We start from the raw sequence: 55194 nt of genomic DNA on the forward strand, positions 1-55194 counted from the left end.
AGCTACCGACCCCGCAAGAGACCCGGGCGCGCCGTCCCCACGGCCTCCACGACCACCAGCTAGGCTGTCCACAACGGACCAGACCTGGGGAATTACCTGATCACAGCCCCTGGGGAATTACCTGATCGCCCACACCAGAGCAGCAGGTCAGTGCGTCGTCGCTCTGGCCTGCAACTCTTTTTCGGAGATCCACCGGCGGAGGTCTCCAGCAGAGCAGTGGGTCAGTCACCCCTACCGTGCGGCCCCCGGAACGACCCCGACGAAGATCGGCCTGCCCCACCACAGGATCAGTCGGCAACTCCGTGTATCACCGGGTTCGTCGGGGCGATCAGCGAAGGAGCGCGCGCAGCACGCGGGCGTTCTGCTGAGGATCGGGAGCACCACCGGTGATCGCCGGGGTGTGCACGAACGACTCGACGATGCGCACCGTCGCGTACGCGAGCTCTGCCGGTTCGAGCTCGATCGTGACCCGCCCGGCCGCGATGTCGTCGGCGAGGAGGCCGGCCACCTTCTCGATCATCCGGCGCTGGAACTCGCTGGCGTCCCGTGTCAACAGCCTGGCCAGGAGGTCGGCCTCGGACTCCTGCAGGTGCCGGATCCCCGGGTGCCGGACGACGTCGGCCGCCCAGCGGCTCAGGATCTCCGCCGTCCAGCTCGCGGGCGGGGAGTCCTGCCGTACGGCATCGGCCGTGCGGTCGATCGAGCGGTCGGCGTTGAGCCACAGGACTTCCACCAGGAGTTGCTCACGGGTGCCGACCCACCGATGCAGGGTCACCCGGCTCACGCCCAGTTCCGCGGCGATGGCCTGGATGTCGATCCGGCGTCCGGCCTGGAACCAGCGGTGGGCGACCTTCAGGGCGTCGAGTGCGGTCGCGCGCGAACCTGTCGTGCCGCCGCCGTCGAGCTGTTGCCGCAACGCGGTTCCGGCGGCCACTTGACCGTTGGTCGCTGCAGAACCACCGCTCATCGCGGCACCGTCACCTTCGTCGGCCGACTTCGTTTCGTTGTTACAGATGCAGTCGAATGATACATCGTGCATCGCAATGGAGCGAGTGTAACGGAGGATCTTCATGGCGCGCCTCAGTCGACGGACCGCGAGGATGACCCTGGCGAGCGCGGTCGTCCTGGCCTCGGTGATGCTGGCCGGCCAGGCGGTGGCGGCGCCGCCCTCGCCGCTCCCGCCGCTGACTCCGTCGCCGTTCCCGGTCGTCGCGCCTTCCGACCTCCCGCTCCCGCAGCCGACGCTTCCCGACGAGACCTTCGCACCTGTGGACCGCCCCGGGCCGGAGCTGAGCGTGCCGCAGGGTGAGCTCGACGCCGCGGTCACCTGCACCGCCGACGCCCGCGATGCCGACCGTGATGTCGCCCTGTTCGTGCCGGGCACGACGCTGACCCCCGAGGTGAACTTCGGCTTCAACTGGTTTTCCGCGCTCGACGACCTCGGGCGGCCCTACTGCTCGGTGACGCTGCCGAACAACGCGATGACCGACACGCAGATCGCCGCCGAGTACGTCGTGCACGCGATCCGGCATGTCCACGGGATCAGCGGCCACAAGGTCGACGTCCTCGGGCACAGCCAGGGCGGCACCGAACCGCGGTTCGCCATGCGCTTCTGGCCGGACCTGCGCGAGATGGTGGACGACTACGTCGCCTTCGGCGCCACCAACCACGGCAGCATCGCCATCAACGGGGCACTCTGCACACCGGCGACCGGATGCGCCGAGGCGCTGTGGCAGCAGACGCTGAACTCGCTCTACACGCAGGCCATCAACTCGTACCAGGAGACCTTCGCGGGCATCTCCTACACCCAGATCTACACCAGGACCGACGAGTTCGTGCAGCCCAACCTCGACGACAGCGGGACCACCTCGCTGCGCGGCGGCGACGGCGAGATCACCAACGTGGCCCTCCAGGACGTCTGCCTCACCGACGTGGCCTCCGAGCACCTCGCGATCGGCACCTACTCACCCGTGGCCTACGCACTGGCCATGGACGCGCTCGACCACGACGGCCCGGCCGACCCCGCCCGCGTCGACCGGGGCGTCTGCACGGAGCTGTTCATGCCCGGGGTCGATCCACTCACGTTCCCGATCGACTACGCGGCGCTGGCCGGAGTGGTCGCTAACCAGCTCGCGCTCGCTCCGAAGGTCGAGAGCGAGCCGGAACTGCGCCCGTACACCCTGGCCGACGACGAGCAAGGCTGACGGAACCGGCGGAGGCCCGGCGTTCCCGCGGAAGACCGCGGACCCGACCCGCCGGCCCCGCACCACCGATCCGGCGCTGCAACGTTCGAACCGTCGCCGACGACAGGGAGATGTCCGGTCCGTCGTCGGTGAGGTGCCCATGGGTGTAGGCAAGTTGGTGTGGGGCGGCGTCGCGGTCGTGCTGGTGATCGGCGCATGCAACAACCTCGGCGAGGACCAGGACGGACCGGTCGGTCCGGCCTCCCGTGAAGCAGCGGCGGCGGCCGCTTCCCTCGCCCCTACTCCGAGCGAGCCGTCGGCGTCCACGCCAGGGGCGGCGAGGTCCGGGGGCTCGACCGCCGCCGTCGTCTCGACGGCCGTGATCGCTTCCGTGTTCGACGGCGACACCTTCCGGATGACCGACGGGCAGGTCGTGCGCGTGCTGGGCATCAACTCGTGCGAGATGACCACCCACTCCGGACGGCAGGCACGCGCGGACGCCCTCCGCCTGCTGCCCGTGGGGAAACCGGTGGGCCTGCGGAACGAGCCCGGGGTCGACCGCGACAGCTACGGGCGTCACCTGCGTTACGTCACGACCACCAACGGCCTGGACTTCGGGACCTCGATGATCCGGTTCGACCACACCGAGGTCTACGAGGGTGGCGACGCGGCCGCCACGTACACCGCGCAGCTGCGTCGCCTCGATGAGGGCCCGAGAGTGTGCACGCGGCGCACCCCGGCCACGTCCACCAATCCGGCGCCGTCCACCACCGCGACCACGCCCGGCCCGAAGGCTGCCCCGGATCCGCCTGTGCGGCGGGCACCCGATCCCCCGCGGCGTCCGGCACCGGAACCGGCCCCCGTGGTCGAGCCGGAGCCGGTCGAGCAGAACTGCCATCCCAGCTACACGCCATGCGTGCCCGACGGTCCGGACCTCGACTGCGGGGACATCCGGAAGTTGGTGATCGTCAGCGGCCCGGACGAGTTCCGGCTCGACGGCGACGACAACGACGGCCGCGGCTGCGAGAGCTACGGCTAGCGCTTGAGCAGGGACCACAGCAACCACCTGATCGCGATGAAGAAGGGGACCGTCGTCGCCGAGGGCGCGCCGTCGGACATCGTCACCGCGGATCTGGTGCAGGAGGTCTTCGGGCTGCGCTGCCTCGTGGTGGCCGACCCGGTCTCCGGCACCCCCTCGGTCGTGCCCCTCGGCCGGGATCGATCCTGTGACTGATCCGTTGATTAGGTGAGGCTATCCTGCTTAAAATTCTCCTGTCCGTTGTCCGCCGTTGCCGCGTTCACACGTCATGGAGAAGCCGACGATGCCCAGTGACACCACCCTCGCTTCGTGCACCCCCTCCCGGAGCGGCGACATCGACGCCGACGCGACCCGGCGGCGGTTCCTCCAGCTGATCGCCACCGCCGGGTTGGTGGCGGGCTGCGCCGGGAACGGGCCACCGGCGCCGCCCACCCCGGCCGGGCCGGCGACGCGAACGGTGACGACACCGCGAGGACCGGTCGAGATCCCGACCGAGCCGGCCCGCGTGGTGGCGTTGTTCACCCACGACACGGCCAACGCGCTGGTGCTCGGCCTGCCGCTGATCGCGGGAGCGAGTGAGCGCGGCGTCGCGGCCGCGCCGTTCCCCGCCTACGTCGTCGACGCCTTCCCCCAGGTGAAGAGCGTGGCCCGGATCGAGAGCCAACCCGAGGTCAACATCGAGCAGCTGGCCGCCCTGCGCCCGGACGTCATCATCGCGGGGGTCTTCGGCTCCGACACCAGCGACGCCATCGCCCCCTACAGCGCCCTGGAGGAGGTCGCCCCGGTCGTCACCTACGAGTACTCGCGCGGCGCGGACTTCCGGAACGTGCCGTGGCGTGAGGTCCTGCGCGTCAACGGCGCCCAGTTCGACCGGTCCCGGGCCGCCGAGGAGTGGATCGCCCGGTTCGACACCGAGGCCGCGGCCCTGCGTGAGCGGCTGCGGGCCGACTGGGCGGGCCGGCGGTGGGCGTTCGTGGAGCCCTACGCCTCGGGTTTCCTGCTCTTCGGCCCGACCTCCGGTCACGCCCCGGTGACGCTGACCGACGAGCTGGGCCTGACGCCGGCACCGGCCGTCGACACCCTGCTCGGTGAGGCGGACGGGCTCGTACGCGGCCGTGCCGAGATCTCCTACGAGCGCCTGGGCGTGCTCGACGCCGACGTCGTCTTCGTCCTCCTCGGCGCCGGCGAGTCCGGCGACACCGATCGCAGCGGCGTACAGGTACTGGAGGCCCAGCCGCTGTGGCGGTCGCTCCCGGCGGTCGAGAACGGTCACGTCGTCGAGCTCACCAGCGACATCTTCGGGGAGTCGGCGCTGGGCGCCACGGCGTTCCTCGACGTCGTCGAACGCGCGCTCCTCGGGGACGGGTAGCCCGCCGCGGGATCAGCGCACGGCGTGCGGGATCTTGAACGGCGCGGTCATCCCGCCGTCGACGGGCAGGGCGACGCCGGTCACGTAGCGGGCCTCGTCGGAGACCAGCCACGCCACCGCGTTGCTGATATCGGCCGGGTCGACCCACGGGATGGGCAGCGCGTGCATGCTCTTCATCGCGGCGGCGGCCGTGGCCGGGTCGGCGTCGGGCACCCCGCTGAACAGGCTGTGGATGGCCGGGTTCTGGATCATGTCGGTGTCGACGTTGGTGGGGTGCACGGAGTTGACGCGGATCGAGTGCGGCGCGAGCTCGACGGCCAGCACCTTCATCAGCCCCACCAGCCCGTGCTTGGCCGCGCAGTAGTGGGCCAGGTTCGGGAAGCCCATGAGCCCGGCGACCGAGCTGGTGAGCACGATCGCCCCGCCCCGGCCGCCGTCGACCAGGGCCGGGGCGGCCGCCCCGACCAGGGCCGGGGCGGCCGCCCGGACCGTCTTCCACACCCCCGTCAGGTTGATGTCGATCATCTCCTGCCAGGTGGCCTCGTCCATCTCCAGCGCGGGGGCGTAGCCGGCGATCCCGGCGTTGGCGACGACGACGTCGAGCCGGCCGAACGTGGTGAGCGCGTCGGCGACCGCGGCCTGCAGGGCGGCCAGGTCGCGGACGTCGGCCCGGACGGCCAGCACCCGGCGGTCGAGGGCCTCGACGAGTGTCACCGTCCGGTCGAGGTCGGCGGCCTCGGCCATCGGGTACGGGGCCGAGTCGACCGGGGCGCACAGGTCCACGAGCACGACGTCGGCGCCCTCCTCGGCGAGGCGGACGGCGTGCGAGCGGCCCTGCCCGCGCGCCCCGCCGGTGATCAGCGCGACCTTGCCGGCCAGGCGCCCGCCGCTCACGGCAGCACCCGGTCGATCTCGGGGGCCAGCAGCTCGGCGGCGCGGGCGGCGGTGATGACGTCGGCGGGTCGGGCCGGGTGATCTCGCGGGACGCCCCGTCCTCGTAGACGTGCTCCCCGATCATCCGGCCCCGCTCGTCGTAGGGCCAGACGAACGCCAGGGTGCGCCGCAGCAGGTACATCTCCCCCGGGTCGTCGCCGGCGCGGATGTCGGAGAAGGCGCTGTCGCCGAGCATCGGGGCCGAGACGAACGCGTTGAACACGACCTCGCCGGAGAACCCGTGGTCGTTGACCGCGATGTCCTGCTCGGCCACCCACATGACGATCGCGTTCGCGGCCATCAGCGACTCGTAGAACCCGACGACCTGCTCCATCCCGTCGAGGACGATCGTCTGGCCACCCTCGTGCAGCCGGTAGTGCGGGTGCTCGACGGTCATGTCCGGGGCGAGCAGCTCCTTGTAGCGCCCGGCCACCTCCAGCAGACCGTGGCGGCGGTAGTTCTTCAAGATCGCGCGGTGGCGGGGGTTGTCGATGCCGTCGAGCTGGTTCTCCAACCCGGCGAACATGTTCACGAACTCGTGCTCGTAGCGGCTCATGCGGTCGAGGCTGGCGGGCGTGTCCCGTACCGGCGCGGACCTCAACCTGCATCTCGTGCGCTACCTCGTGACCGTCGTCGACGAGGGGCACTTCGGCCGGGCCGCGGCGCGGCTCTACGTCAGCGGGCCCGCGCTGAGCAAGCAGATCCGCACGCTGGAGCGCAAGGTCGGGGCCGAACTGCTCGACCGCGTCGCGCACCCGGTCGTGCCCACCGAGGCGGGCCACCGATTCCTCCCCGACGCGCGTACGGCGCTGGCCGCCGCCGACCGGGCCGTCGCCGCCGTCGAGGCACACCGCCGCGCCGCCGACGGGGTCCTGCGGCTGGGTTCATGACCGCTGCGACCGGCACCCACACCCGGCGCATCCTCGACCTCGTGCAGCGCGACGTCCCCGCGGTGTCGGTGCAGCTCGTGCAGCTGCCCTGGCCCGACCAGGCGGAGGCGGTCCGTGCCGGGACCGTCGGGCTCCGGCGAGGCCATCGCGATCACCGGCAGCTCCGTGATGGACAGCTACCGCCATCCGGAGGTGGTCTTCCTCCCCGTCACCGACGCCGAGCCCTGCCCCATCTCGCTGTGCACCCGGATCGACGACCCGTCGCCGATCGTCGCGACGCTCCGCCGGGCGGTGCGGGTGGTCCGGGAGTCGGGCGCCGGTGGTCACCGGTCCCGGGGGCCCACCTCCGACGGCTCCCGTTCCGTGCGGTCGAACAGGTAGCTCGCGAGGTCGAACCGGCGCAGCCGCCGCCGCAGCTCCGTGGTGGTCCCCGGCCAGTTCGTGGTGTTGCGGCCCCGCCGGTCGAGGTACCAGGCCCGGCAGCCGCTCGCCCACACCGTGTCGACGAGCCGCCGCCGCACCTCCTGCTCGCCGGCGCGGGCCACCTCGGGCCGCACCTCCACCCGGTCGGCGCCCACGTCGCGGGCGGCCGACAGGGCGGCTGCGACGTGGTCGACCTGCGCCTCCAGCACCGTCACCGACGAGGTCTGCACGGTGGAGTTGGGGCCGGCGAGCAGGAAGAGGTTGGGCGCGCCCGCCACGGTCGTGCCGAGGTGCGCCCGGGCACCGGTGGCCGCGAACCGCTCGGCCAGCGACGCGCCGTCGGCGCCGTGCAGCAGCCGGAAGACCGGCGGCTCCGCGGCGTGGAAGCCGGTGGCCAGGATCAGGGTGTCGACGGCGTGCTCGCGACCGTCGCCGTCGACGACCGACCCCGGCCGGACCTCGCGGACGTCACCGGCGACCGTGACATCGGGCCGGGTCAACGTCGGGTACCAGGTGTTGGACCGCAGCAGCCGCCGGCAGCCGATGTCCTCCGAGGGCAGCAGCCGCGCCCGCAGCGCCGGATCGGTGACGGTGCGCCGCAGGTTGCGGCGCGCGAGCCAGGTCAGCTGGGGGCGCAACCACCGGTGCCGCACCCCGAGCGCCACCGCCTCGGCGGCGAGGTAGACGCCCAGCCGCGCCACCCGCTGGGCGGCCGGGAACCGCCGGAACAGCCGGCGCTCCAGACCGGTGACCGACCGGTCGAACCGCGGCAGCACCCACTGCGGGCTGCGCTGAAACAGCACCAGGCGGCGGACCCGCGGGGCGATCCGCGGGACGAACTGCAGCGCCGACGCGCCGCTGCCGACGACGGCCACCCGGCGGCCGCGCAGATCGTGGTCGTGCCGCCAGCGCGAGCTGTGGAAGACCGTGCCGCGGAAGGTGTCGAGGCCGGGGAGGTCCGGCCAGGCCGGCTCGTGCAGCGTGCCGCCCGCGGCCACCAGCCAACGCGCGGAGATCGGGCCCGTCGAGGTCTCCAACCGCCACCGGCGCTCGTCCTCGTCCCAGTCACCACGCAGCAGCCGGGTGCCGAGACGGATGCTGCGGGTGGCGGAGAAGCGGTCCGCCGTGCGGCGCAGGTAGTCGAGGATCTCCGCCTGCCCGGCGTAGCGGGCGCTCCAGTCGGGGTTCGGCGCGAACGAGTAGGAGTAGAGCGACGACGGCACGTCGCAGCCCGCCCCGGGATAGGAGTTGTCCCGCCACGTCCCGCCGATCCGGTCGGCCTGCTCGACGGCCAGCACGTCATGGCCCTGCCCGCGCAGCCGGATCAGCGCGGCGAGGCCCCCGAACCCGGTACCGACGACGACGACCTCACGACGCTCGACGGGCGGACCGCAGCTACCGACCACGCCGCCGCTCGGTCGCCGTCGCGGTGCCCGCCCCCGATCCGTAGGTGGACCAGGCCACGAACACCGACGCGACCAGCAGCGCCGGGGCCAGGGTGAGCGAGGAGACGCTGCCCCCGACGAACCCTCCGCTGACCACCGCCCCGGCCATGACGAGCGCCAGCAGCACCGCGACCACCCGGACGCCCACGCCGACCACCAGCGCCAGCCCGCCGAGCACCTCGGCCAGCCCGGTGCCGTACACGAGCAGGCTCGACTCGGGCAGACCGTAGGAGCCGAAGCCGGCCACCCAGCCGGCGTGGTCGGTGAACTTCGGGATCCCGAACCAGACGAACAGGACGCCCGCGACCACCCGCACGACCGCCGCGATCCGTGGTGTCCGGTGGTGCAGCCCGGTGCGCAGCACGCTGTCGATCGGGCCGGTCATCGAACCTCCGCCGTCGGGTCCGCCGGAACTCGCGCCCGGCAGGTGCAGCACCGGTGGGTGCCCACCCGCCACCGTACGTGTCACGAGGACGCGGCTACCTGGGCCGTGCGGCACGCCGGCCGAGACGGCGTCCCCGGCTGGCTCGATCCGGGCCCGCCCGGCACGGCGACCCGCTTCGACCGTGTCGGCGGTGCGCACCGGTGGCGTGATCCTGATCGACTCGGCCGCGTGGCCGGCGACCGACCCGCTCCCGGTCGCCACCCCCACCTCACGGGGTCAGCCGAGCCGCTCGTACACCCGGTCCCACAGCCGCATGCACTCCATGACCGTGTAGAGGTGGCCGGAGCCGACGTTCTGCTCGGAGACGATCACCCGGTCCTCGGCGACGGCAGGGACCTCCGCCCAGAGCGGGTTCGAGGTCAGGGCGTCGCGCGACGGCTGGTCCGGCCCCCAGATCAGGGCGGCGTCCGCACCCTCGAGCTCACCGATCCGTTCCGGGGAGAGCGTGAGCCAGCCGTTGTCGACCGCACCGGCGTCGCGGAACGGCATCAGCGACCCGCCCAGCTCCTGCAGGGCCAGGCTCGCCGGGGTCCCGGAGTCGAGGTCGGCCAACCAGAGCGCCGGATCCTCGGCGGATCCCATCGCGACCTGCGCGGTGCCGAGCGTCCCGGCGTACCTGGACCTGATGGAGTCGCGCAGTTCGGCGAACTCGGCGAGCGTCCGGTCCAGCGCGTCGGTCCGCTGCATCCAGCCGGCGACCTGGCGCAGGTCCTCCCGCCAGTCCGTGTCGACGAGTCCCACGGGCACCACCGGCGCGACCCTGGACAGGGCGCCGTAGGACCAGTACGGCGGGTCGGACGCGTCGAGCCAGTTCGCTCCGCTGAGGATCAGATCGGGTCGCATCGCCAGCAGCGACTCGGTGTTGGTGGCGAAGGACTCGAAGGTCTGCTCGGCACCCGTCGGCTCGTACGGCACCCATGGCGCCACCCACGGTGCGGCGCCGCCCTCGAACTCGAAGAAGTAGCCCACCGCCGTCGGGGTCAGCCCGATCGCGGTGGCGATCTCCAGCTCCCGTCGGTTCTCCATGAGGACCAGCCGTTGCGGGTCGAGCGGGATCTCGTAGGTCCCGTACCTGTTCGTGATCGGCACGCGGCCCGCGGACCCTCCCTCGGCCGGGGCGGGGGAGCCGTCCCCGCCGGAACATCCGCCGAGCGCGACCGCACCCACCGTGCCGCCCAGCCCGATCAGTACTCGCCGACGGGTCAGCATCGCATGCACTCCCCTCTTATTAGGCCTGCCTAAGCTGAGCACGTAGTCTGGCAGGACGGTTGCGAGCGGTGCGGCCAGATGATGTGGCGATCCGGCCAGGAGGGAGGCCACCGATGACGGCGGCCGCCATCTCGATCCTGCGGTACCGGATCTCCCTCGGCGGGCGGACCGAGGCCCACACGCACGACGACCACCAGCTGGTGTGGGCGCCGGAGGACGTGCTGATGGTCGACATCGAGGACCGGAGCTGGATCCTGCCTCCCCCACAGGCGCTCTTCGTGCCCGCGGGCGTCGTGCACGCGACGAGCGCGCGGGAACACGGCCTGATGGCCGGGGTCCATCTCCCGCCGGAGCTGTGCCCACTGGCCTTCCCGGAACCGACGGTCGTGTCCATCACGCCGCTGCTGCGCCAGCTCCTGCTGTTCCTGGAGTCCGGACCGTCCGGAGGCCCGCTCGCGATCGACTCCCGCGCCCACGCCGAGGCCCTGGTCTACGACCTGCTGGAGCCGGTCTCAGGCACCACGGTGCACCTGCCGATGCCGGTCGACGTCCGGGCCCGCGAGGTGGCGGACACGATCGTCGCGGACCCCGGCGACACCCGGACCCTCGGCCAGTGGGCGTTCGCGGTCGGCTCCAGCGTCCGCTCGCTGTCCCGGGCGTTCACCGAGGAGACGGGGATGCCGTTCGCCAGGTGGCGGACCCAGGTCCGGTTGCGGGCCGCGCTGCTGCTGCTCGCCGAGCGGGTCCCGGTCAAGACCGTCGCCCGTGCGGTGGGCTACGAGACGACCAGCTCGTTCGTGGCCGTCTTCCGTCGCCACACCGGCCGGTCCCCGGCGTCGTTCCGCCGGCCGATGTCGTCCGGGTGCGGGTCCCGGGGCCTGCGCTGACCGGGCGGCGCGCGTCGGCGGCGCAGACGCGCGCCGACCCGTGGGCGGTTCCCCGCGCGAGGGAGGTGGGCCGCCCGCCCGGTGGCCGGCCGCCGGCTCGGGTCGCGGACGTCGTCAGGGCAGCAGCGCCCGGACCTGCTCCGGGGACGGCCCGTCCGGCTCGATCACCACGACGGCGTCGTCGAACCCGGCGTCGGCGTAGCGCCGGAGCTGATCGCCCACGGGACCGAGGTCATCGCCCACCGGGATGGCGCACACGATCGCCCGCCCGCCGCCGGCGGCCCGGAACCGCTCGTGGGCCTCGACGATCTGGTCGGCGGTGGTCCGGTAGCCCGAGGCCAGCCAGCCGTCGAACTCGCGGGCGGCCCGCTCCACGTTCCGCCCCCACGAGCCGAGCAGGATCGGGGGGACCCTGGCCGGGGCGGGGCCGAGGTCGGCGTGGGCGTCCCCGCCGCGGGTGATCAGGTCGCGGACCCTCGGCAGGTTCTCCCGGAACGTGCGGAAGCGTGCGGCGTGGTCACGGTCCAGGGTGGCGAAGTCGACCTCGGTCGAGCCGGGGCTGACGCCGAGGGTCAGCCGGTCGCCGCACACCGCCATCAGCGAGAGGATCTTGTGCGCGAGCGCGGCGGGGTGGTGCAGCGGGACCTGCACGGTGGCCGTGCCGATCTCGACGCCCTCGGTGACGCTCGCGGCCACCGCCAGCGCCACGAACGGGTCCGGCACCAGGTAGCCGCGGCCGATCACCTGGTGGATCCACAGGCTCTCGAACCCGGCCCCCACCAGTCGCCTCGACCACTCCGCGGTGGGCGGGGGCGGGCCCGGGGACAGGTGGGCGAGCGTCGCGCCCAGCCTCACGCGCCACCGGCCCGCTCGGCGGCGAACCGCGCGTACCAGTGCAGCGCGTCGGGATCGTCGACGGACGCGAGGTTGGCGGCCTTCTCCAGCGGCCGCCCGGCCAGCAGCTTCTTGATCGGCACCTCCAGCTTCTTGCCCGACAGGGTGTGCGGCACCGCGGGTGCCTCGACGATCTCGTCGGGCACGTGGCGCGCGGTCAGCCGCGTCCGCAGCGTGCGGACGATCTCCTGTCTCAGCGCGTCGTCGACCGCCTGCCCGGGCGCCGGGACGACGAACAGCCCGAGCCAGTAGCCGTCGTCGGGCAGTTCCAGGCCGATCACCAGTGCCTCGGCGATCTCCGGCATCGGTTCCAGCACGTCGTAGAAGTCGCTGCTGCCCAGCCGCACGCCCTGGCGGTTGAGCGTCGAGTCCGACCGGCCGTGGATGGAGACGCTGCCGTCGGCGTGCATCACCACCCAGTCGCCGTGGCGCCACACGCCGGGCCAGGTGTCGAAGTAGGACTCGCGATAGCGCACGGCGTCCGGGTCGTTCCACAGGTGGACCGGCATCGACGGCATCGGCTGGGTGATCACCAGGTCGCCCACCGCGTCGACGACCGGCTTCCCGTCCTCGTCCCAGGCCGCGCAGTCGACGCCCGCCAGCGCGCCGCCGATCCGGCCCGCCCGGACGGGGGTGTACTCGTTGGCGCCGACGAAGGCGCCGGAGATGTCGGTGCCGCCGCTGGTCGAGTCGATGCGCAGGTCCCCGCCGACGTTCTCCAGCAGCCAGTGGTAGCCGGCAGGGGGCAGGGCCGAGCCACTCACCATGACGTGCCGCAACCGGCTCAGGTCGTGCTCCTCGTTCGGGCGGACCCCGGTGTTCGCCGTCGCCATGATCACGGCGGCGCCGATCAGCACGACCTGCGCGCGGGTGCGCGACGCGACCTCCCACACCGCGCCGGCGGGGAAGCCCGGGCTGCCCTCGTACAGCACGATGCCCGCGCCGTGCATCAACGTGTTGATCTGCATGTTCCACAGGGCCCAGCCCGTGGAGGTGAACGCGAACATCCGCTCGCCCGGCCGCATCCCGGCGTAGAGCCCCGCCCACTTCAGGCCCTCCAGGGTGATCCCGCCGTGCCCGTGCACCAGGCCCTTGGGCAGGCCGGTGGTGCCGGAGGTGAACAGCACCCACAGCGGGTGCGAGAACTCCACCTGCTCGAACTCCGGCGGCGCGTCGACGGCCAGCAGCTCGTCCCACGCGGTGGTGCCCCCCGGATGTGGGCGGTCGAACACGTACGGGACGTGGACGACGTGGCGCACCGACGGCAGCTGCGCACGCAGCTGCTCGACGACGTCGCCGCGGTCGATCTCCTTGCCGTTCCAGTGGTAGCCGTCCGCCGCGATGAGCACGACGGGCTCGAGCTGGGCGAGGCGGCCGATGGTGCCGTCGGCTCCGAAGTCCGGGGAGCAGCAGGCCCACACCGCGCCGACGGCGGCGGTGGCCAGCGCGCCGATCACCGCGTGCTCGGTGTTGGGCAGGTAGGCCCCGACCCGGTCGCCGGGCCGCACCCCCGCCCGCCGCAGCCAGCCCGCCGCCGCCGCGACCGATCGGCGCAGCTCACCGAAGGTGATCTCCCGGGCGGCCCCGCCGCCCTCCTGGACGCACACCAGCGCCGGGGCGTCCTCGGCCCCGTGGCGCAGCGCGTGCTGCGCCCAGTTCAGCCGCGCCCCGGTGAACCAGCGGGTGCGGGGCATGTCCTCGGCGGTGCGCACCTGCGTCCACGGCGTGGAGAACCCGACCCCGTAGTAGTCGACCACCGAGGTCCAGAACCGGTCGATGTCCTCGATCGACCAGGCGTGCAGGGCGTCGTGGTCGACGAACGGCCGCCCCTCGCGCGCCTCCAGCCAGTCCAGGTACGCGCGCAACGCGGAGTTCTCGATGCGGTCCGCCGTCGGGCTCCAGAGCGTGTCGGTCATCGGCGGCACCTCACCGTGCGAGCGTCCATGCCTGGAAGATAGAGGTGGCGGGCGGTGCCGACCACCGCGTCGACGGCCCGGCCGGGCGCCGCCGCTCCCGTTCCGGCCCCGGTGGCCTGCGCAGTTGACGGTGCGTTGAGATCCAGGTGAGACCTGGTTGAGGTGGCCCGAGCACACTGCGTGCCAGTGTCCGCCTCGGCGTCGTCCGGACGCCCAGGGCGCACGACCGCTCGACGATGAGCCCCGAGGAGGCCGAACACATGAAGCTCGCTCTCTACCTTCCGAACTTCCGCGACGAGGTGACCGTCAAGGAACTCGAGGACCTCACGGCGCTGGCCGAGGACCTCGACTTCGACTCGGTGTGGACTCTCGACCGCGTCATCGTCCCGGAGAAGTCCGACCGGGCCGAGATGGAGTACCCGTTCGGCATGATGGCAGGGCTGCCCAGCGGCCTGCCCGTCATCTCGCGGGGCAAGTGGTTCCAGGGCTGGCCGCTGATCCCCTGGCTGGCCGCCAAGACCACGAAGCTGCGGATCGGCATGAGCATCACCAACACCCCGTTCCGCGGGCCTGCCGTGCTCGCCACGGAGCTGGCCACCGTCGACCACCTCTCCGGCGGACGGCTCAACGTCGGCGTCGGTTCCGGCTGGATGCCCGAGGAGTTCGCCGCGGCCAGCGTCCCGCACCTGTTCCCGCGCCGGCACGCCCACGTGCGCGACACCCTGGAGATCATGCAGGGCATCTGGAACAACGAGCTCTACGAGCACCACAGCGAGTTCGCCGACTTCGAGCTCTCCGGCTTCGGCCACAAGCCGGTCCAGGACCCCCTGCCGATCTTCTTCTCCGGCCTGCAGGACCCCAAGCGGTCGGCCAAGCGCATCGCGAAGTACGGCCTCAACGGCTGGATCGGCATCCAGGACTCCCCCGAGGACATCAAGCGCTGGAAGGGCGAGATGGAGCGCGAGCTGAACGAGCTCGGCCGCGGCTTCCCCGACAACTTCGAGATGTGCTCCATGATCTGGACCGTCATCACCGACGAGCCGATGGACCAGAGCGACAACGGCAAGGTCACCAACCTGCTGGCGGGCACCGCCCAGCAGATCGAGGACCGGCTCAAGGCCTACAAGGAGGCCGGCATGACCATGCCGCTCATCTGGCCGCCGTTCCGGGACGTGCCGACCTCCAAGACCATGGACGACCTCAAGCGGATCAACGACGAGATCATGCCGAAGGTCAACGCCAGCTGACGGCGACCGACCGGGCCCACGCCCCCGGCGTGGGCCCGGTCGTGGGCCGGTCCCCGGCGCCGCCACGGCAGGAGGGCCACCCCGCGCCGGCGAGCGCGCCGCTCAGGCCTCCCCCGGTCCGGGGCGCCCACCGGCCGACAGCAGCCGCTCCCCCAGCTCCCGGCAGCGGCCCGTCAGCTCCGGTGGGTCGAGCACCTCGAAGTCGTGCCCGAGCAGCAGCACGTGCAGGAGCACGACGTCGAGGGAGCCCGCGCCGCTGCGCACCTCGCAGCGCGCGCCGGACCGCGGTCGCACGACGGCCGCTCCGGCCGGGATCTGCGCGCGCACCGTCGCGGCCGGGGCGTGCACCAGGAAGCGCGCCTGGTGCGGGTAGACCCGGCTCGCCACGCCCTCCTGCACGTAGGCCGCCGCGTCGGGCGCGTCGCGCGGGCGGAAGCGCCAGGAACTCGCGGCCGCCGCCGTGATCCGGTCGACGCGGAAGGTGCGCCAGTCGTCGCGGGCGAGATCGTAGGCGAGCAGGTACCAGTGGCGGTCCGAGGCGACCAGGCGGTGGGGCTCGACCCGCCGGCGCCGCACCTCGCTCCCCGACGGGTAGTCGAAGCCCGTCTCGACCTCGTCGCGGCAGGCCCTGGCCAGCGTCATCAGCAGGTCGGGATCGACCGGCGTGCGGCCCCCGTCGAAGGACTCCACCGACCCGGAGAGCGTGCGCACCGCGTGTCGCAGCCGGACGGGCAGCACCCGGTCGAGCTTGGTCAGCGCGCGCAGCGCGGCATCACCGGCCCCGGCCACCGCGCCGCCCGCGCCGACGAGCAGCGACACCGCGGTGGCGATCGCCTCGTCGTCGTCGAGGAGCAGCGGGGGCAGGTCCCGCCCCGGGCCGAGCCGGTAGCCGCCTCCGACGCCCGGGCCGGCCTGCACCGGATAGCCGAGCGTGCGCAGCCGCTCGACGTCGCGCCGCACCGTGCGCGGGGTGACCCCGAGCCGGGCCGCGAGCTCGGTGCCCGTCCAGACCTGGCGCTGCTGCAGGAGCCCGAGCAGGGTGAGCACGCGCTCCGTCGTGCCCCGCTCGTCACCGGTCATGCGGGTCACCCTGCCGGACATAGCGGAGCGATTCTGTCCGCTATCGGTGTGAGGGTGGTGCCATGAACGCCGACGAACTCGACTGGAACCGGACGCTGCGCGCGCAGTGGGAGTTCCACTGGGACCACCAGATCCGCGACCGGCTCCACGGCCTCACCGACGGGGAGTACCTCTGGGCGCCGGTGCCCGACGCATGGAGCGTGCGACCCCACGGCGACCCGGCGGCGCCCGCGCAGTTCGGAGCCGGTGGGTTCCGGATCGACTACGCCTTCCCCGAGCCGGCGCCCGCCCCCTTCACCACGATCGCCTGGCGCCTGGGTCACGTCATCGTCGGCGTGCTCGCCATGCGCAACGCGTCGCACTTCGGCGCACCGCCCGCCTCCTACGAGACCTGGCCGTACGCGGGCGGCGCCGCCACCGCGCTCGATCAGCTGCACGCGCAGCTCGACACCTGGCTGGCCGGGGTACGCGGTCTCGGCGAGGACGGCCTGCGGGTCGCCGTCGGCGAGCGCGAGCCCTACCCCGACGCGCCCATGGCCGATCTGGTGCTGCACATCCACCGCGAGCTGATCCACCACCTCTCCGAGGTCTGCCTGCTGCGCGACCTGTACCTGCACACGGACGGAGCATCCCGATGAGCCGCCACGTCCAGGTCACCGTCGACGCCTACGACCCGCGGGCGCTGTCGACCTTCTGGCGCGACGTGCTGGGCTACGTCCATCCCGGCCCGCCGGGGGTGGACCTGCCCGAGGGTGCCGACCCGCTGGCCGCGTGGGACGAGTTCCTCGCGGGGATCGGCGTCCCCGAGGACCGGCGCAACACGCGATCCGCCATCGAGGACCCGGACGGGCGCGGCCCGCGGCTGTTCTTCCAGCAGGTCCCGGAGGGCAAGGTCGCGACGAACCGGATCCACCTCGACGTCCGCGCCGCTCCGGGGCTGCAGGGAGAGGCGCGCATGTCCGCGCTGGAGACCGAGTGCGACCGGCTGGTCGCCCGGGGAGCGACGCGGGTGCGGCGCCACGAGCCCGCACCGCCGATGAGCACCGGGCACATCGTCATGGCCGATCCCGAGGGCAACGAGTTCTGCCTCGACTGATGCGTGTCCCGCGCGCTACCGGGGGTGGTGGCCGGTGTGCAGGTCGCGCACACCGCACGCGTCGCGGGCGCCGCACCCGCAGGTCCCCGAGGCGCACGTGCGAAGCTGGGCCAGCAGCCGGGCGAGCGGGTCGGCGGAGGCGTCGTCGCGGAGCCAGCCGGCCCGCGCCGCCTCCACGAGCAGGTCGTCGTCGAACGCGTCCTGGGACTCGGTGGTGTCGCGTCGCGTACCCGGACGGGATTCCTCGGACATCGTTCGGACCACCCCCACAGCCGATTGCCGATACTCGCGCACGCTCGTCCCGAGCACATCATGCGTACGCCTGACAGATCTTCACGAACGAGTGATCCGATGGTAACCGCCTGTCGCTCCAGGACCGGGCGAACCGGCCGGCGCTTCGACCCGGCGAACGATTTCACCCACATGCGTACCGCCCGGCGGTCCGGAAGCGCCCGTCGCGCTCCCCCGCGACCGTGCCGTCCACGCGGCGGCTACGGTCGGAGGATGACTGAGCGCAGTGGCCGGGTCGGCCGGTACGTGCGGATGGTGGCTCAGCCCGGGCGGGGCGCCGCGCTCGCCGACACCCTGCTCCGGGTCGCCGACGGCCTGCGCGACGCACCCGGCTGCGAGCTCTACCTGATCAACTCCTCGGCCGACGAGAGCGACACCGTCTGGGTCACCGAGGTCTGGGCCGACGCCGACGCCTCGGACCGCGCGCTGTCCGGCGAGCTCGGCGAGGTCGGCATCGGCGAGGTGCTGGAGCTGCTCGCCGGGCCGCCGGAGCTGGTGGACCTCACCCCGCTGGGCGGAGCGGGCCTGCCCCGCTGATGCCCGGTCGACGCGACGTCAGCGACGCGAAGACCCGGCGGGACGTGAGGACTCAGCGGGACGCGAAGACCCCGTCCGGAAAGCATCCCGCCGCGAGCAGCGACCGCACCAGCCCGCCGCCGATCTCGCCCAGGCGGGCGGCGCCGTCGTCGCCGAGGTGGATCCACGGGTCGGCCCCGAGCCGGTTGGTGTCGTCCTCGATGCGCTTGCGCAGCGCCGTGCCGTCGGCGGTGAGCTCGCCGGCCGCGGTCAGGAGACCCCGCTCGGCCAGCCGGACGACGGCGGCGTCCCACTGCTCCTGCGACCAGCCGCGGCTGGCCATCGCGAAGGACGTGACGAACCCCCGGCCCGTGGCCGTGTAGGAGACCAGCGCCTCCAGCCCGTCCAGACCGGCCCCGACCAGCACCGCGATGTGACCGTCGCCCCGGTGCTCGCGCAGGATCGTCAGCGCGTGCCACAGCACCAGGTGCGGCTCGGTGGGCCAGTCCAGGTCGAGATGCGCGGCGGCGAGCGCCCGGCCCTCCACCGTGCACCCCTCGGCCGCGCGCCGGGCAAGTGCGGCCGCCTCCGCCACCGCGGGCGAGGCCACGACGTCGTCACCCAGCATCCGGCGCAGCGCGGCGTCGACGGCGGCGAACCGCGCCGTGACCAGGACCGCAGGGGTGGCCATCGACCACGCGGCCGGGATGCTGCGGGCCACCAGCTCGGGGTTGAAGTTGTAGAAGGTCGCCGCCACGACGCCCGGGAACACCGCCCCCATCGGGGCCGAGCGGCCGGCGAAGTAGCTCATCCGGCCCGGCTTGAGCCCCACCGCGGTCAGGTGCTGCTCGGTCTCCGGGGCGAAGTAGCACATGGCGTGCAGGGGTTCGAGGCTGCGGGCGAGGCGCCCGGATTCACGGATGTCCACCCGGCCGACGCTACCGGGACCGCCCGGGGGCACGGGTCGGCCCTGCGCCGGGCCACCGGCGTCGACGCGGGCACCTTCGCCACCGAGCACTGGGGCCGCGCCCCGCTGCTCACCCGCGGCGCCGACCGCGCGGCGTTCCGGGACCTGCTCGACCTCGACGGCGTCGACGAGCTGCTGTCGCGCCGCGGCCTGCGCACCCCGTTCCTGCGCCTGGCCCGCCACGGTGCGGTGCTCGACTCCGGGTCGTTCACCGGGCCCGGGGGCGCGGGCGCGGAGGTCGGTGACCAGGTGCGCGAGGACCGCGTCGCCGCGCTGTTCGCCGACGGCACGACCGTCGTGCTGCAGGCCCTGCACCGGCTGTGGCCCCCGCTGATCGACTTCGCTACCCGGCTCGGCAGCGAGCTCGGGCATCCCGTGCAGGTCAACGCCTACGTCACCCCGCCGTCGTCACAGGGCTTCTCCGCGCACTACGACGTCCACGACGTCTTCGTGCTGCAGCTCGCCGGGCGCAAGCACTGGACGGTGCACGCGCCCGTGCACCCCGACCCGTTGCGCGACCAGCCGTGGAGCGACCACGCCACGGCCGTCGCCGCCCGCGCCCGCGACGACGATCCCGTGATCGACACCGTCCTCGGGCCCGGTGACGCGCTGTACCTGCCGCGAGGCTGGCTGCACGCCGCCACCGCGCTCGGCGGCGTCTGTGCGCACCTGACCGTCGGCGTCCATGTCGTCACCGGGTACGCGCTGGTGCAGGCGCTGACCGCGCTGGTGGCCGACGACCCGGCCCTGCGCGCCTCGCTGCCGCTCGGGCTCGACATCGCCGATCCCGAGGCGCTGGGCCCGCACGTCGATGCCGTCCGGGACGCCCTGGTGGCGGCCGTGGCGCGGATACCGGCGGAGCGCGTGGCGCGGCGGGTACGGCAGCGGGTCTGGGACGGCACCCGGCCCGAACCGGTGCGGCCGGTCGCCGGTGCGTCGTTCGCGGCCGGCCTGGCCGCGGGTGACGTGGTGCGCAGGCGACTCGGGCTCGGCCATCGCGTCGTCGCGCGCGGGGACCGGGTGCTGCTCGAGCTGGCCGACCGCGAGATCGCGCTGCCCGCCACCACCGCCCCGGCCCTGCACGTTCTGCTGGACGGGGACCCGCACGCGGTCGGTAGCCTGCCCGACATGGACGAGGCCGACCAGCTGGTGCTGATCCGGCGGCTGCTGCGGGAGGGCGTGCTGGTGCCGTGACCGGTCCGCGCTGCGCCGAGGTCGCCGACGCGGCGGGCGACGCCCGCGAGGGCACCGCGCCGCCCGCCGAGCGCTGGTTCCTGATCGAGCACCCGGGGCCGTGGGGGCGGGTCGCGTTCGCCGAGTCGGGACTGCCGGACGCCGTGGTCGCCGCCGCCGACCGGTGGGCGGGGGCGCACGGCGGGCGGGTGCTGCTGGTGCGCAGGCCGGGCCGCCGCCCGCGCCGGGCCGGGTCGCGTCGCTGGTTCCGCGTGGACTCCCGCCCCGGTCGCGAGTCGGTCCGTACCGGCACGGTCGTCCACGACGACGAGCTGGTCACCGCACTCGACGACCCCGGCCAGCCGCACGACGCGCTGCACCTGGTGTGCGCGCACGGCCGGCACGACACCTGTTGCGCGGTGCGCGGCCGCCCCGTCGCGGCCGCGCTGGCCGCCGCCGATCCCGACCGCACCTGGGAGTGCTCGCACGTCGGTGGCTGCCGCTTCGCGCCGGCGCTGGTGCTGCTCCCGCACGGGTTCGTCTACGGCGGGATGCCCGCCGTCGACGCCGTCACGCTCGTGAAGGACCACGCGGCCGGCCTGGTGGATCCACGATGGCTGCGGGGCCGGTCCTCGCTGCCCCCGGCGGTGCAGGCCGCGCAGCACCACGCCCGGTCCGCCACGGGTGAGCTGGGCGTGGACGCGCTGCGCCCCGTCGGGCTCACGTCGAACGGGACACGGTGGCGGGTGGAGCTGGCCGGCCCGGGCTGCGTGGTGGAGCTCGACGAGCGGTTCGTCGACGCGGGACGGCCCCTCACGTGCGCGGCGGTCACCCCGGGCCGGATGCGCGTGCTCGACCTGGTGTCCCTGCGCGTGGCCGGCCGCTGCTGACCTGACCGTCACCCCGAGCCGAGCTCGGCCCGCACCGAGGCCACCGCGGCGTCGTCGACGAGGCCCTGACCCGCGGCGTGGACGGCGATGTCGCCGCTGTCGTCCACGGCCAGCATCGGCACCCCCAGCGCGGTGATCTCCGCCGCGAGCCGCTCGATCTCGCCGCCCCGGCCCAGGTCGAGACCGGTGATGCGGCGGATGTAGATCGCCGCGACCCGGTCCGGGCGGTCCCGGGCGATGTCGGCGTAGATCTCCGGGTCCTCCTGGCCGCTGTCGCCGATCAGCACCAGCCGCAGGTGCGGGTGCTCGTCGAGCAGGCGGCGCACCAGGGCGGGCTTGTGCGCCTGCGCGCCGATCCGGAACAGCCCCGTGTGCGACGGGCCCCAGTCGGTGAGCAGCAGCGGTCCGAGCGGGAACCCGCGCAGCGACACGAACTGCAGCAGCATCTCGTGCAGGTTCCACGGGCTCGTCGACACGTAGAACACCGGACGCTCCGGCTTGCCCTCCTTCCCCACCAGCGCGCGGTAGAGGGCAGCCGCGCCGGGCAGCGGGGTCCGCTCCTCGACGTCGGTGAGCAGGGTGGCCCGCAGGAAGTCCAGCCCGCGGGTGAGGCCGGTGTGCAGGATCGTGTCGTCGACGTCGCTGATCACGCCGACGTCGACCACCGGGTCGACGACCAGCACGCGCGCCGTCGCGGTGGCCCCCTCGGGCCCGGTCAGCCCGATCTCCAGCCAGCCGGGCTCGACGTCGGGCAGCTCCACCTCGTGGTCGACGTACCCGTCGCGGTCGGTCCGCACGACGACGTCCCCGCCGGGCGCGTGGATCGTCACCGCGGCCCGCGGCACCTCGACGGTCAGGAACCGGGCCAGGCTCACCCGCAGCACGGCGCGGCGCGAGCGCGGGGACGGTTCGGCGTCCCCGACGAGCGCCGCGGGAGCGGGCGGCGGCTCCGCGTTGCGGTGCCCCAGCACCAGGCGCGCCCCGACCCGGGCCCGCCGGCTGGTGCCGTGCCCGATGAACGGGACGATCATCGGGTAGCGCCTGCCGCCGATCTGCGCGAACGCCCCGATCCCCGCCTCGACGACGTCCTCCAGCGCCAGCATCGCCGAGGTGATCCGCCGTCGCCCATCCGCACCCGTCACGGCCAATGGCTACCGCACGACGGCCGGATGCGCCACACCGGGTTAGGCTCCGCGGACGTGAGAACCGCGCTGCTCGACCTCGACGGCACGCTCGTCGATTCCGCCGCCCTGATCACCGGGCACCTCTCGGCGGCGCTGGCCACGATCGGTGTTACGCGTAGCCCGCGGGAGCTGCTGCCGCTCGTCGGGCCGCCGTTCGAGATCGCCCTCCCGGCGCTGGGCCTCACCGCCGAGCAGACGGTCGAGGTGATCGACGCCTATCGGGCCACCTACGACGCGGTGGCCGCCACGGAGACGCCGCTGTACCCGGGGATTCCCGCGCTGCTCGACCGCCTCGGCGGGTTGCGGCTCGCCGTCGCCACCTCGAAGCCGGAACGGGTGGCGCGGCGCATCGTCGACGGCGTCGGGATCACCGGGCACTTCGTGCTCGTCGGTGGCGCCGACCAGCCCGCGGGGCGGCTGGGCAAGGCGGCCGTCGTCGGGTCGGTGCTGCAGCGGCTGGGCCTGGACCCCGCGCGCGAGCAGGTCCTGATGGTCGGCGACCGCCACCACGACGTCGACGGCGCCGCGGCACACGGCGTCCGCACCGTCGGCGTGGCATGGGGCTACGCGCAGCCGGGCGAGCTGACCGGCGCCCTCAAGGTCGCCTCGGACGTCGACGAGCTCGCCGACCTGCTCATCGACGACGCCGTGTGGGCCGTGCGTACGTGACCCGGGCGCACCGAGAGCCCGACTCGCGCACCCGCAGGCCCCGACTCGCGGGGGCCGGGCCGGGGCGGTCAGTCGCCCGGGGCCTGGACCCAGCCGTAGCTGCGGTTGACCGCGCGCCCCCAGCTGGCGTGCTCGCGTTCCCGCAGGCCGGGCTGCATGGCCGGCTCCCACGCCGCGGCGCGGTGCCAGTTGCCGCGCAGCACCTCCACGTCCGACCAGTGGCCCACCGCGAGGCCCGCGGCATAGGCCGCGCCGAGCGACACGGCCTCCGAGCCCAGCGGCCGCTCGACCGGCACGTCGAGGACGTCGGCGACGAACTGCATGAGCAGGTGGTTGGCCGTCATCCCGCCGTCGACCTTGAGCCGGGTGACGGGCACCCCGGAGTCGAGGTTCATGGCGTCGACGACCTCGCGCGTCTGCCAGCCGGTGGCCTCCAGCACCGCGCGGGCGAGGTGGCCGCGGTTGATGAACGAGGTGAGCCCGACCATCACCCCGCGCGCGTCGGGGTGCCAGCGCGGCGAGTACAACCCGGAGAACGCGGGCACGATGTAGCAGCCGCCGTTGTCCGGGACGGTCTCGGCGAGCGTCTCGATCTGGGCGGCGGTGCCGATCATGCCGAGCGAGTCGCGGAACCACTGGACCAGGGAGCCGGTCATCGCGATCGCACCCTCCAGCGCGTACACGGGAGCGTCCCCGAACAGGTAGCCGACCGTCGGGATCAGGCCGTGCGTCGACCCGGCGATGCGGGGGCCGGTGTTCATCAGCAGGAACGCGCCCGTGCCGTAGGTGCACTTGACCTCACCCGGCGAGAAGCAGGTCTGCCCGACGAGCGCGGCCTGCTGGTCGCCCAGCGCCCCGGACACCGGCACCCCCGGCAGCACCGTGGTGCAGGTGCCGTAGACCTCGGCGTTGGACCGGATCTCCGGCAGCATCCGGCGCGGGACGGCCAGCATGCCGAGCAGGGCGTCGGACCACTGGCGCGTGCGCAGGTCCATCAGCATCGTGCGGCTGGCGTTGGTGACGTCGGTGACGTGGCGCCCCCCACGGGCGCCGCCGGTGAGGTTCCAGATCAGCCAGCTCTCCATCGTGCCGAACAGCAGGTCGCCGGCCTCGGCGCGCGCGCGGGCCCCGGGCACGTGGTCGAGGATCCAGCGCAGGCGCGGGCCCGCGAAGTAGGTGGCGGGCGCCAGGCCGCACACCCGGGTGATCAGCTCGCCGTGCCCGTCGTCGACGAGGCGGGCGACGATCCCGTCGGTGCGCGTGTCCTGCCAGGTGATCGCACGGCTGATCGGGACCCCGGTGTGCCGGTCCCACACGACCGTGGTCTCGCGCTGGTTGGCGATGCCGAGCCCGACGAGGTCGTCGGGGCCGAGGCCCGCGCTGCGCAGCGCGGCCGGCACGACGCGGCCGACGTTGCGCCAGATCTCGCCCGCGTCGTGCTCGACGCGCCCCGGCGCCGGGTAGTGCTGGCGGTGCTCGCGCTGCGCGACGGCGAGCATCCGCCCGGACCGGTTGAACAGCAGGCACCGGGTGGACGTGGTGCCCTGGTCGATGGCCGCGACGACCCGCTCCCGGATCACGTCCGCACCGATCCCCCGACTCGCGCGCACGCACGCCCCGACTCGCGGGCGGCTTCCCGCGAGTCGGGGTCTGCGTGCGCGCGAGTCGGGGTCTGCGTGCGCGCGAGTCGGGGCGTCACGTCGACATCAGCTGCGCCGAGATCTCCCGGGCCGCGGCCAGCAGCTGCTCGGCCAGCACCGGTCGCAGCAGCCCGCCGATGCCGTAGAGCTCCTCCACCGGGCCGACGACGCCGATCGCGCCCGCGACCAGGCCCCCGCTGCCGCGCAGGGCCGCGGCCGCACCGCCCACGCCGGGCTCGAACTCCCCGGCGTCACCGGCCCAGCCCCGGCGCCGTGCCGTGGCCAGGTGTGCGGCGAGTGCGGCGACAGCGACGCAGGTGCGGCCGGTGTAGCGGGTGAGCACGAGCTCGCGCGGCGGCGGCGTGGCCACCGGCGCGAACGCCAGCAGGCACTTGCCCAGCGCGGTGGCGTGCAGCGGCTGCTCCTCCCCGGTGCGGATGCGCTGCGCCGAGCCGTCGGGGCGGAACACGTGGTGCACCAGCCGCACCACGCCGCCGTCGGGCACGCCCAGGTGCACGGCGAGCCCGGTGCTGCCGGCCAGCGAGTCGGCCCAGTTCATGGCCCGGGCGCGCAGGTCGTGGCGGTCCCAGCCACCGCGGCCGAGCTCCCGCAGGGCGTCACCGAGCAGGTAACGCGCCGACGGGTCCTGCGCGACGAACCCGACCTCGCGCAACGTCCGGACGATCCCGTGCGCGGTCGGCCGGGCCAGGTCCAGCGCCGCGGCGATCTCGCCCAGCCCGAGCGGGCGGTCGGTGCTGCCGAGCAGCCGCAGCACCGCGGCCGCCCGTTCGATCGACTGGATCGCCCCCGGCACCCCGGCACCCTACGCCCGAACGCTCACGAACTGTGACCTTCGCCCGAATGGGGGTTCGACAATGCCGAACAACCTGCGTTGACGCCCGACGGGCCGCTTCCTAGCGTCGTCCGGCAGCGACCTGTCACGGGGGTGGGTCGTACCGAGAGGACTTCGAAGATGAAGAACTCGTACCTCGGGGAGCTGTTCGCGGAGTTCCTCGGCACCATGATCCTCATCCTGTTCGGGGCCGGCGTGGTGGCCCAGGTCGTGACGGCGCCGGACGGCAGCCTCGGCGACCACGACTCGATCGCGTGGGCCTGGGGCATCGGCGTCATGATGGGCGTCTTCGTGGCCGCGCGGATCTCCGGCGGGCACATCAACCCGGCCGTCACGATCGCCCTGGCCGCGTTCAAGGGCTTCCCGTGGCGCAAGGTGCTGCCCTACTCGCTCGCGCAGACCGCGGGCGCGTTCGTGGCGGCGCTGATCGTGCGGTTCGTGTACTCCGACCTGATCGCCAAGGTCGACCCCACACACACCATCGCCACCCAGGGCATCTTCTCGACGCTGCCGGGCAACGGTGTCGAGGGCGTCGGCATCGGCACCGCGTTCTTCGACCAGATCGTCGGCACCGCCATCCTCGTCTTCGTCGTCCTCGCGCTGACGACGGCGGCCAACAACCCGCCACTGGCCAACCTCGGCCCGGTCGTCGTCGGCCTGCTCGTCGTCGGCATCGGCATGGCGTGGGGCGCGAACGCCGGCTACGCGATCAATCCGGCCCGCGACTTCGGTCCGCGCCTGGCGTCACTGCTCACCGGCTACGAGAACGCGATGTTCGACCAGAACGGCACACTCTACTTCTGGTTGCCGATCGTGGCCCCCATCATCGGGGGACTCATCGGCGGTGCGTTGTTCAAGTACATGATCGAGGGCTTCCTCCCGACCGAGGCGGAGACCGTCGCGGTGTCCGAGCCCACCCCGAACGCCTGAGAAGGAGAGGACGCAATGGCCGAGTTCGTCGGAGCCATCGACCAGGGCACCACCAGCAGCCGATTCATGATCTTCGATCACGGCGGCAACGAGGTGGGCCGCCACCAGCTCGAGCACGAGCAGATCCTCCCGCAGGCCGGCTGGGTCGAGCACAACCCCGTCGAGATCTGGGAGCGCACGTCCGCGGTCATCCAGACCGGGCTGAACAAGACCAACCTCTCGGCGGGCGACCTGTGCGCGCTGGGCATCACCAACCAGCGCGAGACCACCGTGGTGTGGAACAGGCGCACCGGACGCCCGCTCTACAACGCGATCGTCTGGCAGGACACCCGCACCGACCGCATCGCCACCGCGCTGGACCGGGACGGCCGCGGTGACGTCATCCGGCGCAAGGCCGGGCTGCCACCCGCCACCTACTTCTCCGGGGGCAAGATCCAGTGGATCCTGGAGAACGTCGACGGGGCCCGCGAGCTCGCCGAGAGCGGCGACGCGCTCTTCGGCAACACCGACACGTGGCTGATCTGGCAGCTCACCGGCGGCGTGAACGGGGGCGTGCACGTCACCGACCCGACCAACGCCAGCCGCACGATGCTGATGAACCTGGAGACCCTCGACTGGGACGACGAGCTGCTCGGCTTCTTCGGCGTGCCGCGGACGATGCTGCCGGCGATCAAGCCCAGCTCGGCGCCGACCCCGTACGGCACGACGCTGGTCAACGGCCCCTTCGCCGGCGAGGTGCCGATCACCGGCGACCTCGGTGACCAGCAGGCGGCCACCGTCGGCCAGGTCTGCTTCGCCCCCGGCGAGGCCAAGAACACCTACGGCACCGGCAACTTCATGCTGCTCAACACCGGCACCGAGCTGGTGCGGTCGAAGTCGGGCCTGCTGACGACGGTCGGCTACCAGTTCGGCGACGACGCGCCGGTCTACTGCCTGGAGGGCTCGATCGCCGTCACCGGGTCGGCGGTGCAGTGGCTGCGCGACCAGCTCGGCATCATCTCCGGGGCGTCAGAGAGCGAGTCGCTGGCCCGTCAGGTGCCCGACAACGGCGGGGTCTACTTCGTGCCCGCGTTCTCCGGGCTGTTCGCCCCGTACTGGCGCTCCGACGCCCGCGGCGCGATCGTCGGGCTCTCCCGGTTCAACACCAACGCCCACCTGGCCCGGGCCACGCTGGAGGCGATCTGCTACCAGAGCCGCGACGTCGTCGACGCGATGGAGAAGGACTCCGGCGTGCACCTGGAGACCCTCAAGGTCGACGGCGGCGTCACCTACAACGAGCTGTGCATGCAGATCCAGGCCGACGTGCTCGGCGTGGACGTCAGCCGCCCGGTCGTGGCGGAGACGACGGCGCTCGGCGCGGCGTACGCGGCGGGGCTCGCGGTGGGGTTCTGGAAGAACACCGACGAGTTGCGTTCCAACTGGAACGAGTCGAAGCGCTGGACACCGCAGTGGTCCACCGAACAGCGTGAACAGGGCCACGCACGCTGGAAGAAGGCCGTGGAACGGACGTTGGACTGGGTGGACGTCGACTGACCCGACCCGCCACCGACGAGTGGGACGTTCGTACGAACCGAGGCGACGGGCGTCCCACTCGTCGCACACACCGAACGCACGAGAGGACACACCATGAGATCGGTCGCGCTCTCCCCCGAGGCCCGCGGGGCCGCGCTGGACGCGATGGCTGCGACCTCCTCACCCGGCACCGAGCTCGACGTGCTCGTCGTCGGGGGCGGCGTCGTCGGCGCCGGCAGCGCGCTCGACGCCGCCACCCGGGGGCTGACCGTCGGGCTCGTCGAGGCCCGCGACTTCGCGTCGGGGACGTCGAGCCGCTCCAGCAAGCTCATCCACGGCGGCCTGCGCTACCTGGAGATGCTGGACTTCCGGCTCGTCGCCGAGGCGCTGTCCGAGCGCGGGCTGCTGATCGACAAGCTGGCGCCGCACCTGATCCGGCCGGTGCCGTTCATCTACCCGCTCAAGCACCGCGGGTGGGAGCGGTTCTACGCCGGCGCGGGCGTGGCGCTCTACGACACGCTGGCCCGGGCGTCGGGCAACGCGGCCGGGCTGCCGCTGCACCGGCACCTGACGCGCCGCGGCGCGCGCCGGATCGTGCCGTCGCTGCGCAAGGACGCCCTGGTCGGCGCCCTGCAGTACTACGACGCCCAGGTCGACGACGCGCGGCACACGATGTTCATCGCCCGCACGGCTGCGGCGTACGGCGCGCACGTGGCCACCCGGTCGCGGGTGGTGGGCCTGCTGCGCGAGGGCGAGCGCGTCACCGGTGCGGAGGTGCACGACCTGGAGACCGACCAGGTGATCAAGGTGCACGCCCGGCAGGTCATCAACGCCACGGGCGTGTGGACCGACGACACGCAGTCGATGGTGGGCGAGCGCGGCCAGTTCAAGGTCCGGGCGAGCAAGGGCATCCACCTGGTCGTGCCGCGCGACCGCATCCAGGGGTCGTCGGGGCTGATCCTGCGCACCGAGAAGTCGGTGCTGTTCGTCATCCCGTGGGGTCGGCACTGGATCATCGGCACCACCGACACCGACTGGGACCTCGACAAGGCCCACCCCGCCGCGTCCGCCGCCGACATCGACTACCTGCTCGACCACGTCAACGAGGTGCTCGAGCAACCGCTCACCCACGCCGACGTCGAGGGCGTCTACGCGGGCCTGCGGCCGCTGCTCTCCGGCGAGTCGGACGCCACGTCGAAGCTGTCGCGCGAGCACGCGGTGGCGCACACCGCACCCGGGCTCGTCGTCGTCGCCGGGGGCAAGTACACGACCTACCGGATCATGGCCAAGGACGCCGTGGACGCGGCGGTGCACGCACTGGACGCGAAGGTGCCGCCCTCGGTCACCGAGAAGGTGCCGCTGCTGGGCGCCGAGGGGTTCAGCGCGCTGAAGAACTCCCGGTACGTCCTGGCGGCGCGCTACGGCGTGCACGAGGCGCGGATCGCCCACCTGCTCGGCCGGTACGGATCCATGATCCACGAGGTGCTCGAGCTCGTGGACGCCGATCCCGGCCTCGGCCAGGAGCTCGCCGGGGCCCCGGACTACCTGCGCGCGGAGGTCGTCTACGCGGCCTCGCACGAGGGTGCGCGGCACCTGGAGGACGTCCTGGCCCGCCGCACCCGCATCTCGATCGAGACGTTCGACCGGGGCATCGGCGTGGTCGAGGAGGTCGCCGGGCTCATGGCACCGGTGCTGGGCTGGAGCACCGGCCAGGTCGCGCGCGAGGTGGAGCACTACCGCAAGCGCGTCGACGCGGAGCGGGAGAGCCAGAAGATGCCCGACGACGAGACGGCCGACTCCGCCCGCATGGGCGCGCCGGAGGTCGTGCCGCTGCGCTGACCCCGGCGGGCGGGGGTGTGGGTCCGTACGGTGAGGGCGTGGCCGACCTGATCACCGTCGAGGACATCACCGCCGCCGCGGACGCCATCGCCGGGCACGTGTTGCGCACGCCGTCCGTGGCCTCGCCCGGGCTCGCCGCGCACCTCGGCGTGCCCGTGTCGCTCAAGCTGGAGATGCTGCAGCGCACCGGTTCGTTCAAGCCGCGCGGGGCCTTCCGCAAGCTGCTCGGCCTCTCCGCCGCCGAGCGTTCGGCCGGTGTGGTGGCCGTCAGCGGCGGCAACCACGGGCTCGCGGTCGCCGACGCCGCGGGTGAGCTGGGGATCGCGGCCACGATCGTCATGCCGGAGTCGGTGCCGGCCCGGGCGGTCGAGCAGTGCCGCGCGTCGGGCGCGACGGTCCGGCTCACCCCGGAGATGGCGGGTGCGTTCGCGCTGCTCGACGAGCTGGTCGCGGCCGGGGCCACCCTGGTGCACCCCTTCGACGACCGCACCGTGCTGACCGCGCAGGGCACGGTGGGCGCCGAGTTCGCCGCCGACGCGCCGGGGCTCACCGACGTGCTCGTCAGCATCGGCGGGGGCGCGCTGATCTCCGGGGTGGCCACGGCGTTGGGCGGGCGGGACAGCCGCGTGCGGGTGTGGGGCGTGGAGACCGAGGGCGCCGACTCGATGTCGCGGGCGATCGCCGCCGGGGCCCCTGTCCGGTTCGAGCCGACGTCGGTGGTGACGACCCTCAGCGCGCCCTACGTCACGGACCTGACCCTGGCGCACGTGCGCGCGCTCGTCGAGGACGTGCTGGTGGTGTCCGACGCCGACGCCGTGCGCGGCGCCCTCACCCTCGCCGAGCAGTCGAAGGTGTGGGCCGAGCCGGCCGCGGGCTGCCTGGTGGCGGCCGCGTACCGCGTGCTGGACCGCGTGGGGCCCGACGCCCACCTGGGGCTGGTGCTCTGCGGCGGCAACTCGACCGTCGCCGACCTCGCGTCCTGGACCGACCGCTTCGCCGCCACCCCCCTGCCGCCGCGCGAGCCCAGCCACACGCGCTGAGCGCCGACCCCCGGGGAAGCGCGGTTCGCGACCCGGACGAGGGGGAAGCGACCACGGGCGGCGGGCGTTGCACCGGGCGTGCGGACGGACGTGGTCGTGATCGGGGCCGGACAGGCCGGGCTCTCCGCCGCGTCCGGGCTCGCCCGGGCGGGCGCCGACTTCGTCGTGCTCGACGGCGAGGACGGCCCCGGCGGGGCGTGGCGGCACCGCTGGCCCACGCTGCGCGTGGACGACACGCACCGCATCCACGACCTCCCGGGCCTGCCCTTCGACTCGGTCGACCCGACCCGTCCGGCGGCCGAGGTGGTGCCGGAGTACTTCGCGGCCTACGAGCGCGAGTTCGGCCTCGACGTGCGGCGGCCCGTGCGCGTGCGCGCCGTGCACGACGATCCCCCGGACCTGGTCGTGGAGACCGACCGCGGCACCTGGACGGCCCGCGCCCTGATCAACGCCACCGGCACCTGGACCCGCCCCTTCGTGCCCCGCTACCCCGGCACCTTCGACGGCAGGCAGCTGCACGTCGCCGAGTACGGCGGGCCGGCCGGGTTCGCGGGGGAGCGCGTGGTGGTCGTCGGCGGCGGGACGTCGGCGGTGCAGCTGCTGATCGAGATCGCGGCGGTGGCCGCGGACACCGCATGGGTGACGCGGCGCCCGCCCGTGTTCTCCGACGAGCCGTTCGACGGGCGCGCGGCCGTGGCGCGGGTCGAGGAGCGGGTGCGGGCGGGCCGGGCCCCCGGCAGCGTCGTGTCGGTGACGGGCCTGCTGCGCACCCCGGCGGTGCGCGCCGCGCAGGAGGCCGGGATCCTGCGACGCCGCCCGATGTTCGACCGGCTGGTGCCCGAGGGCGTCGCCTGGGCGGACGGGACGACGTACGCCGCCGACGTCGTCCTGTGGGCCACCGGCTGGCGGGCCGCGCTGGGCCACCTCGCCCCGCTGCGGCTGCGCGGCCCGGGCGGCGGGATCGCGATGGACGGCACGCGGGTGCGCGCCGACCCGCGGGTCCACCTCGTCGGCTACGGCCCGTCGGCCAGCACGATCGGTGCCAACCGCGCGGGGCGCGCCGCGGCCCGGGAGGTGCTGCGCGGCCTCGTTCCCGCGGCGGGCCGCTCGGGTTCCCCATGACCTCCCGGTCGTGCCCGAGCTACCCCACCCGCCCCACCACCAGGCCGACGGCGGTGGCCGCGCTGCCCCCGATGTTGAGCGTCGCCACCGTCCCCGCCCCCTCGACCTGCGTGTCCCCCGCCCGCCCGGTGACCTGGCGCGCCGCGTCGTGCAGCATCCGCACCCCGGTGGCGCCCACCGGGTGCCCGCCCCCGATCAGCCCGCCGGAGGGGTTGACGGGCAGCGCGCCGCCGCGGGCGATGCGGCCGTCCTCGACGGCCTTCGCGGCCGGGATCCCGAGGTGCTCCAGCGCCACGTACTCGGTGATCGTGAAGCAGTCGTGCAGCTCGATCGCGTCCAGGCCCTCGGGTCCCGCGATCCCGGCCCGGCCGTAGGCCTCGGTGATCGCGGTGCGCAGGTGCGGGAACAGGTACTCCCCGCCCCGGCTCGCGTCGAGCTTGTCCTGCAGACCGAGCGAGCCGGTGCGATGGCCCCAGCCGCGGATCACCGCGGGGGTCCGGCCGGTGCGCCGCGCCCACTCCTGCGCGTAGCGCCGCCCGGCGAGCACGACCGCCGCCGCGCCGTCGGTGATCCGCCCGCAGTCCGCCGCCCGCATCTCCCCCACCACCCGCGGGTTCGCCTCGTCGTCGGCCGCGGTGACGACGTCGGTCCAGCCCCGGGTCTGCGCGAGGGGGTTGGCGCGGGCGTTCTCGCGGTTGATCTCGGCGATGGCGCGCAGGTGGCCGCGGTCGAGGCCGTCGCGGTCGTCGACCTCCTGCGCGATCCGCTCGAACAGCGTGGGCCACGGCAGCCCGTCGGGGAACTCCTCGCGGCCCACCCAGGCCGCGCAGCCCAGGTGGTCGGCCGCCTGCCGCCCGCCGACGTTGCGCATCAGCTCGACGCCGGTGACCAGCGCGACGTCGTAGCGGCCCGCCTCGATCTCGGCCATCGCGGTGAGCACTGCGATGCTGCCCGACGCGCACGCCGCCTCGTGGCGGCTCGTCGGGAGCGCGGACCAGGCCGGGTCGAGCGTGGTGAGCAGCGCACCGAGGTGGGCCTGCCCGGTGAACAGCTCGGCGGCGAGGTTGCCGACGTGCGCGGTCCCGATGTCCGCCGCGGGCACCTCGGCGTCGGTCAGCGCCCCGGTCACGGCGTCGGCCAGCATCGCGCGCAGCGGCTCGTCGGAGACCCTGCTCCAGTTCGTCGCGAAGTCGGTCTGCGCCCCGCCGAGCACGAACATCTGTTCCGTCATGGGTCCACGATCGGCCCTGCGGCGCCTGTGGACAACTCCCCCGCGGGGTCGGACCTGCGTGCCACACTCCTCTCCATGACCGCGCTGCCCGAGTACGCACGCCCGCTCACGAGCGCCGAGTACGCCGCGCTACCGGAGGACATCGATGCGCGCTTCGAGCTCCAGGAGGGCAACCGCGTGATGTCGCCCAGCCCGGTCCCCCGTCACCAGCTCGGCCATTTCCGGTTGGCCGCTCAACTCGACGCGCAGCTGCCCGGCCACGTCGTCCTGCAGGAGGTCGACATCGATCTCGAGCTCGTTCCGCCCGACCAGCCGGGCACCGTGCGGGTCCCGGACGTGGTGGTCGTCCCCCGTGAGGCGTTCCAGCGGGTCGACGAGCATGGAGGTCTGCTGCGTGCGAGCGATGTCAGCCTCGCCGTCGAGATCCTGTCCCGCGGGTCGGTCCGCACGGACTCCAGGATCAAGCACGAGGAGTACGCCGATGCCGGTATCGGCCACTACTGGATGATCGACCTGCTCGACGGCCCGTCCCTTGTCGCCTGCCATCTGGCCGGCGCGTTCGGTTATCGCGACGACGAGCCCGTCCGCGGCACCGTCGTCACCAGAGCGCCGTTCCCACTGCGCATCGACCTCGACGCCCTGCTCGCCTAGTCGTACCCAGGCCTCCTCGGTCGGTCCGTCCACCCCTCACCCGTCCGTCCGCACCTCGGTGCCGTCCTGGCCCCACCGCGTGTGGAAGCTGCCCTCGGCGTCGGTGCGCCGGTAGGTGTGGGCGCCGAAGAAGTCGCGCAGGCCCTGGATGAGGTTGGCCGGGCCCCGCTCGCGCCGGTAGCCGTCGTAGTAGCTCAGCGAGCTCGCGAACGCCGGTACCGCCACGCCCTGCTCGGTGGCGGTCACCACCACCCGGCGCCACGCGTCCTGCGCGTCCGCCACGGCCTCGGTGAAGTAGGGCACCATCAGCAGGTTGTCGAGGTCCGGGTGCTCGGCGTAGGCGTCGCGGATCCGGTTGAGGAACTGCGCGCGGATGATGCAGCCGCCGCGCCAGATGGTGGCCATGGCGCCGAGGTCGAGGTCCCAGCCGTTGGCCTCCGACGCCGCCCGCATCTGCGCGAAGCCCTGCGCGTAGGCCACGACCTTGCTGGCGTAGAGCGCCTGGCGGATGTCGTCGACCAGCCCGTCCGGGCCCGCACCGGGCGTCGGGCCGGCCAGCGTGCCCGCCGCGGCCTTCCGCTCGTCGCGCAACGCCGAGAGCCCGCGGGCGAACACCGCCTCGGTGATGCCGGTGAGCGGCACGCCCAGGCCGAGTCCGTCGACGGCGGTCCAGGTTCCGGTGCCCTTCTGCTCGGCCTGGTCGACGATGACGTCGACGAGCGGGCCGCCGGTCGTCCCGTCGGTCTTGGCGAGCACCTTCGCGGTGATCTCGATGAGGAAGGACTCCAGGTCGCCGGAGTTCCACTCCTCGAAGACCTTCGCGATGGCCGGGGCGTCCAGCCCGCCGACGTGGGTGAGCAGGTCGTAGGCCTCGGCGATGAGCTGGATGTCGGCGTACTCGATGCCGTTGTGCACCATCTTCACGTAGTGCCCCGCGCCGTCGGGCCCCACGTGCACGCAGCACGGCGTGCCGTCGACGACGGCCGCGATGGACGTGAGGATCTGCTCCACCTCGGCGTAGGCGGCAGGGTCGCCGCCGGGCATGATGCTCGGCCCGAGCAGCGCGCCCTCCTCACCGCCGGACACGCCGACCCCCATGAACCGCAGACCCTTCGCCGCGCACTCCGCGGTGCGCCGCCTGGTGTCCGGGAAGTGCGAGTTGCCCGCGTCGATGATGATGTCGCCCTCGTCGAGCAGCGGCGTGAGCTCCTCGATCACGCCGTCGACGGGCTTGCCCGCCTTCACCATCACGATGATCCGGCGCGGCTTCTCCAGCGCCGCCACGAAGTCCTCCAGCGACTCGGCGGCGGTGAACGCCCCCTCGTCGGAGTAGGCCTGCATGAACTCCCTGGTCTTCGCGGCGGTGCGGTTGTGCACGGCGACCGGCACCCCCCGCGAGGCGATGTTGCGGGCCAGGTTCGCCCCCATGACGGCCAACCCAGTGACCCCGATGACGCTCACGGACTCTCTCCTTCGGTGGTGGATCGCACTTCGGAGCCATACTGCTTACTTCCGGGCCTCGGCGCAGCGTTCCGGCTCCGAAGTGCGGATGAACACGCTAGAAGGACGCGGCTGCGGGGATGATCTCCTTGCCCAGCAGCGTCAGGCGGTCGGTCTCCCAGACGCGGGGCACCCAGCCGTGGGCCTCCTGCACACCCTGCTTGCCGAGGGCCTCCAGCTGGGTGAGCAGGTCGTCGACCGTGCTGCCGCCCTCGCCCACGTCGAGGGGGAGCATCACCGTCTTCTCGATGTCGTCGTAGTCGCGGCCGACGTCGGCGCAGTGGCCGCGCAGGACGTCGAGCTTGCGCTCCAGCTCCGGGCCGGGGAACAGGTTGCACGCCTGGGCGTACTGCGCCACCAGCCGCAGCGTCTTGCGCTCCCCGCCCCCGCCGATGAGGATCGGCGGGCGCCGGATCGGCTGCGGCGCGTTGAGCGTGCGCCCGAGCCGGTAGTGCGTCCCCTCGAACGGCCCGTCGTCGTCACCCCACATCTGCAGGCAGATCCGCAGGGTCTCCTCCAGCCGCTCGAACCGCTCGGCGGTGCCCGGGAACGGCAGCCCCAGCCCAGCGGCCTCGTCGCCGTTCCAGGCCGCGCCGATGCCGAGCCAGGCCCGGCCCTTCGACAGCACGTCCAGCGTGCTCACCAGCTTCGCCAGCATCCCCGGCTCGCGGTAGGTCACGGCCGTGACCCAGGCCAGCAGCTCGACGCGCTCGGTGCGGGCCGCGAGGTAGCCCAGCGTGGTGTAGGCCTCCAGCATGTCGTGCTCGGGCGGGCCGAGCACGCCGATCTGCCAGACGTGGTCCATGACGCTCACGCGCGCGAACCCGGCCTCCTCGGCCGCCACCACGACGCGCGTCAGATCGTCGGCGAGCCCCGCGGGCCCGCTCGGGTAGGTGAAGTCCGCGACGTGCAGACCGATCTTCACAGCGATCTCTCTTCCGCGGCCACCACCTGCGGCCGCTCGCCCCGACGCTAGTCCTGCCACGCCGGTCCTGCCTGGGCCCGACGATCCCTGGCGGCAGCGACCGGGCAGGCGTACCGGTCGCCCGCCGGACCGCCGTTCCGCCATCCGGCACACCCTGCCCGTCCCGGCCGCTCGCGACGTAGCGTGCGGCAGGTCGTCGAGTACGGGAGGTCCACCGGTGTCGGAGTACGAGGTCGTGTTGCTGCGGCACGGTGAGACCGTCGGCTACGACGGTGATCTCGGGCTCACCCCGCTGGGCGAGAAGCAGGCCCAGGAACGCGGGTCGGCCCTCGCCGCGGAGATCACCCCCGGCACCCCGGTGCGGATGCCGCACGCCCGCACCGCCCGCGCCGTCGCGACCGCCGTGACGTTGCGCGAGGCGCTGGTCGACGGCGGGGTCGCCCCGGGACCGCTGTACCCGGAACCGTGGTTCGACAACCTGCGCTACTCGCTGCACGGCGACGGCGTCGACGCCTCCGACGGCGTCACCGCCCGGCTCGCCCTACCCGAGGGGGAGCTCCCGGACTGGGCGCGCGAGTTCGACCGCTTCGACAGCGACTACCGCTCCGGCGCCGCGGCGGGCGGGCCGATCGACTACTGGCTGCGCAACCCGACGCTGTACTTCGAGCCGCCGCACGTCGCCGCACACCGCTTCTGGCGCGGGATCACCGAGGTGGGGCGCGACGCGCCGGACGGCCTCCTCGTCATCGTCGCCACCCATTCCGCGCCGATGCGGGCGTTCATGGCGACGACGCTGGGCGAGGACCCGGGCGAGCCCCACAACCTCGAGGACATCCGGGTGCGGGTGCGCCCGGGCGGTGCGGCCACCGTCACCTTCCGCGGGCGCTCGACCGGGATGACGGTCCCGCCGCACCTGCCGCCGTGGATCGACCGCGACTGGTTCGAGTCCTACGGCCGCTGACCGGCTGCCCGGCGCCGTTCAGGTGGTCATCTCCTCCGGTGGACGCCCGGCGGGGACGGCGACCGGGGCCGGCAGGTCGAGCGTGTACGCCGTCATCGACAGCGAGCCGTAGGCGTAGCCGTCCACGAGCACGTCCGCGCCGCGGCCCGCGGCCGCGCCCAGCCCGGCCAGATAGAGCAGCGGGATGAAGTGGTCGGCCGTGGGCACCGCGGCGTCGAAATCAGGCGCGCACTGGATCGAGGGCAGCGTGTCGGGCGAGCCCGTCATCGTGGCGCGCGCGGCGTCGTCGAAGCGGTGGGCCCAGTCGAAGCCCTCGTCGGGGCGGCGCGGGTCGATCCCGCCCAGGTTGTGCACGACGTTGCCGCTGCCCACGATCATGACGCCGCTCTCGCGCAGCGGGGCGAGCTTCGCGCCGAGCTCCAGGTGCCGGTCGAACGGCTTGGTCGCGTCGATCGACAGCTGCACGACCGGGACGTCGGCGTCGGGGAACATGTGCGTGAGCACCGACCAGGTGCCGTGGTCGAGACCCCAGCTGTCGACGTCCTGGCCCACCCAGGTCGGCTTCGCGATCTCCTCGACCTCGGCGGCCACGTCGGGCGCGCCGGGCGCCGGGTAGTCCAGCGCGAACAGGTCCTGCGGGAACCCGAAGAAGTCGTGGATGGTGCGCGGGCGCGGCATCGCGGTGACGGCGGTGGCGTTGATGTACCAGTGCGCCGACACCACCAGCACCGCGCGGGGACGGGGCAGTGCCGCACCCAGCGCCCGCCAGGACCCGGTGTAGCGGTTGGACTCCAGGGCGTTCATCGGGCTCCCGTGCCCGATGAACGCGGCGGGCATGACGGTCATGCCGGGGTGCCGAACCGCAGCACCGCCAGCACCAGGGCCAGCACGCCCAGCACCAGCGGCGGGATGATCGTCTCCTTGCGGCGCAGGTGCACCACGACGGCGCAGGCCATCGTGATCGCCAGCCCGAGCGCCGCGATCGGCACGAGCACCGGCGCGATCCCGGTGACGGCGGGCAGGATCAGGCCCAGCGCCCCCAGCACCTCGACGGCACCGATCCCCTTGACGGCGTTGCCGGAGAAGTCGTCGGCCCAGCCCATGCCGGAGCTCACGAGCGCGGGCTTGGGCCGGACGAGCTTCATGATCCCGGCAGCCAGGAAGGCCAGGGCCAGGACGATCTGCAGGATCCACGCGACGACGGTCATGGTGCGCTCCTCGCGCTCGACGTGACTTGAACACTCAACAATGTAGTGCATGAAGCATGAACGCTGAAGTATCTGGGCCGCTCGTCACCCGACCGTGACCGGTGCCGCACGATGAGCCGTGCTCCCCATCCTGCTGGCGCTCGGCACCGCGGTCGGCTACGGCGTCGCCAACTACCTCGCGCCCGTGCTCGGCCGCCGCATGCCGCTCGCCGCCGTGCTGCTGGGCAGCCAGGTCGCCGGGCTCGCCGTCTCGTTCCTGCTGACGCTGGGCGCCGACCTGCGCATGACCGGTCCCGGCCTGGCGTTCGCACTGGCCGCGGGCGTGAGCAACGCCGGCGCGCTGGCCTGCTTCTACCGCGCGGGCCGCACCGGCAACCTCAGCGTCCTGTCCCCGATCGCGGCGAGCGGCGCGATCGTGCCCGTGCTCGTCGGGCTGGCCGCGGGCGACCGCCCGAGCCCCCTGCAGGCGGCCGGCATCCCGCTCGTGATGGCCGGGGTCGTGCTCGCCGCGCGGCGGCCGTCGGCCGCGTCCGGTGTCCGGCGCACCGACGGCGTCGGGTGGGCCCTGCTCGCGGGTGCCCTGTTCGGCACGTTCCTCGCGACCTACGCCGGCGCGGCGGCCGACACCTCGGCCGGGGCCCTGCTCTGGTCGCGCGTCGCGCTCGTGGTGTCCACGGGCCTGGGGATCGCGCTGCTGCGCGCGCCCGTCCGGGTCACCCCGCGCGACGGCGGGCTCGTGCTCGTACCCGGCCTGCTGCTGGCCCTGGGCACCTTCGCGTTCGGCGAGGCGACCCGGCTCGGGCTGCTCAGCGTCGTCTCGGTGATCGCCACCCTCAACCCGGTGGTGACGGTCGTGCTCGCCTACCTGCTCCTGCGGGAGCGTCCCGCGCGGGTCCAGCGGGCCGGGGCGGTGCTGGCGCTGGCCGGGATCGCGTTGCTCGCCGCGGGTTGAGGCGCACACGACGTCGCCGGCAACGGTGAGCCCGACTAGAACGCGGGCCAGGGGATGGCCGGGCCGTACCCGGTGGGCTCGGGGAAGGTCGGCTCGGCCAGCAGGGCGTCGACGCGGGACGAGAGCGTGCGCACCTCACGCCGGGTGAGGTGCTCGCCCAGGATGTCGGCGAGGCTGCCGTCGAGTTCGGCGCGCAGCTTCTCCAGCGCCTCGACGACCTCGGCCGGGAGGGCCTGGCCGACCCAGCCCCACAGCACGGTGCGCAGCTTGTCCTCGACGTGCAGCGTCAGCCCGTGGTCCACGCCGTAGAGGTGGCCGTCGGTACCGGCGAGCACGTGCCCGCCCTTGCGGTCGGCGTTGTTGACGACGACGTCGAACGCGGCCATCCGCTGCAGGGCGGGGGTGTCGGCGTGCACCAGCACGGCGGGCTCGCCCCGCTCGCCGCGTGCCCGCAGCACCCCGATCCAGCCCTGCGGCACCCGTTTCGGTGAGCAGACGTCCACCAGCTCCCGCTCGTCGGTGGTGTCCACCCACACCTGCACCATCCCCGGGCCGAACGGCCCGTCCCGCAGCAGCGTCGGCGGCACGACGCGGAGACCGGCCGCCTCGGACACCAGGTACGACGCGACCTCGCGCCCGGCGAGAGTGCCGTCCGGGAAGTCCCAGAGCGGGCGCTCCCCGCGCACCGGCTTGTACACGCACTTCGCCTCGACCCCGTCGGCGCTGACCGTGCCGAACAGGGTGGCGTTGGAGGCGTCGACGAGGCGGCCGGTGATGTCGATGCGGCCGTGGCGGAGCAGCTCCGGCACCGCCGGGTCGCGCGGATCCACCTGCGAGGCGCCCAAGGAATCGGGCTCAGTCGCCGACGGGGGTGCGCTGGCGGTAGCCGTTGAGGCGCACGCAGACGTGGCCCTCGGGATCGAGCGCCTCGGCGCACAGCGGGCACGGCGGCCGGCCGGCCGAGACGACCTTCTCGGCGCGGTCGGCGAACGCCTGGGCCTGCGTCGGGGAGAGGAACACGCGCAGCGCGTCCGGGCCCTCCTCGGCGTCGTCGAGGACGACCGACTCGTCGACCTCCTCCTCGCTCACCGCGAGCAGCTCGACGACGACCGACTTCGAGTCGGCGTCCCAGCCCAGGCCCATCGTGCCGACGCGGAACTCCTCCTCCAGCGGCACGGCGAGGGGGTCGAGGTCGCTGCCGGGGCCGGTCTCGGACTCGTCGGTACCGAACCGGCGCGAGACCTCCTCCAGCAGCGCGGCGATGCGCTCGGCGAGCACCGACACCTGTTGCTTCTCCAGGAGCACGCTGATCGTGCGCGACTCCTCGATGGCCTGCAGGTAGAAGGAGCGGTCGCCGGGCTCGCCGACGGTCCCGGCGACGAAGCGCTCGGGCTGGCGGAAGACGTGGATGACGCGTGACATGGCCCCTCCATCGTAGACCGCCCGGAGCCCGAAGGCAGGTCGCGGATCAGGTGGTACCGCCCACCACGGCGTCGGAGCTGCGGGCGGCGGACCGGCGGCGCCTCTTCGGCGGCGGCGGGATCAGGCCCGCGACGTCGCCCCCGAGGTCGTTGACCCGCGCCACGAACGGCCGGGTCTCGGTGTAGTGCACGACGCTGATCGAGGCCGTGTCGACCATGATCCGCTGGAAGTTGTCGAGGTGGCTGGCCAGGGCGTCGGCCAGGATCGCCTTGATGACGTCGCCGTGGCTGCACGCCACCCAGACGGCCTGCGGGCCGTGCGCGGCCGCGATCCGGGCGTCGTGGCGCCGCACCGCGGCCACCGCGCGGGCCTGCATGGCGGCCAGCCCCTCGCCGCCGGGGAACACCGCGGCCGACGGGTGGCCCTGCACCACCTTCCACAGCGGTTCCTTGCCCAGCTTCTTGAGCTCGGAGCCGGTCCAGCTGCCGTAGTCGACCTCGGCGAGGTCGGGTTCGGTGAGCGGTGCCAGCTCCCGCTCGGTGGCGAGTGGGGCGACGGTCTGCTCACAGCGCAGCATCGGCGAGCACACGATCTCCGCGATCGGCACCCCGGAGAGCCGCCCGACGACCTTCTCGGCCTGCGCGCGGCCGGTGTCGTCGAGTTCGACGCCCGGCGTGCGCCCGGCGAGCACGCCGGACACGTTGGCCGAGGACCGGCCGTGCCGCAGCAGGATCAGGGTGGTCACAGCACGACCCTACGTGCCGATCACCGGACCCGGCCCGCAGCGCACCCCGCCCCGACGTCGCAGTGGCGTGGCCCCACTCCGACCCGGTTGCAGTGGAGCCACACCACTGCGACCCGGGGGCGAGGGTCAGACCGCAGAGAGCCAGCCGGCGCTCAGGGCGACCAGGAGCACCGCGCCCAGGGCCACGCGGTACCAGACGAACAGGTAGACGCTGTGGCCCTCCACGTAGCGCAGCAACCAGGCGATGGAGGCGTACCCGACCACGAAGGCGATGACGGTGGCCACGATCATCTGGACCGGGCTCGGCCCGTCGCCCGCGAAGACGTCGGGGATCTGGAACAGCCCGGCGGCGAACACCGCCGGGATCGCCAGCAGGAACGAGTAGCGCACGATGGCCGGGCGGGTCATGCCGAGGAACAGGCCCGCGGTGATCGTGCCACCGGAGCGGGACACCCCCGGGATCAGGGCCATGGCCTGCGCGAACCCGAGCGCGATGCCGGTCCGCGGCGTGATCTTGCGCAGCTCGGTCTGCTGGCGCCCGACGCGCTCGGCCAGCCCGAGCAGCAGCCCGAAGACGATCAGCGAGACGGCGATCAGCCACAGGTTGCGGCCCACCGTCTGGATCTGGTCCTCGAACAGCAGGCCCAGCACCGCGATCGGGATGGTGCCGATGATCACCAGCCAGGCGATCTTGTAGTCGTCGGTGATACGCACCATCGGCGTGCGGAAGCCGCGGAACCAGACCGCCACCAGGCGCCCGATGTCCTTGGCGAAGTAGACGACCACCGCCGCCTCCGTGCCCAGCTGGGTGACCGCCGTGAACGCCGCGCCGGCGTCGCGGCCGAAGAACACCTCGGAGGTGATCCGCAGGTGGGCCGAGGAGGAGATCGGGAGGAACTCCGTCAGACCCTGCACCAGTCCGAGAACGAGAACTTCGAGCCACGTCACGTGGAGCGACCGTACTGGGGTCGGTGATCGCACCCGCCGTAGGCTCCCCGCATGCGGCGGCGACGGGTCGGGAGCAGCGGGCTGGAGGTGTCCCGCATCGGCCTCGGCACCATGACGTGGGGCGAGGCCACCGACCTCGACGCCGCCACCGCCCAGCTCACCGCGTTCGTCGACGCCGGGGGCAGCCTGGTGGAGACCGCCGACGGCTACGGCGACGGCGCCGCGCAGGAGACGCTCGGCGCGGTGCTGGCGGCCTCGGTGCCCCGCGAGTACGTCGTCATCGCCGGGCGCTCGACCCTTCCCGGCGGCCCCTTGGGCGACGGCCCGGCCCGCGGCGCCCTGCTCACCGGCCTGGAGGCCACCCTCACCCGACTGGGCACCGACCATCTCGACCTCTGGCAGCTCCCCGCCTTCGACGCGACCGTGCCGCTGGACGAGACCCTGTCGGCGGTGCAGGTCGCGGTCATGTCGGGCCGGGCACGCTACGCCGGGCTGGTCGCACCGAAGGGCTGGCAGCTCGCCACGGTGGCCGAGCGGGGGCGCGCCCTGGGCGCGGTGACGGTGCCGGTGTCGGCGCAGGTGGAGTACTCGCTGCTGGTCCGCGACGTCGAGGCCGAGCTGCTGCCCGCCGCGCTGCACCACGGCGTCGGGCTGCTGGCGTGGGCCCCGCTCGGACGCGGCGTGCTCACCGGAAAGTACGCCGACGGCACCCCCGCCGACTCCCGCGGTGCGTCGGCCTCGCTCGCCCCCTACGTCGAGACGCGGCGCACCGAGCGGGCCGGTCGGATCGTGCAGGCGGTGCTCACCGCCGCCGACGGGTTGGGCACGTCCCCGCTGGCCGTCGCGCTGGCCTGGGTGCGGGACCTGCCCGGCGTCGCGGCGGCGGTGGTCGGGGCCCGCGACGCCGCGCAGCTCGCCGCATCGATGGCTACGGAGTCGGTGACGCTGCCCGCGGAGATCCGGGCGGCGCTCGACGACGTCAGCGAACCGGGCTGAGACCGACGAGCTGGGACCGTCGAGTTGGGACCGTCAGGTCCCTGGCCCCGGCGCGTGACCGGGCCTATCGTGTGGTGCCATCCGCCGTTCACCACGGCGTAACGCGGGAACGGGAGGTGAGCCGGTGGCGCGCAGCCGACCTACCGGTGAGATCGAGGGAGACCCGAGCGACGGGGAATGGGAGTACCGCCCGCTGCAGCTTCCGGGGGACGTGTCCCGGATGACCGCAGCGGTGCGGCTGGCGATCCAGGCCGAGTTCGGCGGGTGGGAGCTCTCCCGCGTGCGGCTCTACCCCGGCGGCGTGCGCAAGGTGTGGTTGCGCAGGCGCCGCAGCACGCACATGCTCCCGGAGCTCTCGGTCTGAGGACCGCCGCTCACCCGAGGTTGCCGACCGCCTCCGCCAGCCGGGCGACGTAGTCCTCCAACCCCCAGGTCAGCGACAGCGCGGTCGGCGGACCGACCGACGCGACGAAGTCCTGCCCCACGACCTCGGCGACGGCGCCCGCGCGGACCTGCTCCATCAGCTGGGCCGGGGGCGAGGCCAGGAAGGTGTCGGAGAGCTCCGCGGAGTCCGCGTAGCTGACCAGGATGTCGCTGTCGAGCTCGCCGAGTCGCTCGTAGCTGAGGTCGTAGTAGAACGTCTCGTCGCCGTTCGCGAGCCGGTCCACGCTCTCGGCGTGCTCGAACCCGAGGTCGAGGGTGAACTGGACCCGGGGATCAGCCGGCTTGTAGACCGAGAACGTGCCGGCGTAGTCGAAGACGACGGCCACCGACCGGCCCTGGAACTCCGGGTGCGCCTGCGCCTGCGCGGCGATCTCCTCGTCGATCCCGGCGAGCAGCTCCTGCGCCCGGTCCGGGCGGCCCAGGGCGTTGCCGACGATCTGGATGGTCTCCCGCCACGGGGTCGCCCAGGGCTGCTCGGGGTAGGCGACGGTCGGGGCGATGTTGGACAGCAGCGCGTACTCGCTGTCGGTGATCCCGGAGTAGGGGGCCAGGATGACGTCGGGGTTCATCGCGGCGATCGCCTCGACCGGGGCGTCCTGGGCGTCGGGCAGCACCTCCGGCATCGGGGCACCCTGGCGCTCCAGCTCCTCGGCGATCCACGGCAGGACGCCCTGCTCGTCGCCGCCGTAGGCCTGGAACGGGATGGCCACCGGGACCACCCCGAGGGCGATCGCGGCGTCGGCGCTGCCCCACCCCCAGGCCACCACCCGGACCGGCTCCTGCGGGATCGTGGTCGAGCCGAAGGCGTGCTCGATGCTGACCGGGAAACCGGCCCCGGACGCCGCCTCCTCACCCCCGTCGGTGGCCGGACCGGAGCAGCCGGCCAGCAGGATCGCCGCCACCGCCCCACCGATGAGCCGACGACGGGTGAGGCCGCTGACGGCGTTCGGCGTGGATCGACAGGACATGGCCGACATTCATCACTCTCCGTGGCACAGAGATCGCCGTTGATCCCGACGATCTGGGTCACCACAGAGTGAACGGTGAATTTAGTTTAGGCAACCCTTGATTGGGTAACGCTAGCCTCACCACGAGGGGACGAGGACGACCTTGCCGGTCGTGCCGCGCGAGCCGAGCCGGCGCAGCGCCTCGACGGCGTCGGTGAGCGGGAGCTCGGCGCCCACCAGCGGGTCGATCGCGCGGCGCGCCCACAGCTCGTTCACCACCGCCTGCCACTCGTCGATCCTGGTCGGCGCCATGGTGCGGTAGAAACCCCAGTGCACGCCCACGACCTCGTAGTTCTTGACGAGCACGTGGTTGGTCGGCGCCTCGGCGATCCGCCCGCCTGCGAACCCGATGACCAGGATCCGCCCCTCGAACGCGACGACCCGCCGCGACAGGTCGAAGATGTCGCCGCCGACCGGGTCGAAGACCACGTCCACGCCGCGCCCGTCCGTGAGCTCCTTCACCCGCGCGACGACGTCCTCGCCGGTGTAGTCGATCACCTCGTCGGCGCCGAGCGTGCGCACCACCGCGCACTTCTCCGGCCCGCCCGCCGTGCCGACGACGCGCGCGCCCAGCGCCTTCCCGAGCTGCACCGCCGCGCTGCCGACGCCACCGGCCGCCGCGTGCACCAGCAGCGTCTCCCCCGTCCGCAGCCGCCCGCGGTGTGCGAGCGCGCACACCCCGGTCTGGTAGGTGACGAACAGCCCCGCCGCCTGTCCCGCCGTCATGCCGTCCGGCCAGGGGAAGGTGGACGCGGCGTCGAGCACGGCCAGCTCGGCGTACCCGCCGCGACCCATCGGCGGGGTGCCGAGCACGCGGTCGCCGACCGCGGCCCGTGCGCCGTCCCCGGCCGCGACGACCTCACCGGCGATCTCCAGGCCCGGGGTGAACGGCAGCGTCGGTTTCTCCTGGTAGCGGCCCTGGCAGACCAGGATGTCCGGGAAGTTGCACGCGACCGCGTGCACCCGCACGAGCACCTGCCCCGGCCCGGGTTCCGGGTCGGGCAGCTCGCCGAACTCCAGCACCTCGGACGGCTCGCCGAGTGCGCGGACCTGCCAGCCCCGCATCAGTGGTCCTCCCAGGACACCGCGGGCGGCGCCCCGGCACCCTTCGGCCCCGGTACCCCGCGGAACCCGTAGGGCGCGGGCTCCCGCCCCGGTTGCACGAACCAGCACTCCCCCGGCTCGCCGCGGTCGAGGACGTCGTCGATCGCCGCGGCCACGTCGTCCGCCGTGAGCAGGGGGAAGTCACCGAACTGCGCCTTCGCGTGGGCGATGAGCGGGGTGTCGGCGAACCCGGGGCAGACCGCGTTGACGCGGATGGCCTCGGCGGCCAGCAGCGGCGCCACCGACCGCACGTAGCCCACCACGGCGTGCTTGGTGAGCGTGTAGATCGGGTCGCCGGGCATCGGCAGCAGCCCGGCCAGCGACGCGGTGGCGACGATCGCGCCGCCCCCGGCGCGGCGCAGCGCGGGCACGGCCGCGGCCAGCCCGAACACCACGTGGTCGACGTTGACGCCCATGATCCTGCGGTACGCCTCGACGTCGAGGTCCGCGATCCCGGACTGTCCCGCCGTCATGCCCGCGTTGAGCAGCACGATGTCCAGGTGCCCGAACCGGCTCTCGGCGATCTCGGTGACCATCGGCATCGTGTCCGGGTCGGTGACGTCGCCGGGCAGCGCGAGCCCGCCGATCTCACCGGCCAGTGCGCGGGACCGCTCCTCGTCGCGGTCGACGACCGCGACGACCGCTCCGGCCGCGGCCAGTCGTCGCACCGCGGCCTCGCCGATCCCCGACGCCCCGCCCGTGACGAGCGCCGCTTTGCCGTTCAGGTCCATCAGATGCTCCGGAGGAAGGTGTCCAGCACGCGGGTACCGAACGTCAGCGCGTCGACGGGCACGCGCTCGTCGATGCCGTGGAACAGGGACGCGAAGTCGAGGTCGGGCGGCAGCCGCAGGGGCGCGAAGCCGAAACACCGCATGCCGAGCTGGGCGAAGTGCTTGGAGTCGGTGCCACCGGAGAGCATGTAGGGCACCGTGGCGGCGGTGGGGTCCTGGGTACGCAGCGCCGCGGCCATCGCCTCCACCAGCGGCCCCTCGAACGGGGTCTCCACCGGCGGCAGGTCGGTGACCCACTCCCGGGTGACGTCCGGCCCGAGCAGCTCGTCGACCTCGCGCAGGAACGCCTCCTGGCGCCCCGGCAGCACCCGGCAGTCGACGACCGCCTCGGCCGAGGACGGGATGACGTTGGCCTTGTACCCGGCGGAGAGCATCGTGGGATTGGCGGTGTCGCGGATCGTGGCCCCGACGATCCGCGCCAGCGGCCCGAGCTTGGCCAGCGAGCCCTCCAGGTCGTCCTCGGGGAACTCCAGCCCGGTGAGCTCGGACATCTGCTCCAGGAAGGCACGCACCGTGTCGGTGAGCGTGAGCGGGAAGGTGTGGTTGCCCAGCCGCGCGACGGCCTCGGCCACCTTGGTGACGGCGTTGTCCTCGTGCAGGAACGAGCCGTGCCCCGGCTTGCCGCGCGCCCGCAGCCGCATCCAGGCGATGCCCTTCTCGGCCGACTCGATGAGGTAGACCCGCTTGTCCTCAGCCAGGGTGAGCGAGAACCCGCCGACCTCCCCGACCGCCTCGGTGCACCCGGCGAACAGGTCCGGCCGGTTCTCGACCAGCCACCCGGCTCCGTACTTGCCGCCCGCCTCCTCGTCGGCGACGAACGCGAACACGATGTCGCGCGGCGGCACCACCCCGTCGCGCTTGAACCGCCGCGCCACGGCGAGCGTCATCGCCACCATGTCCTTCATGTCGACGGCCCCGCGCCCCCACACGTAGCCGTCCCGCACCGCGCCGGAGAACGGGTGCACCGACCATTCCGACGGGTCGGCAGGCACGACATCGAGATGACCATGGACGAGCAGCGCCCCCCGCGAGGGGTCGGCGCCCTTGAGCCGGCAGAACACGTTGTCGCGCCGCGGGGCACCGGACTCGACCGTCTCGATCTCGTAGCCGACCTCCACGAGCTTGGCCGCGACGTACTCCGCCGCCTCCCGCTCGCCGGTGACGGTGGCGGGGTCGCCGGTGTTGGTGGTGTCGATCCGGATGAGCTCGGAGCAGAGCTCGACGACCTCGGCCTCAGCTGTGTCGGTGCGGGTCACGCGGCCTTCCTACCACCGACCCCCGAGGACGACCGGCCCCGGACCGGTCGGCTATCCTCCTGACCGAAGCGCAGCCCCGGCTGCGCTCGGTCCGAGTGGCGGAATGGCAGACGCGCTAGCTTGAGGTGCTAGTGCCCCAAAAGGGCGTGGGGGTTCAAGTCCCCCCTCGGACACCACGCAGTTGCATCCCTGCAACACCCGACGTACCTGTGCTCAAGCGCACTTGAGCACCTCCCGTCCGCATCCGCCACATCCTGCCGTGCCTCCTGCCGGAGGTCGAGGTGGTGACATCGACCATCGTCCCCGCCCTGCCCTCGACCCGGTTGCGCAGCCCAGGCGGAGTCCCGGGGCGCGGGTCGGGCGCCGTCCGACCGATACCGATCCCTGTGCTGCCCTGCCCGACTGCTTGTGAAGCGGAGTACGGCCTCGCGACACTCGACCAGTACGGCCGCCTCGCCGACCGCACCGTGCTCCGCGCCCTGCACTGGGGTCCCGGCCACCCGCTCGCCCTGACCCTGGTCTCCGGCTCCGTCCTCGTCGTCGCCCGCGACGACGCGACGGCCCGCGTCGGCAACGACGGCTACCTCCGCCTCCCGGTCGGCGTGCGCCGAGCCTGTCGCCTCATGCCCGGCGACCGGGTGCTCCTCGTCGCCGACCCGTCCGCCGGCCGGCTCCTTCTGCACCCACCCGCCGCGCTGGGCGCGCTGCTCGATGCCCACCACGCAGCCATCCTGAGCGGAGCCACGCCATGACCACGGCGCAGCCACACCCCGCCGCAGACCACGCCAGGCGCGCCGAGCTCGACGCCGCCCGGTTGCTGCTCGACCGCATGGGCATCACCCCCGCCGACCTGCTCACCACGCCCCGCCCCCGAGCCACGGTCCCGACGTTCGCCCAGTACGTCCCCCGTGTCCGCGACGCGGTCGGCGACGGCACCCGCCGGGTGTACGGCTCGTACTGGAACCGCGTCGTCGACCGCTGGCCCGACCACCGCCTCGACGAGATCACCCCCACCGACATCAAGCAGCTCGTCGAGCACACCAAGACCCACGTCGTGGCCCGCCGCAACAACCGCGGCGGGCGCAGCGCCGCCGAACACCTCATCGCCGCGCTGCGCTGCCTCTACCGCCACGCCGAGGACGACGGTCTGATCGACCCGGCGGACAACCCCGCCCGGAAGGTGCCGAAGCCCCGCCGGCTGCCCAGCACCCGCCAGGCCGTCCCGGACGCCCGCCTGGCCGAGATCCACCACGCTGCGGCGACCACCGGGGACGACCCCGCCCTCGACACCCTCCTGCTGCGCCTGCACATCGAGACCGCCTGCCGCCGCGGCGGCGCCCTCGCCCTACGCCCTCAGGATCTCGACTCCACCCAATGCCTGATCTTCCTGCGGGAGAAGGCCGGCACCGTCCGCTGGCAACCGGTGTCCCCCACCCTCATGACTCACCTGCGCCAGCACATCGAGCAGCGTGGATCGGGCCCCCACGACCAACTGCTGCGCTACGCATCGGGCCGTCCGATCACCCGACGCCGCTACGACCACCTGTGGACGCGCATCGGCGAGGCGCTGCCCTGGGTAGCCGCCCAGCAGATCTCCACCCACTGGCTGCGGCATACCACCCTCACCTGGGTCGAGCGGAACTGCGGTTTCGCCGTCGCCCACGCCTACGCCGGCCACACCGACGGCGCCGGCGACGGCTCGTCCACCGCCACCTACGTGCGGGCCACCGTCCAGGAGGTCGCTGCCGCGCTCGCCGCGCTCACCGACGAACCCCACCCACTTGCATGAGCCCCCGCCGACGGTGCTGGAGACGGCGTCGAGCCGGTCCAGACGACTCGCCCGAAGGCGCCCGGGCAGGAACCGCCGTCATCGCCGCAGCGCGCCGTCCTGGGCGCGTAGATTCCCAGCGTGTGTTGCGCGTACGGGTGACTGGAGCATGCGCCGCAGTGATGCGGCCATCGTCGTGTCCGCTGCCCGATCACCCTAGCTCCACAGGGATGCTCATCTACACGATTAGGGCAGTTCTGCTACCTCCGCGAGGTTCCTGGATGGCGATCTGCTTAACTTCTGAACGTGACCGAGTATGACGCGCAGGTGTCGGAGTGGGCCGAGGCCAAGGTGGTGGAGCTGCGTGCGTTGGGGATAGCCCGGCTTCTACAGCAGACCGTCGGCCGGTCGTGGCGACGCAACGCCGACGGCTACGACCCGAACGCCGGAGACACCCCGAGGTCGCTCGGGGTGACGCAGTCGGAGAACCTGCGAGAACTGATGCTGCGCGAGTACCACGATCACCAGGAGCTGTGGAGGACACGCGGGGTCACGGTGTCGGCGCCGGAGCAGTCGCTGCTGGTGAACGCGGCCGGGCTGGCGCTGCACCCAATGAAGGCGCGCACGAACTCCGAGCAGGACCCACAGTGGGACGCGATGCGCTGGTCGGAGCGCAGCCTCGTGCGTCGCACCGCCGCCCGCGAGAACCGGGCCGCCTACGTGCCCGCGTTCGCCACGCCCTTCCCGGGGATGGAGACGATGGGGCAGCACCCGGACGTGCTCGGTCACACCATGGTCGTCTACCGCGGGGATCTCGCGACCGGGCGGACCGCGGGCTGGTTCGCGGTTCCCAGCGCTGACGAGGCCGGACAGGAGGGCAACCACCCATGGATGGCGGTCACCGCGCTGTGGCGCGACGAGGGCGAAGTCGGCCGGGGAGCCCGACCCGAGGGTGGCAACCCGACCTCGCCGACGCGGTTCGACACCCGGCCCGCCCCCGAGGCGCCGGTGACGCTGAAGCCGGTCCGGCGCCCGTCGGCGAGCTGATGGGCCTCGAGAGCGACGCCCAGCGAGCCGCGCGGCGACGGCGGGCCGCCGGCGTTGTCGCCGACTTCGACGGCGACCGGCTCAGCCTCGCCCGGCGTCTGGCCAGGACCACCCGGGCCGAGCTGGCTCGGCGCCTCGAGCTCAGCCCCGCGGCCATCTCCCAGTTCGAGCGCGGCCAATCCCGCCCTACTGCGCCCGTGGCCGCCGAGCTCGGGCTAGCCCTCGGGGTTTCGGGCGAGTTCTTCCGCCGCAACCACCCCGTGCCAACGCTGCCCGGGCACGCCGCACATTTCCGATCGCTGCGCTCGACCCCGGCGCTCTCGCGGGACCAAGCCCTCGCCTTCGGCGAGCTCGCGCTCGGGGTCGCTGAGGTCGTCGAGACCTACGTCGACCTCCCGGCGGTCGACCTGCCCTGGGTGGCGCTGCCCGCCGACCCCGGCCACGACGACGTGGCCGCGGCCGCGCGGCACACGCGCGAGAAGCTGGGCGTGCCGCCGGGCCCGGTCGCGCACGTCGCCCGGCTGCTCGAAGCCTGCGGGGTGCTGGTGCTGCGGCTACCCGAGGACTTCGTCGACCCCCGCGTCGACGCCTTCTCCACTCAGGCCGGTCACCGGCCGCTGGTGCTGTTGTCGCCATTGAAGAACGACCTCGTTCGCAGCCGCTTCGACGCCAGCCATGAACTCGGGCACCTGGTCATGCACCACGACGTCGAGCCCGGTTCGAAGATTGTCGAGGGTCAGGCCCAGGGGTTTGCCGCGGAGTTCCTGATGCCGGCCGAGCAGGTTGCGCCCGATCTGCCCTCGCGCTACGACCTCGAGCGCCTCATCCTGGCCAAGCGCAAGTGGGGTACCAGTGTGCGCGCTCTGGTGTATCGGGCCCACGCCCTCGGGATCATGTCCCCGATGGTCTACCGGCGTGCCAACCAGGACTTAGCGCAACGCGGAAACCCCGAGATCGCCTCGCTCGGCCCGCCCGAGGCGCCAAGCGTGCTCGGCGCCTCCGCCGACCTTCTCGAGCGCACCGGCATCCACCTGAACACCATCGCGCAGGACAACAATCTGCCGGTCGAACAGCTGCGAGCGGTCATCGCCGCCGGCTCCGACACCCGCCCGACCGTTCGTGCCGCAGCAGCCACGACCGCGCCTCGATCGTGGTCGCATCGAGTCTAGGCCGAGTGGACACCCAGCTAGCTCGCTGCGAGGAGGTGCCGGGCGACGGTGGCGTGCAGCCAGTCCGCCATCCGCTGCTCGGTCCAGCCGCACTCGTGCACCAGCGCGTGGTGCGTGCCGGGTCTATGAGCAGCCAGAGCAGGTCGGCGGCGGTATCCGGCCGGCTGATCGGCGCGCTGCGGCGGGACCAGGAGGTCGACGACCCGGCGAGCGGCGTCGGCCCGCCGCTCCTGGAAGTGCTCGTACAGAGCGGGGACCTGGTCGTCGCCCGACGCGGTGGCCGTGTCAACCTCATCTGGCCCCAGGGTGACGGCTTGATCTGGCCCCACCTGCTGCTCGGGAGGGGTTGAGCTGTCGTCCTCGTCCGCCGCGGGGTTGAGCGGGGGCGTTCTCCAGAACCTGGGCCTGGCGGCGGCGATAGGCGGCTTGGCGGCAGGCCGGCGAGCAGAACCGTTGGCTGCTGCCTCGGGCGGGGGTCGAGTACAGCCCTTCGACGCTCAGGATGGTGGTCCGACCGCAGCATTGGCATTGCAGCCCGGTCCGCTCAAGTCCGTCACTGTTGGGGGGTAGGGGGAAAGCGTCACGCATTCCGGCCTCGTTGCCCGCGGGCGTGCGCAAGGCGGTAGCTGCTGGTCCCGGTCTCGATGATGTTCCCGCCGAAGGTCAGGCGGTCCACGATGGCGGCGCAGAGCCGTGGGTCGGTGAAGGTTTTGGTCCAGCCACTGAAGCTGTCGTTGCTGGCGATCGCGACTGCGGTCTTCTCCTCGCGTTCGGTCAGGACCTGGAAGAGCAACTCGGCGCCGCGGCGGTCGAGTTCCATATAGCCCAGCTCGTCGAGGCAGAGCAGCTCGACCCGGCCGTAGCGGGCGATGGTCCGCGACAGCTGGCGTTCGTCGGCGGCTTCGACGAGCTCGTTCACCAGCTTCGCCGCGAGGACATAGCGGACCTTATGACCGGTCTGGGCTGCGGCGGTCCCGAGCCCGATGAGCAGGTGGCTCTTGCCGGTGCCGCTGTCGCCGATCAAGCACAAGGACTGGCCTTTGCTGACCCAGCCGCAGCCGGCCAGGGTGTTGATGGTGGCGGGGTTGATCGCGGGGTTCGCGGCGAAGTCGAAGTCCGCGAGGCTCTTGGGCCGGGGGAAGCCGGCTTCGGCGACCCGGCGGGCGGCGCGGCGTTGTTCACGGTCGTCGCACTCGGCGAGCAGCAGTTCGGACAGGAACGCCCGGTAGGACAGGTGCTCACGTCCGGCGGCGTCGGCGAACTCGCCGTAGCGGTCCCGCAACGTCGGTAGGCGCAGCAGCCGGGTGGCGCTGTCGATCGCGGCGTCGATGGCCTGCTCGCTGGGTTGCCGGCCGGTGCTGTTCGGGCGTCGGGTCGCGCCGGTTGTGCTGGTGGTCGTCGTGCTTGTGGTGGCGGTCATGCGTCCCTCGTTCCGGTGAGCAGGCTGTCGTAGACCGCGACCGACGGTGGCGGTCGCAGATCGAGCGGGAGCTGGTCGGTCATCTCGGCCAGCCGGCGGGCCTGCAGGCTGACCACCACCGGATCGGTCGTTGCGGGGGCGGCGTGCTGCTGGGCGTGCTTGCGGGTCTCCAGAGCGACCACATCGGGGCTGACCGCGCCGACTCCCAGCGCGGCGGTGATGCCGGCGACGACGTCAGCGTGGGTGTGGTGGCGGTGCAGCAGCAGGACCTCGACCAGGGCGCGGGTGCCGCCGCCGTCACCGTGGGCCTTGCGAGCCGCGGCCCAGAACGCCTCATGCGCGGCGGTGAACGTCCCGGCGGCCCTGGCCTGGACCAGCGCGGTCGCGCCGCGCAGCGCACCGGGCTTACGGACCAGCACTTCCAGCTAGTGGTCGAGCACCAGCGTCTCGCTGCCCCGCACCCTCGCCCGTTCGTGGCGGGCGACCTCGGTGCGGCCGCTGAACAGCACCAGTTCCGAGGCATGCAGGACGCCCCGGATCTGATGGCCGATCAGCCGGGCCGGGACCGAGTAGAAGCACTGCCGGACGGTGACCCGGGAGTACCGGTCGACCCGCGGGGTCAACGCCAGACCGGTCTCGAACAGCTCGCTCGACAACGGCCGCAGCAAGGTCGCCTCGAACGCGAAGTGCTGCCCGACGCTCATCGTGCGGTTGCTGATCCGGCGGGCATCATCGGCCAGGTCGTAGCCGATCAGCAGCGCGTTGAGCTCGGCCACTGTGTCGACCTTGGGGACCGGGACCAGGTGGTTGCGGCGGAACCGGCCGCCCTCACCCTCCACCCCGCCCTTCTCGTGGGCGCCCTCGACGCCGGGACGGCAGTAGAACGACTCGAAGCCATGTTCTCTGAACTTGATCTTCAGAGGCTCGTTGCGGGCGTGTGCGTTCAGCCGCTCGTGGTGATCGGCGGGATACCGAGGTCGACGGTCGCCGGGCGGGCGCGGCGGTCGATCTGGGCGAGTTTGTCCTGAGCGCCGGCGAGGCTGACCTGCAGGCCCTCGACCTCGCCGAGCCATCCCTCGCGTCGGGCTTCGGCGATGCGGGCGGTGAGGTTGTCGTGGATCTCGACCAGCCGCTGGCGTTGGGTGGGGTCGGGCCAGAGCATCGGGCAGCGGATGCAGGCGTGTTCGTGGATGCAGGGGGTGGCGAACGCGCGTCCGCAGGTTCCGGTGGAGACCTTGCGGCGTTCGAAGTGGCCGAGGAACTCGGTCCACTCCTCGTCGGTGGGGACGCGGTATTCCTCGCCGGGGCGCAGGGCGCGGCGGCGGGCGAGCAGCGCGAGGTGGGCCGCGATGGCTTCCTCGGGGTAGATCGCCTTGTAGCCGAGGGTGACGTTGATGTCCTGGTGGCCGGCGATGAGCTGGGCGATGTGCGGTGGTAGCCCGGCGAGGATGGCGTCGGTGATGAACAGGCGCCGGAAGTCGTGCGGGGTGAAGCGCAGCGGCCCGCCGGTGGCCGGGTCGATCAGCCCGGTGTGGGCCAGGGCGGCGGTGAGCATGTCGCGGATCACCTGGGCGGTGATCGGGCGGTGTTCGAAGCCGTAGCGGCGCTGGAACAGCAGCGGCATCGGCGGTGACCAGGCGCGTTCGCCGCTGTCGTAGGCGGCGATCAGCGGGATCGCGCCGGTGTGGTCGCGGACCCGGGAGATGATCGCGGAGAGCACGTCGGCGAGCTCGGGGCTGACCAGCAGCAGCCGTTCGGTGTCGGTCTTGGACGGGGTGATCTGCAGCAGCGGGACGACCTCGCCGGTGCTGGGCAGCCGGTATTGGACCAGGCTGTGGTGGGTCAGCTCGGTGAGTTCCTCGATCCGGACGCCGGTGGCGCGTAGCACCTCGACTGCGGCGAACGCCCAGAACGCGTACTCCTCCTCGCGGTGCAGGTCCCGGCGTTGGCCGGTGACAGGGTCCTCG

The 55194-nt window shown here is 73.2% G+C and carries 57 protein-coding genes, 1 tRNA gene and 1 pseudogene (1 of these 59 only partly in view); 29 read left to right on the top strand and 30 right to left on the bottom strand.

Features of this window, described 5'->3' with window-relative positions; genetic code table 11:
- Positions 1 to 328: 328 nt before the first annotated feature.
- On the bottom strand, positions 329 to 1072 hold the full coding sequence (locus Q1K26_RS24365) for a QsdR family transcriptional regulator (protein ID WP_300017600.1): 744 nt from the start codon (positions 1070 to 1072) through the stop codon (positions 329 to 331).
- 28 nt (positions 1073 to 1100) lie between these two features.
- Here Q1K26_RS24365 and Q1K26_RS24370 point away from each other — a divergent pair, with 28 nt between their 5' ends.
- From Q1K26_RS24370 to Q1K26_RS24385, 4 genes are all read left to right on the top strand, one after another.
- Positions 1101 to 2204, top strand: a complete 1104-nt coding sequence (locus tag Q1K26_RS24370) for a lipase (protein WP_300017603.1) — start codon at positions 1101 to 1103, stop codon at positions 2202 to 2204.
- Positions 2205 to 2343: 139 nt separating this feature from the next.
- On the top strand, positions 2344 to 3222 hold the full coding sequence (locus Q1K26_RS24375) for a hypothetical protein (protein WP_300017606.1): 879 nt from the start codon (positions 2344 to 2346) through the stop codon (positions 3220 to 3222).
- Between the two features lie 3 nt (positions 3223 to 3225).
- Positions 3226 to 3417 (top strand): hypothetical protein, encoded by a 192-nt coding sequence (locus Q1K26_RS24380; protein ID WP_300017609.1) that lies wholly within the window; start codon positions 3226 to 3228, stop codon positions 3415 to 3417.
- An 88-nt stretch (positions 3418 to 3505) separates the two neighbouring features.
- Complete coding sequence (locus tag Q1K26_RS24385; RefSeq protein WP_300017612.1) at positions 3506 to 4591, top strand: ABC transporter substrate-binding protein; 1086 nt, start codon at positions 3506 to 3508, stop codon at positions 4589 to 4591.
- A 12-nt stretch (positions 4592 to 4603) separates the two neighbouring features.
- Here the strand turns inward: Q1K26_RS24385 and Q1K26_RS24390 are convergent, their stop codons facing one another.
- Positions 4604 to 5485, bottom strand: coding sequence for a mycofactocin-coupled SDR family oxidoreductase (locus tag Q1K26_RS24390; protein WP_300017615.1), 882 nt, complete (start codon positions 5483 to 5485; stop codon positions 4604 to 4606).
- Positions 5486 to 5646: 161 nt separating this feature from the next.
- Here Q1K26_RS24390 and Q1K26_RS24395 point away from each other — a divergent pair, with 161 nt between their 5' ends.
- Both Q1K26_RS24395 and Q1K26_RS24400 read left to right on the top strand, forming a co-directional pair.
- Complete coding sequence (locus Q1K26_RS24395; RefSeq protein ID WP_300017618.1) at positions 5647 to 5838, top strand: hypothetical protein; 192 nt, start codon at positions 5647 to 5649, stop codon at positions 5836 to 5838.
- Positions 5839 to 6099: 261 nt separating this feature from the next.
- Complete coding sequence (locus tag Q1K26_RS24400) at positions 6100 to 6414, top strand: LysR family transcriptional regulator (protein ID WP_300017621.1); 315 nt, start codon at positions 6100 to 6102, stop codon at positions 6412 to 6414.
- A 323-nt stretch (positions 6415 to 6737) separates the two neighbouring features.
- Here Q1K26_RS24400 and Q1K26_RS24405 read toward each other — a convergent pair whose 3' ends face one another.
- The 3 genes from Q1K26_RS24405 to Q1K26_RS24415 all read right to left on the bottom strand — a co-directional run bounded on the left by Q1K26_RS24405 (position 6738) and on the right by Q1K26_RS24415 (position 9936).
- Positions 6738 to 8243: an NAD(P)/FAD-dependent oxidoreductase gene (locus Q1K26_RS24405; RefSeq protein ID WP_300017623.1), complete on the bottom strand. Its 1506-nt coding sequence runs from the start codon at positions 8241 to 8243 to the stop codon at positions 6738 to 6740.
- Positions 8233 to 8667, bottom strand: a complete 435-nt coding sequence (locus tag Q1K26_RS24410) for a DoxX family membrane protein (RefSeq protein WP_300017627.1) — start codon at positions 8665 to 8667, stop codon at positions 8233 to 8235. The genes Q1K26_RS24405 and Q1K26_RS24410 overlap by 11 nt, the downstream gene beginning before the upstream one ends.
- 276 nt (positions 8668 to 8943) lie before the next feature.
- Positions 8944 to 9936 (bottom strand): ABC transporter substrate-binding protein, encoded by a 993-nt coding sequence (locus tag Q1K26_RS24415; protein WP_300017630.1) that lies wholly within the window; start codon positions 9934 to 9936, stop codon positions 8944 to 8946.
- Positions 9937 to 10049: 113 nt separating this feature from the next.
- Between Q1K26_RS24415 and Q1K26_RS24420 the strand changes: the two genes are divergently transcribed.
- Positions 10050 to 10823 (top strand): helix-turn-helix transcriptional regulator, encoded by a 774-nt coding sequence (locus Q1K26_RS24420; protein WP_300017633.1) that lies wholly within the window; start codon positions 10050 to 10052, stop codon positions 10821 to 10823.
- Between the two features lie 114 nt (positions 10824 to 10937).
- Here Q1K26_RS24420 and Q1K26_RS24425 read toward each other — a convergent pair whose 3' ends face one another.
- Positions 10938 to 11678 carry an LLM class flavin-dependent oxidoreductase gene (locus Q1K26_RS24425; protein ID WP_300017635.1) on the bottom strand — a complete coding sequence of 247 codons (741 nt, stop codon included), beginning with the start codon at positions 11676 to 11678 and terminating at the stop codon, positions 10938 to 10940.
- A complete protein-coding gene (locus Q1K26_RS24430) occupies positions 11675 to 13633 on the bottom strand; it encodes an acetoacetate--CoA ligase (protein ID WP_300017638.1) in 1959 nt (652 codons plus the stop codon). The genes Q1K26_RS24425 and Q1K26_RS24430 overlap by 4 nt, the downstream gene beginning before the upstream one ends.
- 260 nt (positions 13634 to 13893) lie before the next feature.
- On the opposite strand from Q1K26_RS24430, the gene Q1K26_RS24435 reads away from it, so the two are divergent.
- Positions 13894 to 14880, top strand: a complete 987-nt coding sequence (locus Q1K26_RS24435; protein ID WP_300017781.1) for an LLM class flavin-dependent oxidoreductase — start codon at positions 13894 to 13896, stop codon at positions 14878 to 14880.
- Between the two features lie 102 nt (positions 14881 to 14982).
- On the opposite strand, the gene Q1K26_RS24440 is transcribed toward Q1K26_RS24435, so the two are convergent.
- Positions 14983 to 15960, bottom strand: a complete 978-nt coding sequence (locus Q1K26_RS24440; RefSeq protein ID WP_300017642.1) for a WYL domain-containing protein — start codon at positions 15958 to 15960, stop codon at positions 14983 to 14985.
- Between the two features lie 62 nt (positions 15961 to 16022).
- Here Q1K26_RS24440 and Q1K26_RS24445 point away from each other — a divergent pair, with 62 nt between their 5' ends.
- Complete coding sequence (locus Q1K26_RS24445) at positions 16023 to 16598, top strand: DinB family protein (protein WP_300017645.1); 576 nt, start codon at positions 16023 to 16025, stop codon at positions 16596 to 16598.
- Positions 16595 to 17056 (top strand): VOC family protein, encoded by a 462-nt coding sequence (locus Q1K26_RS24450; protein ID WP_300017648.1) that lies wholly within the window; start codon positions 16595 to 16597, stop codon positions 17054 to 17056. The genes Q1K26_RS24445 and Q1K26_RS24450 overlap by 4 nt, the downstream gene beginning before the upstream one ends.
- Before the next feature lie 15 nt (positions 17057 to 17071).
- On the opposite strand, the gene Q1K26_RS24455 is transcribed toward Q1K26_RS24450, so the two are convergent.
- Positions 17072 to 17308: a hypothetical protein gene (locus Q1K26_RS24455; protein WP_300017651.1), complete on the bottom strand. Its 237-nt coding sequence runs from the start codon at positions 17306 to 17308 to the stop codon at positions 17072 to 17074.
- A 252-nt stretch (positions 17309 to 17560) separates the two neighbouring features.
- On the opposite strand from Q1K26_RS24455, the gene Q1K26_RS24460 reads away from it, so the two are divergent.
- Positions 17561 to 17884, top strand: a complete 324-nt coding sequence (locus Q1K26_RS24460) for an antibiotic biosynthesis monooxygenase (protein ID WP_300017653.1) — start codon at positions 17561 to 17563, stop codon at positions 17882 to 17884.
- 52 nt (positions 17885 to 17936) lie between these two features.
- Here the strand turns inward: Q1K26_RS24460 and Q1K26_RS24465 are convergent, their stop codons facing one another.
- Positions 17937 to 18737, bottom strand: coding sequence for a hypothetical protein (locus tag Q1K26_RS24465; RefSeq protein WP_300017784.1), 801 nt, complete (start codon positions 18735 to 18737; stop codon positions 17937 to 17939).
- Between the two features lie 3 nt (positions 18738 to 18740).
- Here Q1K26_RS24465 and Q1K26_RS24470 point away from each other — a divergent pair, with 3 nt between their 5' ends.
- Positions 18741 to 20024, top strand: coding sequence for a cupin domain-containing protein (locus Q1K26_RS24470; protein ID WP_300017656.1), 1284 nt, complete (start codon positions 18741 to 18743; stop codon positions 20022 to 20024).
- Positions 20021 to 20893 carry a sucrase ferredoxin gene (locus Q1K26_RS24475; RefSeq protein WP_300017659.1) on the top strand — a complete coding sequence of 291 codons (873 nt, stop codon included), beginning with the start codon at positions 20021 to 20023 and terminating at the stop codon, positions 20891 to 20893. Before Q1K26_RS24470 ends, Q1K26_RS24475 begins: the two co-directional genes overlap by 4 nt.
- 8 nt (positions 20894 to 20901) lie before the next feature.
- Here the strand turns inward: Q1K26_RS24475 and Q1K26_RS24480 are convergent, their stop codons facing one another.
- The gene (locus tag Q1K26_RS24480) at positions 20902 to 22035 is read right to left on the bottom strand and encodes a phosphatase domain-containing protein (protein WP_300017662.1); all 1134 of its coding nucleotides are present in this window, start codon (positions 22033 to 22035) and stop codon (positions 20902 to 20904) included.
- Positions 22036 to 22092: 57 nt separating this feature from the next.
- On the opposite strand from Q1K26_RS24480, the gene Q1K26_RS24485 reads away from it, so the two are divergent.
- On the top strand, positions 22093 to 22746 hold the full coding sequence (locus tag Q1K26_RS24485) for an HAD-IA family hydrolase (RefSeq protein ID WP_300017665.1): 654 nt from the start codon (positions 22093 to 22095) through the stop codon (positions 22744 to 22746).
- Positions 22747 to 22814: 68 nt separating this feature from the next.
- Here Q1K26_RS24485 and glpK (Q1K26_RS24490) read toward each other — a convergent pair whose 3' ends face one another.
- Both glpK (Q1K26_RS24490) and Q1K26_RS24495 read right to left on the bottom strand, forming a co-directional pair.
- Positions 22815 to 24323 (bottom strand): glycerol kinase GlpK, encoded by a 1509-nt coding sequence (glpK, locus tag Q1K26_RS24490; protein WP_300017787.1) that lies wholly within the window; start codon positions 24321 to 24323, stop codon positions 22815 to 22817.
- A 118-nt stretch (positions 24324 to 24441) separates the two neighbouring features.
- On the bottom strand, positions 24442 to 25200 hold the full coding sequence (locus Q1K26_RS24495; RefSeq protein ID WP_300017668.1) for an IclR family transcriptional regulator: 759 nt from the start codon (positions 25198 to 25200) through the stop codon (positions 24442 to 24444).
- A 159-nt stretch (positions 25201 to 25359) separates the two neighbouring features.
- Here Q1K26_RS24495 and Q1K26_RS24500 point away from each other — a divergent pair, with 159 nt between their 5' ends.
- From Q1K26_RS24500 to Q1K26_RS24520, 5 genes are all read left to right on the top strand, one after another.
- Complete coding sequence (locus Q1K26_RS24500) at positions 25360 to 26169, top strand: MIP/aquaporin family protein (protein WP_300017671.1); 810 nt, start codon at positions 25360 to 25362, stop codon at positions 26167 to 26169.
- Between the two features lie 15 nt (positions 26170 to 26184).
- Positions 26185 to 27702, top strand: coding sequence for a glycerol kinase GlpK (glpK, locus tag Q1K26_RS24505; RefSeq protein WP_300017674.1), 1518 nt, complete (start codon positions 26185 to 26187; stop codon positions 27700 to 27702).
- Between the two features lie 144 nt (positions 27703 to 27846).
- Complete coding sequence (locus Q1K26_RS24510) at positions 27847 to 29520, top strand: glycerol-3-phosphate dehydrogenase/oxidase (protein ID WP_300017790.1); 1674 nt, start codon at positions 27847 to 27849, stop codon at positions 29518 to 29520.
- 38 nt (positions 29521 to 29558) lie between these two features.
- On the top strand, positions 29559 to 30560 hold the full coding sequence (locus Q1K26_RS24515) for a pyridoxal-phosphate dependent enzyme (protein WP_300017677.1): 1002 nt from the start codon (positions 29559 to 29561) through the stop codon (positions 30558 to 30560).
- 96 nt (positions 30561 to 30656) lie between these two features.
- On the top strand, positions 30657 to 31682 hold the full coding sequence (locus Q1K26_RS24520; protein ID WP_300017680.1) for an NAD(P)-binding domain-containing protein: 1026 nt from the start codon (positions 30657 to 30659) through the stop codon (positions 31680 to 31682).
- 19 nt (positions 31683 to 31701) lie between these two features.
- Here the strand turns inward: Q1K26_RS24520 and Q1K26_RS24525 are convergent, their stop codons facing one another.
- The gene (locus tag Q1K26_RS24525) at positions 31702 to 32913 is read right to left on the bottom strand and encodes an acetyl-CoA acetyltransferase (RefSeq protein ID WP_300017683.1); all 1212 of its coding nucleotides are present in this window, start codon (positions 32911 to 32913) and stop codon (positions 31702 to 31704) included.
- Positions 32914 to 32988: 75 nt separating this feature from the next.
- On the opposite strand from Q1K26_RS24525, the gene Q1K26_RS24530 reads away from it, so the two are divergent.
- On the top strand, positions 32989 to 33564 hold the full coding sequence (locus tag Q1K26_RS24530) for a Uma2 family endonuclease (protein WP_300017686.1): 576 nt from the start codon (positions 32989 to 32991) through the stop codon (positions 33562 to 33564).
- A gap of 36 nt (positions 33565 to 33600) precedes the next feature.
- Here the strand turns inward: Q1K26_RS24530 and gndA are convergent, their stop codons facing one another.
- Complete coding sequence (gndA, locus tag Q1K26_RS24535) at positions 33601 to 35025, bottom strand: NADP-dependent phosphogluconate dehydrogenase (RefSeq protein ID WP_300017689.1); 1425 nt, start codon at positions 35023 to 35025, stop codon at positions 33601 to 33603.
- Positions 35026 to 35122: 97 nt separating this feature from the next.
- On the bottom strand, positions 35123 to 35989 hold the full coding sequence (locus tag Q1K26_RS24540; protein ID WP_300017692.1) for an LLM class F420-dependent oxidoreductase: 867 nt from the start codon (positions 35987 to 35989) through the stop codon (positions 35123 to 35125).
- A gap of 217 nt (positions 35990 to 36206) precedes the next feature.
- Here Q1K26_RS24540 and Q1K26_RS24545 point away from each other — a divergent pair, with 217 nt between their 5' ends.
- Complete coding sequence (locus Q1K26_RS24545) at positions 36207 to 36950, top strand: hypothetical protein (protein WP_300017695.1); 744 nt, start codon at positions 36207 to 36209, stop codon at positions 36948 to 36950.
- An 18-nt stretch (positions 36951 to 36968) separates the two neighbouring features.
- On the opposite strand, the gene ygiD is transcribed toward Q1K26_RS24545, so the two are convergent.
- Both ygiD and Q1K26_RS24555 read right to left on the bottom strand, forming a co-directional pair.
- Positions 36969 to 37796, bottom strand: a complete 828-nt coding sequence (ygiD, locus tag Q1K26_RS24550; protein WP_300017697.1) for a 4,5-DOPA dioxygenase extradiol — start codon at positions 37794 to 37796, stop codon at positions 36969 to 36971.
- Positions 37793 to 38158: a DoxX family protein gene (locus tag Q1K26_RS24555; RefSeq protein ID WP_300017700.1), complete on the bottom strand. Its 366-nt coding sequence runs from the start codon at positions 38156 to 38158 to the stop codon at positions 37793 to 37795. The genes ygiD and Q1K26_RS24555 overlap by 4 nt, the downstream gene beginning before the upstream one ends.
- Positions 38159 to 38276: 118 nt before the next feature.
- Between Q1K26_RS24555 and Q1K26_RS24560 the strand changes: the two genes are divergently transcribed.
- On the top strand, positions 38277 to 39110 hold the full coding sequence (locus Q1K26_RS24560; RefSeq protein ID WP_300017703.1) for a DMT family transporter: 834 nt from the start codon (positions 38277 to 38279) through the stop codon (positions 39108 to 39110).
- 35 nt (positions 39111 to 39145) lie between these two features.
- On the opposite strand, the gene Q1K26_RS24565 is transcribed toward Q1K26_RS24560, so the two are convergent.
- The 4 genes from Q1K26_RS24565 to Q1K26_RS24580 form a co-directional block, all read right to left on the bottom strand.
- A complete protein-coding gene (locus Q1K26_RS24565) occupies positions 39146 to 39955 on the bottom strand; it encodes an SCO1664 family protein (protein WP_300017706.1) in 810 nt (269 codons plus the stop codon).
- Between the two features lie 10 nt (positions 39956 to 39965).
- Positions 39966 to 40532: a DUF3090 domain-containing protein gene (locus tag Q1K26_RS24570; protein WP_300017709.1), complete on the bottom strand. Its 567-nt coding sequence runs from the start codon at positions 40530 to 40532 to the stop codon at positions 39966 to 39968.
- 46 nt (positions 40533 to 40578) lie between these two features.
- Complete coding sequence (locus Q1K26_RS24575) at positions 40579 to 41277, bottom strand: histidine phosphatase family protein (protein WP_300017712.1); 699 nt, start codon at positions 41275 to 41277, stop codon at positions 40579 to 40581.
- A gap of 126 nt (positions 41278 to 41403) precedes the next feature.
- Positions 41404 to 42225, bottom strand: a complete 822-nt coding sequence (locus tag Q1K26_RS24580) for an undecaprenyl-diphosphate phosphatase (protein WP_300017715.1) — start codon at positions 42223 to 42225, stop codon at positions 41404 to 41406.
- Between the two features lie 51 nt (positions 42226 to 42276).
- On the opposite strand from Q1K26_RS24580, the gene Q1K26_RS24585 reads away from it, so the two are divergent.
- Entirely contained in the window at positions 42277 to 43221 is a 945-nt protein-coding gene (locus tag Q1K26_RS24585) for an aldo/keto reductase (protein WP_300017718.1), read from the top strand.
- Between the two features lie 124 nt (positions 43222 to 43345).
- Positions 43346 to 43585 (top strand): DUF5703 family protein, encoded by a 240-nt coding sequence (locus Q1K26_RS24590; protein ID WP_300017721.1) that lies wholly within the window; start codon positions 43346 to 43348, stop codon positions 43583 to 43585.
- A 10-nt stretch (positions 43586 to 43595) separates the two neighbouring features.
- Here the strand turns inward: Q1K26_RS24590 and Q1K26_RS24595 are convergent, their stop codons facing one another.
- From Q1K26_RS24595 to Q1K26_RS24610, 4 genes are all read right to left on the bottom strand, one after another.
- Positions 43596 to 44642: an iron-siderophore ABC transporter substrate-binding protein gene (locus tag Q1K26_RS24595; RefSeq protein WP_300017724.1), complete on the bottom strand. Its 1047-nt coding sequence runs from the start codon at positions 44640 to 44642 to the stop codon at positions 43596 to 43598.
- Between the two features lie 108 nt (positions 44643 to 44750).
- A complete protein-coding gene (locus Q1K26_RS24600; RefSeq protein ID WP_300017727.1) occupies positions 44751 to 45737 on the bottom strand; it encodes an NADPH:quinone oxidoreductase family protein in 987 nt (328 codons plus the stop codon).
- A complete protein-coding gene (locus Q1K26_RS24605; RefSeq protein ID WP_300017730.1) occupies positions 45737 to 46507 on the bottom strand; it encodes an SDR family NAD(P)-dependent oxidoreductase in 771 nt (256 codons plus the stop codon). The genes Q1K26_RS24600 and Q1K26_RS24605 overlap by 1 nt, the downstream gene beginning before the upstream one ends.
- Complete coding sequence (locus tag Q1K26_RS24610) at positions 46507 to 47823, bottom strand: M20/M25/M40 family metallo-hydrolase (RefSeq protein ID WP_300017733.1); 1317 nt, start codon at positions 47821 to 47823, stop codon at positions 46507 to 46509. The genes Q1K26_RS24605 and Q1K26_RS24610 overlap by 1 nt, the downstream gene beginning before the upstream one ends.
- Positions 47824 to 47912: 89 nt before the next feature.
- On the opposite strand from Q1K26_RS24610, the gene Q1K26_RS24615 reads away from it, so the two are divergent.
- From Q1K26_RS24615 to Q1K26_RS24635, 5 genes are all read left to right on the top strand, one after another.
- Positions 47913 to 47999, top strand: a tRNA-Leu gene (locus Q1K26_RS24615).
- A gap of 210 nt (positions 48000 to 48209) precedes the next feature.
- Positions 48210 to 48575 carry an AbrB/MazE/SpoVT family DNA-binding domain-containing protein gene (locus tag Q1K26_RS24620; RefSeq protein ID WP_300017736.1) on the top strand — a complete coding sequence of 122 codons (366 nt, stop codon included), beginning with the start codon at positions 48210 to 48212 and terminating at the stop codon, positions 48573 to 48575.
- Positions 48572 to 49612 (top strand): site-specific integrase, encoded by a 1041-nt coding sequence (locus Q1K26_RS24625; protein ID WP_300017739.1) that lies wholly within the window; start codon positions 48572 to 48574, stop codon positions 49610 to 49612. Before Q1K26_RS24620 ends, Q1K26_RS24625 begins: the two co-directional genes overlap by 4 nt.
- 285 nt (positions 49613 to 49897) lie before the next feature.
- Entirely contained in the window at positions 49898 to 50638 is a 741-nt protein-coding gene (locus Q1K26_RS24630; RefSeq protein ID WP_300017742.1) for a hypothetical protein, read from the top strand.
- Complete coding sequence (locus tag Q1K26_RS24635) at positions 50638 to 51807, top strand: XRE family transcriptional regulator (protein ID WP_300017745.1); 1170 nt, start codon at positions 50638 to 50640, stop codon at positions 51805 to 51807. Before Q1K26_RS24630 ends, Q1K26_RS24635 begins: the two co-directional genes overlap by 1 nt.
- A gap of 17 nt (positions 51808 to 51824) precedes the next feature.
- On the opposite strand, the gene Q1K26_RS24640 is transcribed toward Q1K26_RS24635, so the two are convergent.
- From Q1K26_RS24640 to Q1K26_RS24655, 4 genes and pseudogenes are all read right to left on the bottom strand, one after another.
- The gene (locus Q1K26_RS24640) at positions 51825 to 52136 is read right to left on the bottom strand and encodes a hypothetical protein (RefSeq protein WP_300017748.1); all 312 of its coding nucleotides are present in this window, start codon (positions 52134 to 52136) and stop codon (positions 51825 to 51827) included.
- Positions 52137 to 52387: 251 nt separating this feature from the next.
- Complete coding sequence (gene istB, locus Q1K26_RS24645; protein ID WP_300017751.1) at positions 52388 to 53227, bottom strand: IS21-like element helper ATPase IstB; 840 nt, start codon at positions 53225 to 53227, stop codon at positions 52388 to 52390.
- A pseudogene (locus Q1K26_RS24650) lies at positions 53224 to 54141 on the bottom strand (IS21 family transposase); the annotation flags it as partial. The pseudogene Q1K26_RS24650 and the gene istB, both read right to left, overlap by 4 nt.
- A gap of 29 nt (positions 54142 to 54170) precedes the next feature.
- On the bottom strand, positions 54171 to 55194 hold the final stretch of the coding sequence (locus Q1K26_RS24655) for a site-specific integrase (protein WP_300017754.1). Its footprint extends 1439 nt past the window's final position; the window shows 1024 of its 2463 coding nt (coding positions 1440-2463); its start codon lies beyond the right edge, outside the window; it ends in the stop codon at positions 54171 to 54173.

It is taken from the genome of Pseudonocardia sp., from assembly GCF_029263155.1.
Taxonomy (GTDB): Bacteria; Actinomycetota; Actinomycetes; order Mycobacteriales; family Pseudonocardiaceae; genus Pseudonocardia.

What these genes read in the sequence shown, in the direction of transcription:
- Q1K26_RS24365 (WP_300017600.1), bottom strand. Translation starts at nt 1,072, where the DNA reads ATGAAGATCCTCCGTTACACTCGCTCCATTGCGATGCACGATGTATCA.
- ygiD (WP_300017697.1), bottom strand. Translation starts at nt 37,796, where the DNA reads ATGACCGTCATGCCCGCCGCGTTCATCGGGCACGGGAGCCCGATGAAC.
- Q1K26_RS24570 (WP_300017709.1), bottom strand. Translation starts at nt 40,532, where the DNA reads ATGTCACGCGTCATCCACGTCTTCCGCCAGCCCGAGCGCTTCGTCGCC.
- Q1K26_RS24375 (WP_300017606.1), top strand. Translation starts at nt 2,344, where the DNA reads ATGGGTGTAGGCAAGTTGGTGTGGGGCGGCGTCGCGGTCGTGCTGGTG.
- Q1K26_RS24430 (WP_300017638.1), bottom strand. Translation starts at nt 13,633, where the DNA reads ATGACCGACACGCTCTGGAGCCCGACGGCGGACCGCATCGAGAACTCC.
- Q1K26_RS24415 (WP_300017630.1), bottom strand. Translation starts at nt 9,936, where the DNA reads ATGCTGACCCGTCGGCGAGTACTGATCGGGCTGGGCGGCACGGTGGGT.
- Q1K26_RS24410 (WP_300017627.1), bottom strand. Translation starts at nt 8,667, where the DNA reads ATGACCGGCCCGATCGACAGCGTGCTGCGCACCGGGCTGCACCACCGG.
- Q1K26_RS24420 (WP_300017633.1), top strand. Translation starts at nt 10,050, where the DNA reads ATGACGGCGGCCGCCATCTCGATCCTGCGGTACCGGATCTCCCTCGGC.
- Q1K26_RS24600 (WP_300017727.1), bottom strand. Translation starts at nt 45,737, where the DNA reads ATGCGGGGCTGGCAGGTCCGCGCACTCGGCGAGCCGTCCGAGGTGCTG.
- Q1K26_RS24625 (WP_300017739.1), top strand. Translation starts at nt 48,572, where the DNA reads ATGACCACGGCGCAGCCACACCCCGCCGCAGACCACGCCAGGCGCGCC.
- Q1K26_RS24500 (WP_300017671.1), top strand. Translation starts at nt 25,360, where the DNA reads ATGAAGAACTCGTACCTCGGGGAGCTGTTCGCGGAGTTCCTCGGCACC.
- Q1K26_RS24605 (WP_300017730.1), bottom strand. Translation starts at nt 46,507, where the DNA reads ATGGACCTGAACGGCAAAGCGGCGCTCGTCACGGGCGGGGCGTCGGGG.
- Q1K26_RS24455 (WP_300017651.1), bottom strand. Translation starts at nt 17,308, where the DNA reads ATGTCCGAGGAATCCCGTCCGGGTACGCGACGCGACACCACCGAGTCC.
- Q1K26_RS24585 (WP_300017718.1), top strand. Translation starts at nt 42,277, where the DNA reads ATGCGGCGGCGACGGGTCGGGAGCAGCGGGCTGGAGGTGTCCCGCATC.
- Q1K26_RS24385 (WP_300017612.1), top strand. Translation starts at nt 3,506, where the DNA reads ATGCCCAGTGACACCACCCTCGCTTCGTGCACCCCCTCCCGGAGCGGC.
- Q1K26_RS24595 (WP_300017724.1), bottom strand. Translation starts at nt 44,642, where the DNA reads ATGTCGGCCATGTCCTGTCGATCCACGCCGAACGCCGTCAGCGGCCTC.
- Q1K26_RS24370 (WP_300017603.1), top strand. Translation starts at nt 1,101, where the DNA reads ATGACCCTGGCGAGCGCGGTCGTCCTGGCCTCGGTGATGCTGGCCGGC.
- Q1K26_RS24445 (WP_300017645.1), top strand. Translation starts at nt 16,023, where the DNA reads ATGAACGCCGACGAACTCGACTGGAACCGGACGCTGCGCGCGCAGTGG.
- Q1K26_RS24435 (WP_300017781.1), top strand. Translation starts at nt 13,894, where the DNA reads ATGAAGCTCGCTCTCTACCTTCCGAACTTCCGCGACGAGGTGACCGTC.
- Q1K26_RS24510 (WP_300017790.1), top strand. Translation starts at nt 27,847, where the DNA reads ATGGCTGCGACCTCCTCACCCGGCACCGAGCTCGACGTGCTCGTCGTC.
- Q1K26_RS24440 (WP_300017642.1), bottom strand. Translation starts at nt 15,960, where the DNA reads ATGACCGGTGACGAGCGGGGCACGACGGAGCGCGTGCTCACCCTGCTC.
- Q1K26_RS24530 (WP_300017686.1), top strand. Translation starts at nt 32,989, where the DNA reads ATGACCGCGCTGCCCGAGTACGCACGCCCGCTCACGAGCGCCGAGTAC.
- glpK (WP_300017674.1), top strand. Translation starts at nt 26,185, where the DNA reads ATGGCCGAGTTCGTCGGAGCCATCGACCAGGGCACCACCAGCAGCCGA.
- Q1K26_RS24525 (WP_300017683.1), bottom strand. Translation starts at nt 32,913, where the DNA reads ATGACGGAACAGATGTTCGTGCTCGGCGGGGCGCAGACCGACTTCGCG.
- Q1K26_RS24460 (WP_300017653.1), top strand. Translation starts at nt 17,561, where the DNA reads ATGACTGAGCGCAGTGGCCGGGTCGGCCGGTACGTGCGGATGGTGGCT.
- Q1K26_RS24465 (WP_300017784.1), bottom strand. Translation starts at nt 18,737, where the DNA reads ATGTGCTACTTCGCCCCGGAGACCGAGCAGCACCTGACCGCGGTGGGG.
- Q1K26_RS24555 (WP_300017700.1), bottom strand. Translation starts at nt 38,158, where the DNA reads ATGACCGTCGTCGCGTGGATCCTGCAGATCGTCCTGGCCCTGGCCTTC.
- istB (WP_300017751.1), bottom strand. Translation starts at nt 53,227, where the DNA reads ATGACCGCCACCACAAGCACGACGACCACCAGCACAACCGGCGCGACC.
- Q1K26_RS24635 (WP_300017745.1), top strand. Translation starts at nt 50,638, where the DNA reads ATGGGCCTCGAGAGCGACGCCCAGCGAGCCGCGCGGCGACGGCGGGCC.
- Q1K26_RS24450 (WP_300017648.1), top strand. Translation starts at nt 16,595, where the DNA reads ATGAGCCGCCACGTCCAGGTCACCGTCGACGCCTACGACCCGCGGGCG.